Genomic DNA, 55,847 nt, shown 5'->3' on the forward strand with positions numbered 1-55,847 from the left:
GCCGGCCATGGACAGCAGCACCCGGGCCTGGCCGAGCAGGTCGAGGGCGATGTTGGCGAGGGCGACCTCCTCCTCCAGGACGGGGGCGTGCCCGGCCCACTCCCCCAGGCGGTGGGAGAGCACCAGGGCGTCGTCGCCGAGGGCGAGTGCGGCGGTCGCGGGGGCGGTCGCGGTCACAGGTGCTTCACCCCTTCCGGGATCTCGTAGAAGGTCGGGTGCCGGTAGGGCTTGTCGGCGGCCGGCTCGAAGAACGGGTCCTTCTCGTCGGGCGAGGACGCGGTGATCGCGGAGGCCGGGACGACCCAGATCGAGACGCCTTCGCCGCGCCGGGTGTAGAGGTCGCGGGCGTTGCGCAGGGCCAGCTCCGCGTCCGGTGCGTGCAGGCTGCCGGCGTGCGTGTGGGAGAGGCCGCGCCTGGAGCGCACGAAGACCTCCCACAGGGGCCAGTCGGTGTTCGTCATGCTCGCGCCTCTCCTGTTCCACCGGCGGTCCCGGTGTGCTTGGCCGCATAGGCCGCGGCCGCCTCCCGCACCCACGCGCCCTCGTCGTGTGCGCGCCTGCGTTGGGTGATCCGCTGCTCGTTGCACGGGCCGTTGCCCTTGAGGACGTCCCAGAACTCCGTCCAGTCGATCGCGCCGAAGTCGTGCTGTCCCCGCTCCTCGTTCCACCGCAGGTCCGGGTCGGGGAGGGTCAGGTCCAGGGACTCGGCCTGCGGGACGCAGATGTCGACGAAGCGCTGGCGCAGCTCGTCGTTCGAGTGGCGCTTGATCTTCCACTCCATCGACTGCGCGGAGTGCTGTGACTCGTCGTCGGGCGGGCCGAACATCATCAGCGAGGGCCACCACCAGCGGTTCACCGCGTCCTGCGCCATCGCGTGCTGCTCCGGGGTGCCCTTGCTCAGGGCCAGCAGCAGCTCGTATCCCTGGCGCTGGTGGAAGGACTCCTCCTTGCAGATCCGCACCATGGCGCGTGCGTAGGGCCCGTAGGAGCAGCGGCACAGGGGAACCTGGTTGGTGATCGCGGCGCCGTCCACGAGCCAGCCGATCGCGCCGACGTCGGCCCAGGTCAGCGTGGGGTAGTTGAAGATCGAGGAGTACTTCTGGCGGCCGCTGTGCAGCTTGTCGAGCAGCTCGTCGCGGCCGGTACCGAGGGTTTCGGCCGCGCTGTACAGGTACAGGCCGTGGCCGGCCTCGTCCTGGACCTTGGCCATCAGGATCGCCTTGCGGCGCAGGCTGGGCGCGCGGGTGATCCAGTTGGCCTCCGGCTGCATGCCGATGATCTCGGAGTGCGCGTGCTGGGCGATCTGCCGGACCAGGGTCGCGCGGTAGGCGTCGGGCATCCAGTCGCGCGGTTCGATGCGTTCTTCGGCGGCCACGGCCGCGTCGAAGGCGCGCTGGTACTCCGCCGTGTCCTCGGTGGCGGTCCGTGCGGCGTCCGCCTCCGTACGGGCCGTGCGGTGCGCGGCTGCTGTGGCCATGCGGTCCCCCTGACCTCGGGCTCTCCTTGAATACGTCCCGACCGATCGTTCGGTCCGTGCGTCATCAATGGTGTGCCCGGGCCGCCGCGGGTGTCAACCGCTGTGGAAAACCCCGCGGCCCGCCTGTGGAAAACCGCGGGCGGGCCGGCACGGAGTGGTGAGGGCCACTGATCCGGGCCGTACCCGGGGCTGCGCCGGGCGGCCGGTGCTGAGTACCGTTCCGTGCGAGTGCCAAGGAGTGGCGCTCGGGAAGAATGCGGCGCCTGTGACGGTGCCGCGATGACCGAGTGGAAGCGGGGGACGGGCCGGAATGGACGCGTACGACGAGGACTCGCGGGCTCCGCACGGGCCTGACGGGTCGACCGGGGCGCGTCGCCCGGAGGATCCCGAGCGCCGGGAGGATCCCGACGGCCGGGAGGATCCCGACGGCCGAGAGGACCCCGAGCACCAGGAGGTGCCCACCCGGGACGCCTCGGGCGATCCCGACGGCTCACCGCCCCCCGGGCCCCCGCCCCCGCCCACGGCACCCCGCACCGGCGTCGCCGCCCTCTCCCCCCGCTACCAGATCGGCGCGGCGGTGGCGCTCGCGGTCGTGGCCGTCGCGGCCTGTGTGCATCTGGCGATGGTGTTCCTGAGCCTCGCGCCGGCGAACACGGTGACCAAGCAGCACGGCAAGGCGATACAGGAGTGGGTGTATCCGGAGTTCGAGCAGAACTGGAAGCTGTTCGCCCCGAACCCCCTCCAGCAGAACATCGCCGTCCAGGTGCGCGCCGAGGTCCGGATGAAAGACGGCAGCCTGCGTACCACCGGCTGGAACGACCTGTCCGCCCGGGACGGCGCCGCCATCGACGGCAGCCTGCTGCCCAGCCACACCGAGCAGAACGAACTGCGCCGCGCCTGGGACTTCTTCGCAGCCACGCACGCCGCCGACAACCGGTCCGTCGGTCTGCGCGGCTCGCTCTCCGAGCAGTACGTGCGCCGGATCGTCGTGATGCGCCTGTACCGGGAGGACGCGACCAGCCGGGAGGGCGTCATCCAGCGCGTGCAGGTCCGCTCCTGCACCACGAACGTGCAGCCGCCGAAGTGGAGCCGCGAGAAGGTCTCCGACAAGCCCGTCTACCGTCTGCTGCCCTGGTGGACGGTGGCCGCCGACGAGGCCGAGGGAGGTGTGCGGTGAACCGTCTCTCCCTGACGCTCTCGCGCGGCATCGCCCGCGTCACCGAGTCGGCGCTCGGCCCGTACCAGAGCGCCGTGATCCGCATCGGCTTCGCCGCGACCTGGCTGCTCTTCCTGCTGCGCGAGTTCCCCCACCGCCGAGAGCTGTACGGCCCCGACGGCCCCTGGAGCTGGGACCTCGGCCGGCAGCTGACCTCCGACAACCACGCGTTCACGGCCCTGATGTGGTCCGACGGGCAGGCCTGGTTCGAGATCTTCTACCTGCTGGCGATCCTCTCCAGCGCGGCGCTGCTGCTCGGCTGGCGCACCCGTACCGCCTCCGTGCTGTTCATGGTCGGCGTGCTGTCGCTGCAGAACCGCAGCGTCTTCGTGGGCGACGGCGGCGACAACGTCCTCCACCTGATGGCCTTCTACCTGGTGTTCACGCGCTGCGGGCGGGTCTGGTCGCTCGACGCCCGGCGGGCGGCCCGCGACGAGGCGGCACGCGCGCGGGGGGAGCGGGTCCGCCCCGACCGGGTGGGACCTGTGCTGTGGGCGGTGCTCGGCCTCGCGCTTGCCGGTGTGACGCTGGCGGGCCGGTTCGACAACGGCTGGCTGATCCCCGCGCTGCTGTGGACGGCGTGGGCGGCGCTCGGCCTGTGGGCCGCGGTGCAGCGCCGGGCGAGGTCGCAGGAGCCGCGGATCCTGCTGGACGTGATCGCCAACGTCGTGCACAACGGCGCCCTGTTCGTGATCATGGCGGAGGCCTGTCTGATCTACGCCACGGCCGGTTGGTACAAGATCCAGGGTTCGCGCTGGCAGGACGGCACCGCCGTCTACTACCCGCTCCACCTCGACTACTTCTCGCCCTGGCCCGCCCTGGCCGACCTGATGTCCTCCAGCGGAACGATCATGATGATCGTGACCTACGGGACGGTCATGGTGCAGGTCGCCTTCCCGTTCACGCTGTTCAACCGGCGGGTCAAGAACGTTCTGCTGGTGCTGATGATGACCGAGCACGCCGTGATCGCGGTCGTCCTCGGCCTGCCGTTCTTCTCGCTGGCGATGATCACGGCGGACGCGGTCTTCCTGCCCACGTCCTTCCTGCTGCTGCTCGGCGGCTGGGCGGCACGCGCGCGGGGACGCCTGGTCCGGCGCGGCGAGGGCGACCGTACGCTGCCGCCGCAGCGCTCCCCGGAGGAGAGCACGAAGGGCCGCGTAGGGTTCACTGCATGACCGACCCCGTGACCCGCTGGCGCGAGCGCGCCGGTGACGCCGTGCTGCTCGACGGCTTCCACGCCCTCAAGCACGCGCTGCGCTTCGGCGCTCAGGTCCCGGTGGCGGTCACCACCGACCGGCGGGCGGTGCTCGCCCTCGCCGAGGAGCTGGCCGGGGACGTCAGGGACGCGCTGGACGCGCTCCTGACGGAGGTGGCGCAGGAGACCTACGCCTCGCTCGTGCCGCGCCCCCATCCGACGGGCGTGGCCGCCCTGGCCGTACGGTCCTCCCGTGAGGCCAATCTGCGGGCGCTCGCCCGCAGGCCCCGCACCGCGCCTGTAGTGGTCCTCGACAACCCGCGAAACCTCGGCAACGCCGGCGCCGTGATCCGGCTGGCCGCCGGCTTCGGGGCGACCGGAGTGGTCACCACGGGCACCCTCGACCCCTGGCACCCCACCGTGGTGCGCGGTGGAGCGGGGCTGCACTTCGCGACCGCCGTGGAACGGCTCGAGGTCGAGGAGCTGCCCGCCGGGCCGCTGTACGCCCTCGATCCGGAGGGCGACGACATCCGGGGCACCCAGCTGCCGGACGACGCCGTGCTGGCCTTCGGGTCGGAGCGCAGCGGCCTGTCGGCACAGCTGCGCGCGCGTGCCGACCATCTGCTGGCGCTGCCGATGCGCCCCCAGGTCTCCAGCTACAACCTGGCCACCAGTGTGGCCATGACGCTGTACCACTGGAGTGCGACCGGGGGCGCAGCCACGGCGTCCTAGGCCTCCCGGCGGGGCGTCACGCCTCCCGGCGGACCTCCACCACCCGGAAGCGGTTGGCCACGAACGCGCCGTCGGTGAGGGCCGCGTTCGCCGCCGGGTTGCCGCCCGAGCCGTGGAAGTCCGAGAAGGCGGCGGTCTGGTTCACGTACACCCCGCCGATCAGGTTGAGGGACAGCTGGGCGGCCTCCTCCAGGCAGACCTCCTCGATGGCCTCCTCGACCTCCGTGTCGGTGGTGTACGCGCCGACCGTCATGGCGCCCTTCTCCCGGACCGTGCGGCGCAGCAGGTCCACCGCGGCGGTCACCGAGTCGACCGCGACGGCGAAGGAGACGGGGCCGAAGCACTCGCTCATGTAGGCGGCCTCGTCGTCCGGCTTGGCGCCGTCCAGCTTGACGATCACGGGGGTGCGGACGACCGCGCCCGGGAACTCGGGGTTGCTGATCTCGCGCGAGGCCAGGGCGACTTCACCGAGGCCGGCCGCCGCCTCCAGCCGGGCCTTGACGTCCGGGTTGACGATCGCGCCCAGCAGGGCGTTCGCGCGGGCGTCGTCGCCGAGCAGGCCGTCGACCGCGCGGGCGAGGTCGGCGGTCACCTCGTCGAAGGTCTTGGGGCCCTCGTCGGTGCGGATGCCGTCACGCGGGACGAGCAGGTTCTGGGGGGTGGTGCACATCTGGCCGCTGTACAGGGACAGCGAGAAGGCCAGGTTGGACAGCATGCCCTTGTAGTTGTCGGTCGACTCCACGATGACCGTGTTGACGCCGGCCTTCTCCGTGTAGACCTGCGCCTGGCGGGCGTTGGCCTCCAGCCAGTCACCGAAGGACGTCGAGCCGGTGTAGTCGATGACGCGGATCTCGGGGCGGGTGGCGAGCGTCTTGGCGATGCCCTCGCCCGGGCGCTCGGCGACCAGCGCGACCAGGTTCGGGTCGAAGCCCGTCTCGGCGAGCACCTGCCGGGCGACCTGCACGGTCAGCGCGAGCGGCAGTACCGCGCGCGGGTGGGGCTTGACCAGGACCGCGTTGCCGGTCGCCAGGGAGGCGAACAGGCCCGGGTAGCCGTTCCAGGTCGGGAAGGTGTTGCAGCCGATGACCAGGCCGATGCCGCGCGGGACCGGGGTGAACTGCTTGGTCAGCGCCAGCGGGTCGCGCTTGCCCTGCGGCTTGGTCCACTCGGCCGTCTCGGGGGTGCGGACCTGCTCCACGTACGCGTACGCCACCGCCTCCAGACCGCGGTCCTGGGCGTGCGGGCCGCCCGCCTGGAACGCCATCATGAAGGCCTGCCCGCTGGTGTGCATGACCGCGTGCGCGAACTCGTGCGTCCGGTCGCTGATCCGCTTCAGGATCTCCAGGCAGACCACCGCGCGGGTCTCCGCGCCCGCGTCCCGCCAGGCGCGCTGTCCGGACTTCATCGCGGGCAGCAGCACGTCGACGTCCGCGTGCGGGTAGGTCACGCCCAGCTCGATGCCGTACGGCGAGACCTCGCCGCCGACCCAGTCGTCGGTGCCGGGCTGGCCGAGGTCGAGGCGGGTGCCGAGGAGTGCGTCGAAGGCCGCCTTGCCCGCTGCCGCGTCCAGGCTGCTGTGCTCGCCGTAGGCCTTGGGGTGCTCGGGGTGCGGGGACCAGTACGCGCGCGTGCGGATCGCTTCGAGCGCCTGGTCGAGAGTGGGCCGGTGCTTCGTGATCAGCTCGTGCGTGGTCAGTTCGGCGGCCATGCGGGACCAACTCCTCGTCTCGGGAACTCTCCGTCGAGTTCACGACGTGGCAGAAACAGAAGACGTGGCAGAAACAGAAGCGGGATCGTGCGGTCAGAGCTAGAGTAACCGAACGATCGGTCGGTACAAGGGGGTCCGCCGCATCTGTGGAAAACCCCGTGCGGGAGGATCGCGCACATGACAGCACTCGACCTCAGCAGCCCCGTGGGCGTCGTCGGCACCGGCACCATGGGCCAGGGCATCGCCCAGGTCGCGCTGGTCGCCGGCCACCTCGTGCGGCTCTACGACGCCGTTCCCGGGCGCGCCCAGGAGGCGGCCGAAGCGATCGGCGCCCGCCTCGACCGGCTCGTGGCGAAGGACCGGCTGACCGCCGCCGAACGGGACGCGGCCCGCGCCCGGCTCGTGCCCGCGGGCAGCCTCACCGAGCTGGCGGACTGCGCGCTGGTCGTCGAGGCCGTCCTGGAGCGGCTGGACGCCAAGCAGCAGCTCTTCCGGGAGCTGGAGGAGACCGTCGGCGACGACTGTCTGCTCGCCACCAACACCTCGTCCCTCTCGGTGACGGCCATCGGCGGCGCGCTCGCCAACCCCGGCCGCTTCCTGGGCCTGCACTTCTTCAACCCGGCCCCGCTGCTGCCGCTGGTCGAGGTCGTCTCCGGGTTCGCCACCGACGTCACGTCGGCCACGCGCGCGTACGAGACTGCGCGCGCCTGGGGCAAGACCCCCGTGGCCTGCGCGGACACCCCCGGCTTCATCGTCAACCGGATCGCCCGGCCCTTCTACGCCGAGGCCTTCGCCGTCTACGAGGCCCAGGCCGCCGACCCGGCCACCATCGATGCGGTCCTGCGCGAGTCGGGTGGTTTCCGGATGGGCGCGTTCGAGCTGACCGACCTGATCGGGCAGGACGTCAACGAGTCCGTCACCCACTCGGTGTGGCAGTCCTTCTTCCAGGACGTGCGCTTCACGCCCTCGCTGGCCCAGCGCCGGCTGGTCGAGTCCGGGCGGCTCGGCCGCAAGAGCGGGCACGGCTGGTACGACTACGCCGAGGACGCCGAGCGCTCCGAGCCGCACACCGCCGAGCAGGAGCGGCCGCCCGCCCACGTCACCGCAGAGGGCGGGCTCGGCCCCGCGGCCGAGCTGCTCACGCTGATCCGCGAGGCGGGCATCCTGGTCCGCGAGGAGGAAGAGGACCACGGCACCCGCCTGCTGCTGCCCAGCGGCGGCCAGCTGGTCCTCGCCGACGGCCAGACCTCCGTGGAGTTCCGCGACGTCGTCTACTTCGACCTCGCCCTCGACTACCGCAAGGCCACCCGTATCGCCCTGTCCGCCTCCCAGGACACCTCGCCGCAGACCCTCGCCGAGGCCATCGGCCTCTTCCAGGCGCTCGGCAAGGACGTCAGCGTCATCGGCGACGTCCCGGGCATGATCGTCGCCCGTACGGTCGCCCGGGTCGTGGACCTCGCGCACGACGCCGTCGCCAAGGGCGTGGCCACCGAGGAGGACATCGACACCGCGATGCGCCTCGGCGTCAACTACCCGCTCGGCCCCTTCGAATGGAGCCGCAGGCTCGGCCGCGGCTGGGCCTACGACCTGCTGGACGACCTGCACCTGCGCGACCCCTCCGGCCGGTACGCGCCGTCCCTCGCGCTCTACCGCCACGCGTACGCCACCGACAAGCGGGAGGGCACCCCATGACCACCGCCAAGCGCGACACGTACACGCCCGAGACGCTGCTCTCCGTCGCCGTCCAGGTCTTCAACGAGCGCGGCTACGACGGCACCTCCATGGAGCACCTCTCCAAGGCGGCCGGCATCTCCAAGTCGTCCATCTACCACCACGTCAGCGGCAAGGAGGAGCTGCTGCGCCGGGCAGTCAGCCGGGCGCTCGACGGCCTGTTCGGGATCCTCGAGGAGGAGCACGCGCGCGTGGGGCGCGCCGCGGACCGTCTGGAGCACGTCGTGCGGCGCATGGTCGAGGTGCTCATATCCGAGCTGCCGTACGTGACGCTGCTGCTGCGTGTGCGCGGCAACACCGAGACCGAGCGCTGGGCGCTGGAGCGGCGCCGCGACTTCGACCACCGGGTCGCCGAGCTGCTGAAGGCCGCGGCCGCCGACGGGGACATACGCGGCGACGTGGAGGTCCGCCTGGCCACCCGGCTGGTCTTCGGGATGATCAACTCCATCGTGGAGTGGTACCGGCCCGAGGCGCGGGGCGCCAGCGGCCGCGAGGTGGCCGACGCGGTGGCCCGGCTGGCCTTCTCGGGCCTGCGCCAGGACTGAGTCCGGGCGGGCCTTCGGGCAGGACTGGATCCAGGCCTGCGGGTGGGACCGAATCCAGGCCTGCGGCCAGAGCCGGGTTCACGCCTCGGGCTCCAGGTCCTCCTCCTCGAAGACCAGCAGCGTGCGCGAGCTGAGCACCTCGGGGATCGCCTGGAGCCGGGTGAGCACCAGCTCGCGCAGCGCCCTGTTGTCGGGCGTGTGCACCAGGAGCAGGACGTCGAAGTCCCCGCCCACCAGGGCGATGTGGGAGGCGCCGGGCAGTTGTCTGAGCTGCTCGCGGACCGTGCGCCAGGTGTTCTGGACGATCTTCAGCGTGATGTACGCCGACGTGCCGTGCCCCGCCCGCTCGTGGTCGACACGAGCACTGAAGCCCCTGATCACCCCGTCCTCGATCAGACGGTTGATGCGCGCGTAGGCGTTGGCACGGGAGACGTGGACGCGTTCGGCGACCGACCGTATCGAGGCACGGCCGTCCGCCTGCAGGATTTTCAGGATGTCCTGGTCGACTGCGTCCAGTGGACGCGGCGGCGGCAGGGCGGCGCCGTCCTGCGGTCCCTCGGCCATTTGTTCAGCTGCCATGTCCCCCCGCTTCATCGCCGTGGACGTCCTGCATTCATTCCAGGTTGTGGAGAACCGTTTGTCCACAGCCTGACGGGGGCTGTAGCCAAAATGTGCCGACGACCGAACAATCGGTAGGTGAGGCGGGTCACAGCCGACACGCCTCCCGTAGCCACTCCCACGAGGAGGTGCCGTCATGACGGTCATGGAGCAGCGAGGCGCGTACCGGCCATCGCCGCCGCCCGCCTGGCAGCCCCGTATGGACCCCGCGCCGCTGCTGCCCGACGCCGAGCCCTACCGCGTCCTCGGCACCGAGACGGCCGCCAAGGCCGATCCGGAACTGCTGCGCCGGCTCCACGCCCAGCTGGTGCGAGGCCGCCGGTACAACGTGCAGGCCACCGCGCTGACCAAGCAGGGCCGTCTCGCCGTCTACCCCTCCAGCACCGGCCAGGAGGCATGCGAGGTCGCCGCCGCCCTGGCCCTCCAGGAACGCGACTGGCTGTTCCCCAGCTACCGCGACACCCTCGCCGTCGTCGCCCGGGGCGTGGACCCCGTCGAGGCGCTCACCCTGCTGCGCGGCGACTGGCACACCGGCTACGACCCCTACGCCCACCGGGTGGCCCCCCTGAGCACGCCGCTGGCCACCCAGCTCCCGCACGCCGTCGGCCTCGCGCACGCCGCCCGCCTCAAGGGCGACGACGTGGTCGCCCTCGCCATGGTCGGCGACGGCGGCACCAGTGAGGGCGACTTCCACGAGGCGCTGAACTTCGCCGCCGTCTGGCAGGCACCGGTCGTCTTCCTGGTGCAGAACAACGGCTTCGCGATCTCCGTCCCGCTCGCCAAGCAGACCGCCGCGCCCTCCCTGGCCCACAAGGCCGTCGGGTACGGCATGCCGGGCCGGCTGGTCGACGGCAATGACGCGGCCGCAGTGCACGAGGTCCTCAGCGATGCCGTACGGCACGCGCGCGCGGGCGGCGGCCCGACCCTCGTGGAGGCGGTGACGTACCGCATCGACGCCCACACCAACGCCGACGACGCCACCCGCTACCGCGGCGACGCCGAGGTCGAGGCCTGGCGCGCACACGACCCGATCCAGTTGCTGGAACGCGAGCTGACCGCGCGCGGGCTGCTCGACGAGGCCGGCATCGAGGCCGCCCGGCAGGACGCCGAGGAGATGGCCGCCGACTTGCGCGAGCGCATGAACCAGGACCCCGAACTCAACCCCATGGACCTCTTCGACCACGTCTACGCCGAGTCCACCGCGCAACTGCGCGAACAGCGCGCCCTGTTGCGCGCCGAGCTGGAGGCGGAGCAGGACCAGGAAGGCGACCTCCGATGACCACCGTCGCCGTCAAACCCGCCACCATGGCGCAGGCCCTCACGCGCGCGATGCGCGACGCGATGGCCGCCGACCCCGCCGTGCACGTCATGGGCGAGGACGTCGGCACTCTCGGCGGCGTCTTCCGGGTCACCGACGGGCTCGCCAAGGAGTTCGGCGAGAACCGCTGCACCGACACCCCGCTCGCGGAGGCGGGCATCCTCGGCACCGCCGTCGGCATGGCCATGTACGGCCTGCGCCCGGTCGTGGAGATGCAGTTCGACGCCTTCGCCTACCCGGCCTTCGAACAGCTGATCAGCCATGTCTCCCGGATGCGCAACCGCACCCGCGGCCGGATGCCCCTGCCGATCACCGTGCGCGTCCCCTACGGCGGCGGCATCGGCGGCGTCGAGCACCACAGCGACTCCTCCGAGGCCTACTACATGGCCACCCCGGGCCTCCACGTCGTCACGCCCGCGACCGTCGCCGACGCCTACGGGCTGCTGCGCCAGGCCATCGCCTCCGACGACCCGGTCGTCTTCCTGGAACCCAAGCGGCTCTACTGGTCCAAGGACACCTGGAACCCCGAGCACCCCACGGACGTCGAGCCCATAGGCCGTGCGGTCGTGCGCCGCCAGGGCAGCAGCGCCACGCTCATCACCTACGGGCCGTCCCTGCCGGTCTGCCTGGAGGCCGCCGAGGCCGCCCGGGCCGAGGGCTGGGACCTGGAAGTCCTCGACCTGCGCTCCCTGGTGCCGTTCGACGACGAGACGGTCTGCGCGGCCGTCCGGCGCACCGGGCGGGCGGTCGTCGTCCACGAGTCGACCGGTTTCGGCGGCCCGGGCGGCGAGATAGCGGCCCGTGTCACCGAGCGCTGCTTCCACCATCTGGAGGCACCGGTGCTGCGCGTGGCCGGCTTCGACATCCCCTACCCGCCGCCGATGCTGGAGCGGCACCACCTGCCCGGCGTCGACCGCATCCTGGACGCCGTGGCGCGCCTGCAGTGGGAGGCCGAGGGCTGATGGCACAGGTGCTGGAGTTCAAGCTTCCCGACCTCGGCGAGGGACTCACCGAGGCGGAGATCGTCCGCTGGCTGGTGCAGGTCGGTGACGTCGTCGCCATCGACCAGCCGGTCGTGGAGGTCGAGACGGCCAAGGCGATGGTCGAGGTCCCCTGCCCCTACGGAGGTGTGGTCACCGCCCGCTTCGGCGAGGAGGGCACGGAACTGCCCGTCGGCGCCCCGCTGCTGACGGTGGCGGTGGGCCCCCAGGTTGCCCAGGTCCCGCAGCCGCTCCGGGCCGCGGGCGGGGACACCGAGGGATCGGGCAACGTCCTCGTCGGGTACGGCACCTCCGACGCGCCGGCGCGGCGCCGCAGGGTGCGGTCGGCGGCCACCGCCAACGGAACGGCGAAGACGCCCGCTCCGGTGCCGTCCGTCCCCGAGCCCGCCCCCGTGCTCACCGAGGGACCCGTCCCCGTGATCTCCCCGCTGGTGCGCCGGCTCGCCCGGGACAATGACCTCGACCTGCGGCAGCTGTCCGGTTCGGGACCGGACGGGCTGATCCTGCGGTCCGACGTCGAGGGCGCCCTGCGGGCCAAGGCCGCCCCCGCCACCGCCCCTGCTCCCGTCGCGGAGGCACCGGTCGCCCGCGTCTCCCCTGTCCGCAACGGTATCCGTACCCCCCTCAAGGGCGTCCGAGGCGCCGTCGCCGACAAGCTCTCCCGCAGCCGGCGGGAGATCCCCGACGCGACCTGCTGGGTCGACGCGGACGCGACGGAACTCATGCGCGCGCGGGCGGCGATGAACGCGGCCGGAGACACGAAGATCTCCCTCCTCGCGCTGCTCGCCCGCATCTGCACCGCCGCCCTCGCCCGTTTCCCCGAACTGAACTCCTACGTCGACACCGACGCCCGTGAGGTCGTCCAACTCGACCACGTGCACCTCGGGTTCGCCGCGCAGACCGGGCGCGGGCTGGTCGTGCCGGTCGTCCGGGACGCCCACGCGCGCGACGCCGAGGCGCTGACCGCGGAGTTCGCCCGGCTCACCGAGGCGGCCCGGGCCGTGACCCTGACCCCCGGGGAACTCACCGGCGGGACCTTTACGTTGAACAACTACGGGGTCTTCGGCGTCGACGGCTCCACCCCGATCATCAACCACCCCGAGGCGGCCATGCTCGGCGTCGGCCGCATCGTCCCCAAGCCCTGGGTGCACGAGGGCGAGCTGGCCGTGCGCCAGGTCGTCCAGCTCTCGCTCACCTTCGACCACCGGGTGTGCGACGGCGGCACGGCAGGCGGCTTCCTGCGGTACGTGGCGGACTGCGTGGAACAGCCGGCGGTGCTGCTGCGCACCCTGTGACCCGGCAGAGGGACGCGGGGAGCGCCGGACACAGGCGTTCCCCGCGGATCACGTCCCCGCCCGTCGGTTCCCTGTGATCAGTGCGGCACGCATACTCAGAGGGTGACCGACAACGCTCCCGCCGCCCCCGGGACCACTGCGCCGTACGACGCCGTCGTGCTGGCCGGCGGCGCCGCCCGGCGGCTCGGCGGGGCCGACAAGCCCGGGCTGCGCGTCGGCGGGCGCCCACTGCTCGACCGGGTGCTCGCGGCCTGCGTCGGCGCGGCCACCACGGTCGTCGTCGCCGGCCCCCGGCCCACCGCCCGCCCGGTGCGCTGGGCACGCGAGGACCCGCCCGGCGGCGGACCGGTCGCAGCCCTGGACGCGGGCCTCAGACTCACCACCGCCGAGCACGCGGTCGTCCTCTCCGCCGACCTGCCCTTCCTCGAAACGGCCACGCTGGAGCGGCTGTTGACCGTCCTCGGGGACACCGGCGCCGACGGGGCGCTGCTCACCGACGCCGACGGCCGCGACCAGCCGCTCGTGGCGGCCTACCGCACCGCCGCGCTGCGCCGCGCACTGGCGGCCCTCGCGACCGGGCACGACGGCCTGACCGGCCTGCCCCTGCGCCGGCTGACCGGCGCTCTCGATCTCACCCGCGTCCCGGACCCGCTCGCGTCCTTCGACTGCGACACCTGGGACGACATCGCCGCCGCCAGGGCACGCATCAGGGAGCATGGGCACGTGTTGGATGAATGGATCTCCGCAGTCAAGGACGAGCTGGGCATCGACCTCGACGTCGACACCGGCGTCCTGCTCGATCTGGCTCGCGACGCCGCGCACGGCGTGGCCCGGCCCGCCGCGCCCCTGACCACCTTCCTCGTCGGCTACGCCGCCGCCCAGGCCAAGGGGGGTCCCGAAGCCGTCGCCGAGGCCGCCCGCAAGGCCACGGCGCTGGCGCTGCGCTGGGAGGAAGAGAGCAGCGAGGGCGACGCCGCCCCGGACGCCGGATGACCGCCCCGGGCATCCGGGCCGGAGCGCCCGCCGAGGACAGCGACGACCTCGACGTCGAGGAGGCCCTGGCCCTCGTGAGAGATCCCAAGGACGACGGCACCGTACCCGTGCCCGCCTCCGGCGCCCCGGACGAGCCTCACGAGCGGCACAAGGCCACCCCCTGGCCCCGGGCCCGCGAGATCGCCGCCCGCGCCCCCCGCTCGGGAATCCGCCGCAGCCCCGTCTCCGTCGCCCTCTCCGACTCTCTCGGCCTGGTCCTCGCCACCCCGGTCGACGCGCTCACCGACCTGCCCTCCTTCGACACCTCCGCGATGGACGGCTGGGCGGTCGCCGGACCCGGCCCCTGGGAGGTGCGGGACGAGGGCGTGCTGGCCGGACAGGGGCAGCCCGAGCCGCTGACCGACGGCGAGGCGGTCCGCATCGCGACGGGCGCCCGCATCCCGGCCGACACCACCGCCGTCCTGCGCACCGAACACGGCCGTACGGACGCCCAGGGCCGGCTCCACTGCACCCAGGAGGTCGGCCACGGCCAGGACATCCGCCCGCGCGGCCAGGAGTGCCGCAGCGGCGACCAGCTGCTCCCCGTCGGCACCCTCGTCACACCGGCCGTCCTGGGCCTCGCCGCGGCCGCCGGATACGACACCGTCACCGCCGTCCCCCGGCCCCGCGTCGAAGTCCTCGTTCTCGGAGACGAGTTGCTCACCGAGGGGCTCCCGCGCGAGGGACTGATCCGGGACGCGCTCGGCCCGATGCTGCCGCCCTGGCTGCGCGCGATGGGCGCGGAGGTCATCGCCGTACGTCGACTGGGTGACGATGCCAGGGCCCTGCGCAAGGCGCTCACCGGCTCCGATGCCGACCTGATCGTCACCACCGGCGGCACCGCCGCCGGACCTGTCGACCATGTCCACCCCACCCTGGAGCGGATCGGCGCGGAACTCCTCGTCGACGGCGTCAAGGTGCGCCCCGGCCACCCCATGCTGCTGGCCCGCACCAAGGAGAACCAACACCTCGTCGGTCTGCCGGGCAACCCGCTCGCGGCCGTCTCCGGCCTGCTCACGCTGGCGGAGCCCCTGCTGCGTACCCTCGCCGCCCGTCCCGCCCCCGAGCCGTACTCGCTGCCGCTCAAGGAGGCGGTGCACGGGCACCCGTACGACACTCGGCTCGTCCCCGTGGCGCTGCGCGGCGACCGTGCCGCACCGCTGCACTACCAGGGCCCGGCCATGCTGCGCGGGATCGCCGCCGCCGACGCGCTGGCCGTCGTACCGCCGGGCGGGGCCGGACAGGGTGAGGAGGCGGAACTGCTGGACCTGCCGTGGGCTGCGGCCGGAATCGGGGTGTGTTTCACGTGAAACTTCCGGGCCACGACGCCATCGCCCGCCATGCGGACGACGACCCGGTGCCCCATCGGGTGAAACTCCCGAGGAAAGTGGTGGAGCGCCCGATCCGCCAGGTCTTCAGACGGCTGCTCATGGCCCTTGCGGTGCTGGTCGCCACCGCGCTGATCGTCTACGCCGACCACGAGGGCTACAACGACAACTCCGACGGCTCCGTCGACCTCCTCGACGCGTTCTACTACGCGACCGTCACCCTCTCCACCACCGGGTACGGCGACATCACCCCGGTCAGCGACGGTGCCCGGCTCACCAACATCTTCGTCATCACGCCCCTGCGGGTGCTGTTCCTGATCATCCTGGTCGGCACCACGCTGGAAGTCCTCACCGAACGCACCCGGGAGGAATGGCGGCTGAACCGCTGGAGGTCCACCTTGCGCGACCACACCGTCGTCATCGGCTTCGGTACGAAGGGGCGGTCGGCCGTCCAGACCGTGTGCGCGACGGGACTGAAGAAGGAGCAGGTGGTCGTGGTCGACCCCAGCTCCAAGGTGATCGACGCGGCGACCGCCGAGGGCTTCGCGGGCGTCATAGGCGACGCCACCCGCAGCGAGGTGCTCCTGCGTGCCGAAGTGCCCAGGGCACGCCAGATCATCGTCGCCCCGCAGCGCGACGACACCGCCGTCCTGGTCACCCTGACGGCCCGGCAACTCAACCGGAGCGCGAAGATCGTGGCCGCCGTGCGCGAGGAGGAGAACGCTCCGCTGCTCAAGCAGTCCGGCGCCGATGCCGTCATCACCAGCTCCGGCGCGGCCGGCCGGCTGCTCGGCCTGTCCGTGCTCAGCCCCGCCGCCGGCATGGTCATGGAGGACCTGATCCAGCAGGGCAGCGGCCTGGACATGGTCGAACGTCCCGTGGTCCGGGCCGAGGCGGGCAAGTCCCCGCGCGAGACGGACGACCTCGTGGTGAGCGTCGTCCGCGGACACCGGGTGCTCGGCTACGACGACCCGTCCATCGGCACCCTTCAGCTGACGGACCGCCTGATCACCATCGTCCGGGCAAGCCCCGGTGCCCAGGTCACCCCGCACCCCCGCCAGCTGCCCCACGAGTGAGCGGGCCGCCCGTGCGGCGGTGACGCCGAGGAGTAGCGTCGCCGGCATGCATGCGATCACGATTCCCGAACCTGGTGGGCCCGAGGCGCTCGTGTGGGACGAGGTTCCCGATCCGACGCCCGGCGAGGGCGAGGTGCTGGTCGAGGTGGTGGCCAGCGCCGTCAACCGTGCCGACGTCCTGCAGCGGCAGGGCTTCTACAACCCGCCGCCCGGCGCGTCCCCGTACCCCGGCCTGGAGTGCTCCGGCAGGATCGCCGCGCTCGGCCCCGGGGTCTCCGGCTGGGCCGTCGGCGACGAGGTGTGCGCGCTGCTCGCGGGCGGCGGCTACGCCGAGAAGGTCGTCGTTCCGGCCGGGCAGCTGTTGCCGGTGCCCGACGGCGTCGACCTGAAGCAGGCGGCCGCGCTGCCCGAGGTGGTCTGCACCGTCTGGTCCAACGTCTTCATGGTCGCCCACCTGCGCCCGGGCGAGACCCTGCTGGTGCACGGCGGCTCCAGCGGCATCGGCACGATGGCGATCCAGCTGGGCAAGGCCGTCGGCGCGAGGGTCGCGGTGACCGCCGGGACGAAGGAGAAGCTGGACCACTGTGCCGACCTGGGCGCGGACGTGCTGATCAACTACCGCGAACAGGACTTCGTCGCCGAGATCAAGCAGGCCACGGACGGCGCGGGCGCCGATGTCATCCTCGACAACATGGGCGCGAAGTACCTGGACCGCAACGTCCAGGCCCTCGCCGTCAACGGACGCCTCGCGATCATCGGCATGCAGGGCGGCATCAAGGGCGAGCTGAACATCGGCACCCTGCTGAACAAGCGGGCCGCGATCAGCGCGACCTCGCTGCGGGCCCGGCCGCTGAGCGAGAAGGCGGCCATCGTGGCCGCCGTACGCGAGCATGTGTGGCCCCTGCTCGCGGCGGGGCAGGTCCGCCCGGTCGTCGACAGCGAGCTGCCGATGCCGGAGGCGGCCGAGGCGCACCGGGTGCTCGAGGCGAGCGGACACGTCGGGAAGGTGCTGCTGGTCGCGCCGTAGCGGGCCGGTCAGCTGCGCCGTACCCGCAGGCCCACGAACGCCAGGCCGAGGCCCAGCCCGATCAGGACCAGCCCGGAGCCCAGGGGCAGGATCTGCAGGGCGGGCTCGGCCGGGCCCCCGCCCTGGTGGACCGGCTCCTGGATCGCCGGTTGCAGCGCGGGCCGGGCGGGGTTCAGTCCGGCTTCCTCGGGCGAGTCGGAGGCGGCCGGGGGCCGGCCCGGGAGGTCCGCGGTCTCCGGCTCGTCCGGGTAGCCGTCCTCAGGACCGACGGTGTCGGGGGGCCCGGTGGCCGTGCCGTCGTCGTCGCCCTCCTCCTCGGCGGCCGGTCCGTCCGGCCGGCCCGGCCGCATCCGGCCCTCACCGGCGCGGCTCCCGGCCCGCGACGGCTCGGCCGTGGCGGAGGCGGAAGCGGAAGGAGAAGCGGAGGACCGGGCGGCGGGGAAAGCGGAGGCCTGGGCGGCCGGTGAGGCGAACGCCATGGGCCGGTCCGAGGGCGCGGGGGAGCCCGGCGGGGCGGCTCGGACCCCGTACGCGGTGGCCGTGCCGTATGCCGGCACAGCCGCAGCGGGGACGAGTACCAGTCCTATGAGGCGGAGCGTGAGACGCAGCCTTGGAGTCACGTCGGTGACCTCCCGGAGCCCAGACGTCGAACACCGATGTCAGTCAGCCTCACATTTCATGGCAGAGAGGGCATTCCGGGTTGGGCCGACAGGTCTAAACGGTGGATCACCCCCATGAGGGGGCACCACGGTGATGAGGTGTACGGGTGCGAGAGAATGGCGGCATGGAGATGCCGAGGAACGAACGGTCACCGGAGAATCCCCAGATCCTGGTCGTGGGCCAGGACGGCATGGCGATTGGCGGCGGTGGTGGAGACGAGGACTCCCGTGAGGTTCCGGTGACGGAGCAGGTCGAGCAGCCGGCCAAGGTGATGCGGATCGGCAGCATGATCAAGCAGCTCCTCGAGGAGGTGCGCGTGGCTCCCCTGGACGAGGCGAGCCGGGTCCGGCTCAAGGAGATCCACCGCAGCTCCGTGAAGGAGCTGGAGGACGGTCTGGCGCCGGAGCTGGTCGACGAGCTGGAGCGGCTCTCCCTGCCGTTCACGGACGACGGAACCCCGAGCGACGCGGAACTGCGCATCGCGCAGGCCCAGTTGGTGGGCTGGCTGGAGGGCCTGTTCCACGGGATCCAGACGACGCTGTTCGCCCAGCAGATGGCCGCGCGGGCCCAGCTGGAGCAGATGCGCCGCGCGCTGCCGCCGGGCGTGGGCCACGACGGCGGCGACGACCCGCACACGGGCGGCCGCTCGGGCGGACCGTACCTGTAGCCCTGGCAGTCCTCCCGGCTGTCTCCGCTGTCCCGGCGGTTCGAGCAGCAAAGGGCCCGGCGGTCGCCCGCCGGGCCCTTCCCTGTGTCTGCCGTGGTGCGGCCGGTCCCTGCTAGGGGTTGCCCGTCGACACGTTGAGCTGGATCTCCACGTCCTTCGGGTCGACGTCCGTGCCCTGCTGGGGGAACTGGTCGATCACCGCGCCCTGGCCGTAGGTGTTCTCGTCGACGTCCTTGGTCGTGATGCGCCAGCCCGCGGCCGCCGCGCACTCCTTGACGGACTTGATGTACTTGTACCGGAAGTCCGGGAGCTGGATCTTGTTCGGGTCGTTGTACGACTCCCGCGCTTCCGTGCAGTCGGTCTTGTCGACCACCTTGGACGTGTCCGGACCCCGGTAGCCCGCCGCGTGGGTCGATGCCGAGGGGCTGGCGTCACCGCCGCCTCCCTTGTCGTCCTCGCCGCCGTTGTTCAGCGCCAGCGCGACGATCAGGCCGACGACCGCGACGAGGGACACGACGATCGAGCCGATGATCACCGGCTTGTTGCTCTTGCCGCCGCCCGCGCCGCTCCCGCCGGACGGCTGGGCCGCGGTCTGGGGCGTGAGGTTGTACGGCGGCGGGGTCGCGGGAGCCTGCTGGCCGTACCCCGCCGGTGGGGTCTGGTAGCCGCCCTGCTGCGGGTAGCCGTACGCCGGGGCCGGGGCCGGAGTGGGCGCCGGGGTGCCGTACGGGTTCGGCGGCGGAGTCGGCTGGTACGGCGTCTGGACCGGACCGGTGGGCGCCGGGGTCGCCTGGTCGACCGGCGGGAACACCGCGGAGCCCACGCCCGCGCCGCTCTGCGTCGGGCCGGTGCCCGGCACGATGCTCGGGGCCGCCGCCTGGAAGGAGGCGGCGACGCGCAGGCACTCGTCGCGCATGGACTCGGCGGTCGGGAAGCGCTCGTTCGGGTTCTTCTTCAGCGCGCGGGCGATCAGAGCGTCCACGGCGGGCGGAAGGGAACGGTTGACCGAGGAGGCGGCGACCGGCTCCTCCTGTACATGCGCGTACGCGATCGCCAGCGGGGAGTCCGCGTCGAACGGCAGCCGCCCGGTGACCAGCTGGAACAGCATGATGCCGACCGAGTACAGGTCGGAGCGGGCGTCCACGCCGCGGCCGAGGGCCTGCTCGGGCGAGAGGTACTGCGGGGTGCCGACGACCATGCCGGTCTGTGTCATCGAGGTGACGCCGGACTGCATGGCGCGGGCGATGCCGAAGTCCATCACCTTGACGACGCCGCGCTTGGTCATCATCACGTTGCCGGGCTTGATGTCGCGGTGGACCAGGCCCATCTCGTGGCTGATCTCCAGCGCCGCCAGCACGTCGGCGGTGATCTTCAGGGCCTTGTCGGCGGGCATCGCGCCGTACTGCCGTACGTCCTCGTCGAGCACCGAGCCGAGCGGGCGGCCCTCGATGTACTCCATGACGATGTAGGGCATCGTCGCGCCGTCCAGATCGTCCTCGCCGGTGTCGAAGACGGAGACGATGTTGGTGTGCGTGAGCTTGGCCACGGCCTGTGCCTCGCGGCGGAACCGCTCGCGGAAGGCTTGCTCCCGGCCCAGCTCGGTGTGCAGGGTCTTGACCGCGACCTGGCGGTCCAGCACGGCGTCGTACGCCAGGTGGACCGAGGCCATGCCGCCTTCACCGAGCAGATCGCGCAACTGGTAGCGACCGCCGGCCAGTGCCCGTCCCGCGTACCTGCCCTGTGCGCCGTCGTGGCTCATCTCTCCGCGTCCCCCACCGGCCGTCCGGCGCCGTCATTGAGCGAACATGCCTTGATCGAATGTCTCATTCCCGGCCAAGTCTGCCCCAGGGCACTGACACGTCAAGCTCGGTGCCCGTTCCGTGACCGTACGCGAAAGAAGCGTCGCGGAAGCGTTACAGGGGGCGTACGACCAGCGCACAGAATTTGCACGAGAGCGCGTGCTAGGGGTTTCATGACCGATCCGGTCGGGCCGGTCCCGGTACCCATCTCGGACCGGAGGCTTGCGCGAAGGCTGTAGCGTGGCCGACGGAGACCGTAACAACACCGCGCGCACCGCGGGCAGAAACGACGGCGAGGACCGATGGCACAGACGCACAGCGCCCAGGGCCCGTCCGACCCCGAGGCGACTGGCGGCGGCATGTCAGAGACGCCGGAGATGTGGGGCAACGGAGGGCTCGTCGGCGACGGCCGGTACCGGCTGACCCACCGGCTGGGCCGGGGCGGCATGGCCGAGGTGTTCGCTGCCGAGGACGTCCGTCTGGGCCGCACGGTCGCGGTCAAGCTGCTCCGCGCCGACCTGGCCGAGGACCCGACGTCCAAGGCCCGCTTCACGCGCGAGGCCCAGTCGGTGGCCGGGCTCAACCACCACGCGATCGTCGCCGTGTACGACTCCGGCGAGGACTACGTGGGCGGCCAGTCCGTGCCGTACATCGTGATGGAGCTGGTCGAGGGCCGCACCATCCGTGACCTGCTGTTGAACGCAGAGGCGCCGGGCCCCGAGCAGGCCCTGATCATCGTCTCCGGGGTGCTGGAGGCGCTCGCCTACTCGCACCAGCACGGCATCGTGCACCGCGACATCAAGCCGGCCAACGTCATCATCACGCACAACGGCGCCGTCAAGGTGATGGACTTCGGCATCGCCCGCGCCCTGCACGGTGCGTCCACGACGATGACGCAGACCGGCATGGTCATGGGCACCCCGCAGTACCTCTCCCCGGAGCAGGCGCTCGGCAAGGCCGTGGACCACCGCTCCGACCTGTACGCGACCGGCTGCCTGCTGTACGAACTCCTCGCGCTCCGGCCCCCGTTCACCGGCGAGACCCCGCTGTCGGTGGTCTACCAGCACGTCCAGGACATCCCGACCCCGCCCTCCCAGTTCGCCGACGCCTGCCCGCCGGAGCTGGACGGCCTGGTGATGCGCTCGCTCGCCAAGGAACCGGACGACCGGTTCCAGACGGCCGAAGAGATGCGCGGCATGGTCCAGTACGGCCTGCAGATGCTGTACGACCAGGGCAGCCACACCGGCACCTGGAACACCGGCCCGGTGACGACGCACGACGGCCGCAGCACCCCGGCGGGCGGCTTCGCGGGGACGACCGCGATGCAGCACCCGGGCGACTTCGGCGCCGGTACCGCGCAGATCCCGCAGCCGATCCTGCCCTCCGGGTACGGGAACGGCGACGACGGTGGCTTCGAGGGGCACGGCAACAAGGGCAGCGGCCGGGGCAAGCTGTGGATCCTCGCCGTCCTCGCGGTGATCGCGATCGCGGTCGGTGTCGCGCTGGCGCTGAAGGGCACGGGCAACGAAGGCGGCACGGGCACCGATCCGACGCCGTCCCACTCGAAGACCACGAAGGACGAGACGCCCAGCGAGTCGCCGTCCGACGACTCCACCAGCCAGCCCACGGACACGCCCACGGACGACAGCACGGACACGGGCACCGGTTCGGAGTGGCCGCCGTCGTACACCCCGTCGGTGACTCCGTCCGACACGGCCACCTCCGACCCGACCGACGAGCCGACGGACCCGCAGACCACGCCGGAGACGACGGACCCGGAGACCACCCCGTCGCAGACGACGGACCCGGCGGCCGGTGGCACGGACGCGGGCACCACGGTCGGCGGGACGGACGCGGGCACCACGGACGGCACCACGGCCGCAGACGGAACTTGAAGGCCACCGGCGCCGTCGGCCCCGGCAACGCCCTGAGGCGTCACCGCTAGGGTCTGTCCGGCGGATCAGGCCCCAGGCCATCCCACGCGCGCGTGCGAGCAACGGCTCCACGCGCGCGTGCCGTTGTGCGCGACTGCTGTGCGCGACTGCGCGCGATGTCTGCAGCGCCGCCGTTCCCCTGGGCGGGACCTCATGGGGCGGTCATTCCACGAAGGCGTCGCACACCGCGTCGTACTCCCGCGTCCACCACACCGCGAGCGCCGAGGCGGCCGGGAACTGGCAGTCCGCGCGGGTGTCGCCGCGCTCGTAGTGCCAGCGCAGCATCCAGAAGTCGTTCAGGCGCTCCCACCACACCCGGTGCACGGCCGCCGCCAGCTCCGAGGGCGTGGCCCCGGCCGCGCGCCGGTACGTGCGCGCGTACGCCCGCACCTTCGGCAGGTCGAGCGCTCCCGCAGGCCGTACGAAGAAGATCGCTGCGGCACGTACGGCCTCCTCGGCGCGGGGCTGCACGCCGAGCCGGTCCCAGTCGACGATGGCGGCCGGGGCGTCGCCCTTGTAGAGCAGGTTGAACGGGTGGAAGTCGCCGTGCACCCAGCCCACCGAGCCGCCGCGCGGCGGGCGCCGGTCGGCGTGCTGCTCCAGGAGCGCGCGGCGCTCCAGCAGCCGGTGGCGGGCCAGTTCGTCGAAGGCGTCGGCGGGCCGGTGGCGGCGGACGTGGGCGAGCAGGTCGTCGATCAGGGCGAAGGTGGCGGCCGGGTCGGCGCTCTCCACGGGGTGCGGGCTCGTGGCGGGGCGCGTGCGCCCCTTGGGTGGCATCACGCGCTCCAGACAGGCGTGTACGGCGCCCAGGAGCGCCCCCAGGCGTGCGCTCTCCCCGCGGGTGAGCTGGCCGCCGTGGCGGTGCCGGCCGTCGATCCAGGGGTGCAGCGCGTAGGCGTGGCCGCCGACGACGGCGACCGTGCGGCCCTCGCGGTGCGCGAGCGGCGGGGCGACCGGGACGCCGAGGTCGGCCAGGCGCTGGGTGGCGCGGTGCCGGTGTTCGATGGCGGCCGGGTCGGCGGTGTCCGGATCGAAGTGGTGCTTGAGGAAGTAGCGGCCGCGAGTGGTGGAGAGCCGGTAGCCGCGGTTGAGCAGCCCCTGGTCGACGGGTTCGCAGGTGAGGGCGGTGCCGGCGGCGTACAGGCGCAGCAGGGCTCTCAGCGGGGGCGCGTGGGGCACAGGGGGTGGTACACATGAGCGCGGCACGCGCCAGATGGTAGGGCACGAAAAGCGGCCGTGAGCTGGGGCTTGTCACAGGCAGTCGCCGTCGGTCGCTTTCGGTCACGCGGTGCACGGTGTCAAAAGGCTCGATTAAAGGGCGGATAAAATCTCTGGCCGATCCCTCAACGGCTTCCGTATTTTTCCGCCTGTATACGGGCCACATGGGCGGCCGCCTGGGAGCGCCGCCGCATTCCGAGTTCGGCGAGCGGACCGGAAACATAGTTCTTGATCGTTTTCTCGGCGAGATGCAGCCGTTCGTCGATCTGGCGGTTGGTGAGTCCTTCGCCGATCACTTCGAGGATCTTGTGTTCCTGACCGGTGAGCCGGGCCGGTCTGTCGTCGGTGCGCGCGCCGCCGCCGTAGCGCAGCCGCTCCAGGGCACGGGCTGTCGCGACCGGGTCCAGCAGTGACCTTCCGGCGGCCACGTCCCGTACGGCCTGCAGCAGTTCGTTGCCCCGGATCGCCTTCAGGACGTAACCGGAGGCGCCCGCCAGGATCGCGTCGAAGAGGGCCTCGTCGTCCGCGAACGAGGTCAGCATCAGGCACTCGACGGTCTCGTCCCGGGAGCGGATCTCCCGGCACACCTCGACGCCGCTGCCGTCCGGAAGCCGTACGTCGAGCACCGCGACGGCGGGCCGGGTGGCCGGAATCCGCACCAGTGCGTCGGCCGCCGTACCGGCCTCGCCGACCACCTCGATGTCCGGTTCGACGGAGAGCATTTCGTGGACGCCACGACGCACGACCTCGTGGTCGTCGAGCAGGAATACCCGGATATTTACGTCTTCGCGTACGAGGGCAGTGTCACACATTGGCTCTTCCCGTGCCCGGGGTGGCCGGGATAACGTGCCGTAGCTCCGGCCTCCTGCAAGGCTGTGACCAGCGGCCTTCCAGTCCCTGCTGATTTACTTGGAAATCCAAGCAAAAACGCAGGTCAGGAGGGGTTTCACAGAAATGTGGAGCACTGGGTAACGTGAAAGTTGCAGGGCGCTCGCCGGGGCACCTGTCACGCCTGTTCCCGGTCGAGTGGCACCCACCCCGTGCCCGGTGGTCGAGAACAGGTGAGCCGCACTGGCCTACCGGCAACCCCGGGGGCCGGAACGACGGAGGAGCACACGTGACCGTGGACAGCAGTGCCGCGCGCAAGCCGCGACGCAGCGCCGCAGGCAAGGCCGGCACCACCGGCAGCAGTACCGGTACCACCGGCACCAAGCGCACCACCCGCACCACCAAGAAGAGCACCGACCCGGAACTCGTGCAGCTCCTGACGCCCGAGGGCAAGCGGGTCAAGAACGCCGAGTACGACGCGTACGTCGCCGGGATCACCGCCGAGGAACTGCGCGGTCTGTATCGCGACATGGTGCTCACCCGCCGCTTCGACGCCGAGGCCACCGCCCTGCAGCGCCAGGGCGAGCTGGGCCTGTGGGCCTCACTGCTCGGCCAGGAGGCCGCCCAGATCGGTTCCGGCCGGGCCCTGAACGACGAGGACTACGTCTTCCCGACCTACCGTGAGCACGGCGTCGCCTGGTGTCGCGGGGTCGACCCGGCGAACCTGCTCGGCATGTTCCGCGGTGTGAACAACGGCGGCTGGGACCCGAACAGCAACAACTTCCACCTGTACACGATCGTGATCGGCTCCCAGACGCTGCACGCCACCGGCTACGCGATGGGCGTGGCCAAGGACGGCGCCGACTCTGCCGTGATCGCGTACTTCGGCGACGGCGCCTCCAGCCAGGGCGATGTCGCCGAGTCGTTCACCTTCTCCGCGGTCTACAACGCCCCGGTGGTGTTCTTCTGCCAGAACAACCAGTGGGCGATCTCCGAGCCGACCGAGAAGCAGACCCGCGTCCCGCTCTACCAGCGCGCGCAGGGCTACGGCTTCCCCGGCGTACGCGTCGACGGCAATGACGTCCTCGCCTGCCTCGCGGTCACCAAGTGGGCGCTGGAGCGCGCCCGCAACGGCGAGGGCCCGACCCTGGTCGAGGCGTACACCTACCGCATGGGCGCCCACACCACCTCCGACGACCCGACCCGGTACCGGGGGGACGAGGAGCGCCAGTCCTGGGAGGCGAAGGACCCGATCCTGCGCCTTCGCCGGTTCCTCGAGTCCGCAAACCACGCGGACGAGGGATTCTTCGCGGAACTCGAGGCCGAGTCCGAGGCGTTGGGCAGGCGAGTGCGCGAAGCGGTCCGCTCCATGCCGGACCCGGACCACTTCGCCATCTTCGAGAACGTGTACGCGGACGGGCACGCGCTCGTCGACGAGGAGCGAGCCCAGTTCGCCGCCTACCAGGCGTCGTTCGCGGACGCAGAGGCAGAGGGGGTCTGATCATGGCAGCCGAGACCAAGACCATGGCGCTGGCCAAGGCGATCAACGAGTCGCTGCGCCGCGCCCTGGAGACGGACCCCAAGGTCCTCGTCATGGGCGAGGACGTCGGCAAGCTGGGCGGTGTCTTCCGGGTCACCGACGGCCTGCAGAAGGACTTCGGCGAGAGCCGCGTCATCGACACCCCCCTCGCGGAGTCGGGCATCGTCGGCACGGCGATCGGCCTCGCGCTGCGCGGCTACCGGCCGGTGGTGGAGATCCAGTTCGACGGCTTCGTCTTCCCGGCCTACGACCAGATCGTCACGCAGCTCGCCAAGATGCACGCCCGCGCCCTGGGCAAGGTCAAGATGCCCGTCGTCATCCGTATCCCCTACGGCGGCGGCATCGGCGCGGTCGAGCACCACTCCGAGTCCCCCGAGTCGCTGTTCGCGCACGTGGCGGGCCTGAAGGTGGTCAGCCCCTCCAACGCCTCGGACGCGTACTGGATGATGCAGCAGGCCATCCAGAGCGACGACCCGGTGATCTACTTCGAGCCCAAGCGCCGCTACTGGGACAAGGGCGAGGTCAGCACCGAGGCGATCCCCGGCCCCCTGCACAAGGCGCGGGTGGTCCGTGAGGGCACGGATCTGACCCTGGCCGCCTACGGGCCGATGGTGAAGCTGTGCCAGGAGGTGGCAGCCGCGGCCGCCGAGGAGGGCAAGTCCCTCGAGGTGCTCGACCTGCGTTCGGTCAGCCCCCTCGACTTCGACTCCGTCCAGGCCTCGGTGGAGAAGACCCGCCGGCTGGTCGTGGTCCACGAGGCGCCGGTGTTCTTCGGCTCCGGCGCGGAGATCGCCGCCCGGATCACGGAGCGCTGCTTCTACCACCTGGAGGCCCCGGTGCTCCGGGTCGGCGGCTACCACGCCCCGTACCCGCCGGCGCGCCTGGAGGAGGAGTACCTGCCGGGTCTGGACCGGGTGCTCGACGCCGTCGACCGTGCCCTGGCGTACTGAGGAGAGGGTTCGTGACGACGATGACGGAAGCTTCCGTACGCGAGTTCAAGATGCCCGACGTGGGCGAGGGACTCACCGAGGCCGAGATCCTCAAGTGGTACGTCCAGCCGGGTGACACGGTCACCGACGGCCAGGTGGTGTGCGAGGTCGAGACCGCCAAGGCGGCCGTCGAACTCCCCATCCCCTACGACGGCGTGGTCCGCGAGCTGCGCTTCCCCGAGGGCACCACGGTGGACGTGGGCACGGCCATCATCGCGGTGGACGTGTCCGGCGGCGGGGCGGTGGAGACGCCTGCCGAGCAGCCGAAGGCGGAACCCGAGGCCGAGGAGCCCAAGCCGCAGGCCCGCCAGCCGGTCCTGGTCGGCTACGGCGTGGCGACCACCTCCACCAAGCGCCGCCCGCGCAAGGCCCCGGAGGACACCGCCGTGGCGGCCGCCCAGGCCGTCCAGGCCGTCCAGGCCGAGCTGAACGGCCATGGCGCCCCCGCGGTCCCGGCCCAGCCCCGCCCGCTGGCCAAGCCGCCGGTGCGCAAGCTGGCGAAAGACCTCGGCGTCGACCTCACGGCGATCACCCCGTCCGGCCCGGACGGCGTCATCACCCGCGAGGACGTCCACGCGGCGGCGACCCCCCAAGCTGCCGAGGCCGCCGCGCCGGTCGTCGTGCAAGCCCCCGCCGCCCCGGCTCCCGCACCCGTCGTGGTCTACGACGGCGCCCGCGAGACCCGGATCCCGGTCAAGGGTGTCCGCAAGGCGACCGCGCAGGCCATGATCGGCTCGGCGTTCACCGCACCTCACGTCACCGAGTTCGTGACGGTGGACGTGACGCGCACGATGAAGCTGGTGGAGGAACTCAAGCAGGACAAGGAGTTCCAGGGCCTGCGGGTGAACCCGCTGCTCCTGGTCGCCAAGGCCCTGCTGGTCGCCATCAGGCGAAACCCGGACATCAACGCGTCCTGGGACGAGGCCAACCAGGAGATCGTGCTCAAGCACTACGTCAACCTGGGTATCGCGGCGGCCACCCCCCGTGGCCTGATCGTCCCGAACATCAAGGACGCCGACGCCAAGACGCTCCCGCGTCTGGCCGAGTCCCTGGGCGAGCTGGTGGCGACGGCCCGCGAGGGCAAGACGTCCCCCGCCGCGATGCAGGGCGGCACGGTGACCATCACCAACGTCGGCGTTTTCGGCGTCGACACCGGCACGCCGATCCTCAACCCCGGCGAGTCCGCGATCCTCGCGGTCGGCGCGATCAAGCTCCAGCCGTGGGTCCACAAGGGCAAGGTCAAGCCGCGTCAGGTGACGACTCTCGCGCTCTCCTTCGACCACCGATTGGTGGACGGGGAACTGGGGTCCAAGGTGCTCGCCGATGTGGCGGCGATTCTGGAGCAGCCGAAGCGGTTGATCACGTGGGCCTGAGGGTCCGCACCAGGTAGCCTCTGAGGTCTGAAGGGGGCGGCCGCAACTTTGTCTTGCGGCCGCCCCCTCTCTTTGTCAGGACCGTCTCTCTCAGATCTGGTTGAGCACGTACACCGGCGCCCCGTCCTCTGCCCCGCCCCGCGAGCGGATGCAGGCGTGCTTGCGCAGCAGGCGGAGGCATTCGTTGACGCGGCGCACCGAAAGCCCCGTACGGGCCGCGATCGATTCGAGCGGCTCGCGCAGCTCGCCCCTCTCGACGAGAACAGGGGCGATCACCACGGCCACCGTCCACACGTCCTCCGTCACGGAGAGACGCTGCCGCCAGTCGGCCAGCAGGGACTCCGTGGTGGGGCGGGCGGTGAGAAGGCCGGCGGGCGCGGCGCGATCGAGGCTCAGGGCTTCGAACCGGTCCGCGATGCGTTCCATCGCCCGGACCATGGCCTGCTGTACCGCGAGCCCGGCCTTCTGCGTGGAGAGCATCTCCCCTTGCATGGCCAGCGTCTCCTTCTGCGTGGCCAGCATCTCCCGCTGCAGCGCGATCGATTCGCGCTGCCCGTTCGCCAGCTCCTCGTCCAGCCGAAGGTTGTGCGCCTCAAGCCGGACGATGGCCTCGGCAACCTGCTCCGGCATGGCGTACGCGATGGGCGCACCCGGGCCGGACGGCTGCACCTCGGCCTCTTCGAGAGTGTAGGAACCCTCCCGCTGCACGGTCTCGATGACCTCGGCGGCCCACTGTTTGAAGGGGGCGCAGGCAGGCTTCGTGCAGGCGTTGACAAGGAGGATCAGGCCTTGGAGAGAGATGACATTCAGGTCTCGGCGCCACTCTCTACCTGCGGGAATGCTGAGACCGTAAGCTCCGGTTACGGTCTCGAGCATCTCTCGATGCGCTTCGGGGACATGGTCGGCGAGCGCCTGCCTCGAGTTGCTGTGCCCGAGTTCCTTGCAGACATCCACCGCCGGAAACCAATGAGTCCCGTCCGGCATGGTCAGCCGTCGTACCCGGGATCCGGTCGCCGCGTACACGAAGTCGCTGACGTCGATCGCCTCGTGCTGCTCGTCCGCGTCGGGTCGCTTACTGGGTTCGTTCATGTGAACCACCTCCGCCGCGGAACGTAGAGCGGAGAAAATCGAATATGCCAGCTGCAACCGGGATGTTCACGACTGCGAGGGAAGATCAACGTTTCTCCCGCGCGGAGGAGCGTTGATCCTGCTAGGCATCCGATGCGAAGGGCCCGCCGCGATGCGCGACGGGCCCGTGCATGTCGAGGGCTGTCAGCCGAGCCTGGCGAAGCCGTAGTTCATGAGCTTCTTCGCGTCCGCCTCGCGGTTCGGGATGGAGGTGGAGGCGAGGACGGTGCCGATGACCGTCTTGCCGCCCCGGGTCGCGGCGAAGACCAGGCAGTACTTGGCCTCGGGGCCGGAGCCGGTCTTCACACCGATGGTGCCGCTGTAGCTGTTGAGGAGCCCGTTGGTGTTGGTCCACGGACTCATTGTGCGGGTGCTGCCCGTCTTGGTGGTCGTCTTCGCCGTGTACGACTTCGTCTTGACGATCGTGCGGAACGAGGAGCTCTTCATCGCGCTGCTGGCGATCTTCGTAAGATCGCGCGGCGTGGAGTAGTTGGCGCCGTGGCCGATGCCGTCGAACGAGTCGAAGTGCGTGTTCTTCAGGCCGAGGTTCTTCGCGGCGGTGTTCATCTTGCCGATGAAGTTCTTCACGCGGTCGGCCCTGGTGGTGCCGGTGCCGAACTTGTCGGCGAGCGCGTAGGCGGCGTCGCAGCCGGACGGCAGCATCAGGCCGTACAGCAGCTGGCGGACGGTGACCTTGTCGCCGACGATGAAGTGGGCCGAGGAGGCGTAGTTGTTGGCGACGATGTAGTCGCTGTACGCCTTCTGGAACGTCACCTTGGCGTCGAGGTTGAGGTTCGACTGGGCGAGCACGACCTTGGCGGTCATGATCTTGGTGGTGGAGCCTGTGGACAGCCGCGTGTCCGCCTGCTTGGTGTACAACGTCGAGCTGTTCGCGTTGTTCATCAAGTAGCCGCCCTTGGCAATGATCGAGGGCGTTGTGACGGCCTGCGCGGGCGTCGCGGTGAGGGCCCCGGCGGCGACCAGTGCGCCGGAGGTGAGGGCGACAGCGCCTGCTCTGCGGATGCGGCGGATGCCCTTAATGCCGGTAATCAAGTGAGATACCCCGATTGTGTTGAATGCCCCTGCGGTACGGCCGAGTTGAGGTAGCGGGAGAGCAAGGCCGCACGTGTGTGACACGTAAGTAGCACAGAAGGTTGTGCGGCGGCTGCGAGAGATCTGCATCACGTTCGCATGCTGGACGAGGCTCCCTCATGCGTACGTGTTGTATCTATCCTGTGGGCATGGCCACGCCCACCAAGCAACCCCCCGCCGCCGACCGCGTCTACACCCATGTCAAAGAAGGCGTCCTCGACCGCCGCTACGAGGGCGGGACCCTGCTCACCGAGGGCGAGCTGGCCGAGGCCGTCGGGGTCTCGCGCACACCCGTCCGGGAAGCGCTGCTCAGGCTGGAGGCCGAGGGCCTGATCAGGCTCTACCCCAAGAAGGGCGCCCTGGTCCTGCCGGTCTCCGCCCAGGAGATCGCCGACGTGGTGGAGACCCGGCTGCTGGTGGAGGAGCACGCGGCCCGCAAGGCCGTACCCGCCCCGCCGGGGCTGCTGGAGCGGCTGGCGGAGCTGCTGGAGCAGCAGAAGGCGCAGGCCGCGGCGGGTGACCTGGCCGCAGCGGCCAGGACCGACCGCTGCTTCCACGCCGAGATCGTGCGCAGCGGCGGCAACGAGATCCTCTCCCGCCTCTACGACCAGCTGCGCGACCGCCAGCTGCGGATGGGCGTCGCCGTCATGCACTCGCACCCCGACCGGATCGCCAAGACGCTCGCCGAGCACGAGGCGATCCTGTCCGCGCTGCGCTCCGGGGACGCGGAGGCGGCCGTGGAGATCGTGCACCGGCACGTGGGCTGGTTCTCGCACCTCGCCCGGGGTCAGGTCCGATGAGCAACGCCACCCTGCCGGGTGACCCGCCGGGCGGCCGCCGCGCCATGGCGGTGTGGTCCATCGGTGTCTCGGTCTACTTCGTCGCGGTCATCTTCCGTACGTCCCTGGGTGTGGCCGGCCTGGACGCGGCCGACCGCTTCCATGTCAACGCCTCCGCCCTCTCGGCCTTCTCGATCCTCCAGCTGCTGGTCTACGCCGGCATGCAGATACCCGTGGGCCTGCTGGTCGACCGGCTCGGCACGAAGAAGGTGCTGAGCATCGGCGCCGTCCTGTTCACGGCGGGCCAGGTGGGCTTCGCCTTCTCGCCCTCCTACGGCACGGCGCTCGCCGCGCGGGCGCTGCTCGGGTGCGGTGACGCGATGACCTTCATCAGCGTGCTGCGGCTCGGCTCCCGCTGGTTCCCGGCCCGGCGCGGTCCGCTGGTCGCACAGCTCGCGGGCCTGGTCGGCATGGCGGGCAACCTGGTCTCCACCCTGGTTCTCGCCCGGCTGCTGCACGGCGTCGGCTGGACCCCGGCGTTCGCGGGCAGCGCGCTGGCCGGTGCGGTCGTGCTCGTCCTGACGCTGCTGTTCCTGAAGGACCACCCCGAGGGGCACGAGCCCGAGCCGTTCCCGCACCAGGGCGCGGCCTACGTCCGCCGGCAGATCGCGGCGGCCTGGCGGGAGCCCGGCACCCGGCTGGGTCTGTGGGTGCACTTCACGACGCAGTTCCCGGCGATGGTGTTCCTGCTGCTGTGGGGCCTTCCCTTCCTCGTCACGGCGCAGGGCCTGTCCCGGGCCACGGCCGGCGAGCTGCTGACCCTCGTCGTCCTGTCCAACATGGTGGTCGGCCTGGTCTACGGCCAGATCGTCGCCCGGCACCACGCGGCACGGCTGCCGCTGGCCCTGGGCACGGTCGCGGCGACGGCGTCCCTGTGGGCGTTCACCCTCGCCTGGCCCGGCGATCACGCACCCATGTGGCTGCTGGTGACCCTCTGCGCGGTGCTCGGCGCTTGTGGTCCGGCCTCGATGCTGGGCTTCGACTTCGCCCGCCCGGCCAACCCGCCCGAGCGACAGGGCACCGCGTCCGGGATCACCAACATGGGTGGTTTCGTCGCCTCGATGACGACGCTGTTCGCGGTCGGGGTCCTGCTGGACGCGACGGGTGACGACTACCGGGTCGCCTTCTCGTCCGTGTTCGCTCTTCAGGCGCTGGGTGTGAGCCAGATCCTGCGGCTGCGGGGACGGGCTGCCCGGCGGGAGCGGGAGCGTTTGGTGGCGAGCCGGGTGGAGACGGTGCACGTGCCGGCGTGAGCCGTGCCTCTCCACCCGCGCACCGCCCGCTTCCGGTTGGCCGAGAGGCGGGCCGGCCCGTGTGCGGTCTCGTCAGCCGGCGACCGGTACGAGGGTGAGGTAGGCGAGGCCGAGGATGCCGCGGTAGCCCATCCACTGGGACCGGTGTCGGTCGAGGCGCTCGCGGGTGTCCGCGGCTCGTGGGTCTCCGGGGTGCCGGGCGAGCCACACCTCCGTGTCCGCCTGGTACGCCGACTCGAACTCCTCCCACTCGCCCGGGCTCGCGGTCTCCGTCCACTCGGGCCGGAACCCTGCCTCGACAGCGAGATCGAGGAGAGTGGCGAGGTCGTAGTGGTCGTCGGCGGACGCGCCCGGCCACATCCGCGCCAGTTCGGCCTGCGTCGGCGTCCGCTCCCAGAAGCACTCGCCGAGCAGCACGCGCCCGCCGTCGGCCACCAGCCGTCGCAGCTCGCGCAGCGCCCCCGCGGTGGTGGGTTCGGCTGTGGTCAGCGCCTGGCTCGCGCCCAGGCACAGCACCAGGTCGGCGGGCCCGCGCCGCGTGCCCGCGGCCGACTCCTCGACGAATTCCACGCGGTCCGCGTGCCCGCGCGCCTCGGCGTTCTGCCGGCCCCGGGCCAGGTCCGCACCGCTGACGTCGACGCCGACTCCGTGCGCCTCCGGTACGGCGTCCAGCACACGGAGCATCAACTCGCCCCAACCGCAGCCGATGTCCAGCACGCTGCCGGGGCGCGTGGCCGCCAGACGCCGGACCATCGCGGCCGCACGGGCCTCGGAGAGGGGGCCGTGGAAGACGAGCCGGGTGAGCTGCGGCGGAAGGTCGTCCGTGCGCTCGGTCGCCGAAGTGTCGATCATGGCGCGCACGCTAGCTCCTGGAAGAGGCCGGCAACACCGATTATCCGACCACCTGCGGGCTTACGACGTCACCACGAAGTTGCGCAGGATCGCCGCCGTCAGGTCCGGGTCGCCCTCCGTCTTGATGCGGTCCGCCGCCGCCTCCGGGGTCACCCGGCCGCAGGCCAGGCGGACGAAGGTCTCCCAGTCCAGGGTGAGGGTGGCGGCGGGGCCGAGGGCGGGGGCCGTTTCCAGGGTGCCGCGGCCCTGGATGTCGACGCGGATCGTGCGCAGGAACTCGACGGGGCCGTGCACGTCGAGGACGATCGCCGAACTGCGCGGTGCGTCCGCGTCCTCGGCGACGACCTTGGGGAGCGCGGACAGCAGGACGTCACGGACGATGGACGCGCCCGGCGAGTCGAGGTTGCCGGGGTGGCCGAGGGCGGCGCGCAGGTCCTGCTCGTGCACCCACACGTCGAACGCGTGGGTGCGCATCGCCTGTTCCAGGGTGATCTCGGTGCTCATCGGGCCGCGCACCTTGGTGCCGGGCTCGCGGGACTCGTTGCGCAGCTGGCGGTTGCGGCGGATGACCGTGTACTCCAGCTCGGCCGTCATCTCCGGCGCCGTGTGGTGGCGGCGGACGTCGACCTGCATCTCCATGTAGCGCTGGTGCTCGTTGGTGACGTGGAAGAGGTCGCGGGGCAGGGTGTGGATGGGGCGCGGGTCGCCGAGCATCTCGCAGTCCAGGCCGATGACGTGCGAGACCACGTCACGGACCGACCAGCCCGGGCACGGCGTCCGACGGTTCCACTCGCCCTCCGCGAGCGGCTGCACCAGCTCGGATATCGCTTCGACGGAGTGGGTCCAGGCGTCGGCGTAGGGCTGGAGGGTGGGATGCAGACTCACGGAACGGGACCCCTCGGCGGTCGGTACACGGGCAGGTGGTGGCGGCGTTGCCAGTGGGAGGTGGCTGCACTCGGCGGGTGTCTTGGAACTCCCCCAGTTCTCGGCTTCGCTCGAACAGGGGGGACCCCCAAGTTACGCTGCTCTGAGGCACCCCGGCAGTGCTTTCGTGTGACGATCGTAGGCCCGTGTGGACGACTCGAATGCCAGGACGGTGGTAGTGTGCGCGCCTCGCTGATCCAGATCGCCGTGGAAGAGGGCGAATCGGTGGCTTCCCGACGGCGGCGGGTGGCCGCGCTGGTCCGGGAGCAGGCCGGGTCCGACCTGGTGGTTCTGCCCGAGTTGTGGACCACCGGTGCCTTCGCCTACGAGGAGTTCGGCCCGCAGGCCGAGCCGCTCGACGGCCCGACGTACGAGGCGATGGCCAAGGCGGCGAGCGACGCGGGCGTGTGGCTGCACGCCGGCTCCGTCCCGGAACGTGACCCAGAGGGCCCCCTCTACAACACCTCTCTCGTCTTCTCCCCCTCCGGTGATCTGGCCGCGGCCTACCGCAAGATCCATCGCTTCGGCTTCGACAAGGGCGAGGCCGTGCTGATGGGCGCCGGGCGGGACCTGGTGACGGTCCGCCTGCCCGGGACCACCCTCGGCATGGCCACCTGCTACGACCTCCGTTTCCCCGAACTCTTCCGCTCCCTCGTCGACGCCGGCGCCGAGACGCTGGTGATCCCGGCGGGCTGGCCCGAGCGGCGACGCGCGCACTGGACGCTGCTGGCTCAGGCGCGGGCGGTGGAGAACCAGGCGTTCGTGCTCGCGTGTGGAACGGCCGGGACACACGCCGGAGTTCCGCAGGCCGGTCACTCGATCGTGGTGGATCCGTGGGGAGAGGTGCTCGCCGAGGCGGGGGCCGGCGAGGAGGTCCTCACGGTCGACTTCGACCCGGCTAAGGTGGCGGCCACCCGCGAGCAGTTCCCGGCCCTCAAGGACCGGATGCTGGGCCTGGACCCGCCGCGCCGCTGAACGAGGACCCGGACGCCCCGGATGCCCCGGACACCCAGATATCCCGCATACCGGGATATCTCGGACCCTCGGACACCCCCTAGTCGTCCTCCCGCTCCTTCTGCGCCAGGTGGATCACGCACACGGCCACCGCGATCAGCAGCGCCGGGTCCGCGTCCTCGCGCACGATGTCGACGCCGTAGGTGTCCCTCAGGTGCAGCCGGCGGCGGGAGATCACCGCGAGGAGTTCGCCGTCGTACTCGACGGCGAACTCGTGGTCGAGGATCCTGCCGCTGACGTCCAGTTCGGTGCCGTCGACCAGGGCCACCCGGTAGTGGTTGCGCAGCAGGGACAGACGTTTGCGCTTGATGGTGGCCAGGCCTTCGCCGTCCCGTTCGATCACCATCGTGCCGCGCAGGGCGAACATTCTCTGGTGGATGTCGACCAGGACGCGCCCGTGGGCGTCCTTCAGCTCGAAGGTGTCCCGCAGCCGCATCGCCTTGCCGTCGACGAGGAACACCTTCCGGCCGTGCTCGTCCTCGATCCAGTAGTCGTCACCGATACCGAGGAGCCGGTCGCGTACGAGGAGTCTCATGCGCTAACCGTTCCCCGGCGCGGCGGCATCATCACGGAGCCGGAAGGAGGGCGGAAGAACGGTGGAAGGAGGGCGGAAGAAGGAGTGGACGCGACGACGGGCCACGCCCTCACCCGAACGGGCACCGGAATCCACCGGACCGAGGGGTGTCCGATGGGTGAACTTCCCGTGTGGATAAGGGAGTTGCCCAACCAAAGAGGTGAGCCCCGAGTCGGACGTTGCGTCAGCGCACGGCTCTGCAGGCTCGTCTCGGAGGTTTCCCCATGCCCGCTCGTCCCGTCCGCCGCCGGATGACCCGCGCCGTCTCGGCGGCGACGCTGGTCCTCGGTACGGCCCTGGCCGTTCCGCTCACCCTGGCCGGGACCGCCGGCGCCGCGGCGTCGTCGGCCACCGCCGCGGTCAACCAGTACGACTGGCAGCTCACCTACAAGGCCGCCGCCGGCCAGACCAACAAGGCCACCGTCACCGCGTCGCTCACCGCGGACCGCACGGGCATCACCTACGTGATCGACGACGTCGTCCCGATCGGCGTGGGCCACGACTGCGCCCACCCCGACAGCGCGGACCGTACGAAGGTCGCGTGCACCGTCACCAGCGTGGACAGCCAGGACCCGTACGCCGCCCTGGTCATGGACCTCGGCGACCGCAACGACACGGTCGCGTACGAGAACGCCACCGACCAGGTCTACTCCTACGCCGAGATCTCGCTGGGCGCCGGCAACGACAAGGCGACCGACTCCGGCCGCCTCGACGGCGCCTACGTCTCGGGCGACGCGGGCAACGACAGCCTCACGGTGGGCAAGCTGGGCCTCGCCTGGGGCGGTGACGGCAACGACACGATCAACGCGAGCGGCGGCGACAACATCGTGCAGGGCGGCAGGGGCGACGACGTGCTGCGCGGCGGCGCCGGAGCCCAGTACCTGTCCGGCGACGACGGCAGGGACACGGTATCCGGCGGATCCGGCGCCGACACGCTGTACGGCGGCAAGGGCAACGACGCCCTGTACGGCAACAGCGGCAACGACAGGCTGTACGGCAACAGCGGGAACGACAAGCTGTACGGCGGCGCGGGCAGGGACACGCTCTCCGGCGGCCCCGGCACGGACGTGGTCCGCCAGGACTGAGGGCGCGCGCCGAGAGCGCTGTCGACACCGGGTGACACCCTCCGGCTGGACGTGATCTACCCGCCGAGCCCCATGAGACCCCGCCTCCCCTTCCGGTTCCGGAATCTCCGGTGCCGGTCGGGTACCCGGCCGTGCCCCGACTACCCCTCCAGGAACGCTGTCAGTGCGTTCGCCAGGTGGAACGGATCGTCGGCGCCGCACAGTTCGCGGACGCTGTGCATCGACAGGATCGCCACGCCGATGTCGACGGTCCGGATGCCGTGCCGGGCCGCGGTGATCGGGCCGATGGTGGTGCCGCAGGGCATCGAGTTGTTGGAGACGAAGCTCTGCACCGGCACGCCCGCCTTCTCGCATGCGGCGGCGAACACCGCCCGGCCCGAACCGTCCGTGGCGTAGCGGTTGTTGACGTTGACCTTGAGGATCGGGCCGCCGTTGACGCGCGGGTGGTGCGTCGGGTCGTGCCGCTCCGCGTAGTTGGGGTGGACGGCGTGGCCCGTGTCGGAGGACAGGCAGACCGTGCCGGCGAAGGAGCGGGCCCGGTCCTCGTACGACCCGCCGCGCGCGAACACCGAGCGCTCCAGCACCGTGCCGAGCAGCGGGCCGTCCGCGCCGGTGTCCGACTGCGAGCCGTTCTCCTCGTGGTCGAAGGCGGCCAGCACGGGGATGTGGGTGAGCGCGGCGCCGGAGGTCGCGGCGGACGCCAGGGCGGCCGCGCCCGCGTGCACCGACAGCAGGTTGTCCATCCGGGGCCCGGCGACCAGCTCACGGTCCCGGCCGAGGTAGGCGGGCGCCTCCACCGGGTACGTCATCAGGTCCCAGCCGGCCACCGAGCCCGCCGTGAGACCCGCCTCCGCCTCCAGGAAGGCGATCAGGTCGCCGTCGCGCAGATCGTCGCCGAGACCCCATACCGGCTGCAGATGGCGCTGCTTGTCGAGCTTGAGGCCCTCCGAGGCCACCGAGCGGTCCAGGTGGATGGCGAGCTGGGGCACCCGCAGCAGCGGCCGGTCCACGTCGACCAGGACCTCGGTGCCGTCGCGCAGGGTCAGCCGGCCGGCCAGGCCCAGGTCCCGGTCGAGCCAGGAGTTCAGCAGCGGGCCGCCGTAGATCTCCACCGCGACCTGCCGCCAGCCGTGCGCCCCGCTGTCCGGCCGCGGCTTGACCCGCAGGTTGGGCGAGTCGGTGTGCGCGCCGATGATCCGGTACGGCGTGTGCGGCTGGGCGCCTTCGGGGACGTACCAGGCGACGATCGCACCGCCACGCAGCACGTACCGGCCGCCGCTCGACTCGTCCCAGGCGTCCGTCTCGGCGACCTGCCGGAAGCCTGCCTTCTCCAGCCGCTCGGCGGTGTTCGCCACGGCGTGGTACGGCGACGGGCTCGCCGCCAGGAAGGACATCAGGTCGTCGGTGTGGCCGCGATCGAAGCGGGCTGATGCGCTCATGGGGCTTACCTTAACGACGTGCGTGGGCCCGCCCCCCTTGAAGGGAGCGGGCCCACGGCTGCGATCAGTGGATGCGGAACCGGCCCTCGACGCTCGAGCGGAACCGGTTCCGGTGCCTGTGGAGCCGGTTTCTCAGAACGCGGCCTCGTCCAGCTCCATCAGGTCCAGCTCGACGGTCTCCGAGATCTTGCGGGCCAGGGTGACGCCCGGCAGGACGTTGGCCGCGAAGAACTTCGCCGCCGCGATCTTGCCCGTGTAGAACGCCACGTCCTTGGCGGAGGCGGTCTCCAGCTTCTCGGCGGCGACCGCCGCGCCCTTGAGCAGCAGGTAGCCGACGACCACGTCACCGGAGGCCATCAGCAGGCGGGTGGTGTTCAGGCCCACCTTGTAGATGTTCTTGACGTCCTGCTCGGTGGCGGCGAGGTCGGTCAGCATCAGGCCGACGATGGCCTCCAGCTCGACGGCGGCCTTCGCGAGGTGCTCGCGGGCGCCGGCCAGCTCCTCGCCGCCCGTGCCGAGCGCCAGGAACTTCTTGATGTCCTCGGCGAGGGAGTTGAGGGCCGCGCCCTGGTTGCGGACGATCTTCCGGAAGAAGAAGTCCTGGCCCTGGATCGCGGTCGTGCCCTCGTACAGGGTGTCGATCTTGGCGTCGCGGATGTACTGCTCGATCGGGTACTCCTGCAGGAAGCCGGAGCCGCCGAAGGTCTGCAGCGACTGGGCGAGCTGCTCGTAGCCCTTCTCGGAGCCGTAGCCCTTGACGATCGGCAGGAGCAGGTCGTTCAGGGCCTCCAGCGCGGTGATGTCCTCGCCCGCGGCCTCCTTGACCTGGATCTCGTCCTGGATGGAGGCCGTGTAGAGCACCAGCGCGCGCATGCCCTCCGCGTACGCCTTCTGCGTCATCAGCGAGCGGCGCACGTCCGGGTGGTGCGTGATGGTGACCTTGGGCGCGGTCTTGTCCATGAACTTGGCGAGGTCCGGACCCTGGACGCGCTCCTTGGCGTACTCGAGCGCGTTGAGGTAACCGGTCGACAGCGTGGAGATCGCCTTCGTGCCGACCATCATGCGGGCGAACTCGATGATGCGGAACATCTGGCGGATGCCGTCGTGCTTGTCGCCGATCAGCCAGCCCTTGGCGGGGTGCTGGTCGCCGAAGGTCATCTCGCAGGTGTTGGAGGCCTTCAGGCCCATCTTGTGCTCGACGTTCGTCGCGTACACGCCGTTGCGCTCGCCCAGCTCGCCGGTCTCGAAGTCGAAGAGGTACTTCGGGACGAGGAAGAGGGACAGGCCCTTGGTGCCGGGGCCGTGGCCCTCCGGGCGGGCGAGGACGTAGTGGAGGATGTTCTCCTCCATGTCGTGCTCACCGGACGTGATGAAGCGCTTCACGCCCTCGATGTGCCAGGAGCCGTCCTCCTGCTGGACGGCCTTGGTGCGGCCGGCGCCCACGTCCGAGCCGGCGTCCGGCTCGGTGAGGACCATGGTGGAGCCCCAGGTCTTCTCGACGGCGATCTGGGCGATCTTCTTCTGTACGTCGTTGCCCTCGTCGAAGAGGATGCCGGCGAAGGCCGGGCCGGAGGCGTACATCCACACCGCCGGGTTGGAGCCGAGCAGCAGCTCCGCGTACGCCCAGATCAGGGAGCGCGGGGAGGTGGTGCCGCCGATCTCCTCGGGCAGGCCGAGCCGCCAGTACTCCGAGTCCATGAAGGCCTTGTAGCTCTTCTTGAAGGACGCCGGGACCGGTGCGGTGTTCGTCGCGGGGTCGAAGACCGGCGGGTTGCGGTCGGCGTCGGCGAAGGACTCGGCCAGCTCGTTCTCGGCGAGGCGGGTCAGCTCCTCGAGGACGCTCTTGGCGGTCTCGGTGTCCATCTCCTCGAACGGACCGGTGCCGTAGAGCTTGTCGCGGCCGAGCACCTCGAAGAGGTTGAACTCGATGTCGCGGAGATTGGACTTGTAGTGCCCCATGGTGACGGCTCCGTATAGGACTCGGCGAGGCACTGGCTCCTCGCATCTGGTTCACGTACCAACAAGTAGCTACGATGATGCTACCCGTCGGTAATAAGAAGCAACCCCGAACCGGTCATCTGTGACTCAGTACGCTTTGGTCCATGTACGGCTACGACCAGAACCTGGGTGCCCAGCAGGGGTACGCCCAGCCGCAGCAGCAGATGCCGGGCGGTGTCGGCGGCTACGGCCAGCAGCCGCCGCTGTACCCCGAACCGTCCCCGCCCTCGCTGGCGGACGCGGTGCGCGCCTTCACCACCGGGCAGATGTCCGCCGAGGACTTCCAGCAGATCTTCGCCACGTCGAAGGTGTACTGCCCGCGCGGTGACACTCCGGGCTTCCTCGCCCTGCACAACACCCAGCAGCCGGTGATCCCGATGTTCACCTCGCTCAAGGAGCTGCGCCGGTACGCGGGCAAGGAGTCCAAGTACTTCGTGATCACGGGCGCGGAGGTCATCGACCTCCTCCCGACCGGCTACGGCTTCGTGCTGGACATGGAGGGCGAGCACCGCATGGTGTTCGACGCCAAGGCGGTCGAGCAGATGGTCGACTTCGCGATGCGGCGGATGTACGGCTAGACGCCGTTGCTGCGCCTCCTCCGAGGAGGAAGCGTCCCCCCCTGTTTGTCGCGGGCATGCCATAGGGTGTCCCGGGCAGCCGCCCCCCGTGCGTCGCCGCTCTCCCGGCGGTCGCGTCCGGGCGTCGTGCGGCGCTCTCGATCTCCCGGCGCCTCCGGGACTCTTGTGGGGGGTTCATCACTGTGCGTAGGCGCAGCACCTCGGCCGCGACGGCGCTCGCGGTCCTCTTCGGCTCCGTCGCCCAGCACTGCAGGACGGCGAGGATCGGCTCGACGACGTACGGCGCGTGGAAGTACCTGCACGTCAGCAACTGACCCCCTGCTGGGGGCGGACGGCCCGGAGGGAATGCCCTCCGGGCTCTCTGTGTTCTGGGTGGCAGAAAGTTCAACGCTCAACTAAAGTGGGCGTACCAAGGAGGTACCGACCATGCCTGCAGTGACCGTCGAGAACCCGCTGACGCTGCCCCGCGTGACCGCACCCGCCGACGCGGTGGCACGTCCCGTGCTGGCCGTCACGACCGCACCGAGCGGTTTCGAGGGCGAGGGCTTCCCGGTGCGCCGGGCGTTCGCGGGGATCAACTACCGTCATCTCGACCCGTTCATCATGATGGACCAGATGGGCGAGGTGGAGTACGCACCGGGCGAGCCCAAGGGCACGCCGTGGCACCCTCACCGGGGCTTCGAGACGGTGACGTACATCATCGACGGGATCTTCGACCACCAGGACTCCAACGGCGGTGGCGGCACCATCACCAACGGCGACACCCAGTGGATGACGGCGGGCTCGGGCCTGCTCCACATCGAGGCTCCGCCGGAGTCCCTGGTCATGTCCGGCGGCCTCTTCCACGGCCTGCAGCTGTGGGTGAACCTCCCCGCCGCGGACAAGATGATGGCCCCGCGCTACCAGGACATCCGCGGCGGCAACGTTCAGCTGCTGACGTCCCCGGACGGCGGCGCGCTGCTCAGGGTCATCGCGGGTGAGCTGGACGGCCACCAGGGCCCCGGCGTCACGCACACACCCATCACGATGATCCACGCGACCCTCGCCCCGGGCGCCGAGATCACCCTGCCCTGGCGCGAGGACTTCAACGGCCTCGCCTACGTCCTGGCGGGCCGCGGCGCGGTTGGCGCCGAACGGCGCCCGATCCACCTGGGCCAGACCGCGGTCTTCGGCGACGGCTCCGCGCTGACCGTCCGCGCGGACGAGAAGCAGGACGCGCACACCCCGGACCTGGAGGTCGTCCTCCTCGGCGGCCGGCCCATCCGTGAACCCATGGCCCACTACGGCCCGTTCGTCATGAACACCAAGGACGAGCTGATGCAGGCCTTCGAGGACTTCCAGAAGGGCCGCCTGGGCACGATCCCGGCGGTGCACGGCATGACCGAGGGCGGGCTGTAAGCCCCGTCGTCCGGCTGCGAGAAAGCCCCGTCCGGGTGCTGGACGGGGCTTTTCGTGTGCGAGGCGCAAGGCGGCGCGCCGACACGGATGGACTAGGTCCGGAAGGCATCACGCCAAGCGGGCCCCTAGCGTCGCAATTGCGCGACTGTTCCACGGCGCGCATGAGTGGTCGCTCTCGGTAGCGAACTCGCACACAGACCAGTTCAGGAGTCACATATGAGCAGCATCCGCAGGTTCATGGCGTGCACCGCGGCAACCGCCCTCCTCACCGTCGGCGGCGTCACCCTGGCCGCCCCCGCCCAGGCACAGACAGCCGTCGCCCAGCAGAGCGCGGCCACGGTCGTCGCCGGCGGCGACGGCAACGAGACCGTCGATTGCGGTCTCCTCGGCCTCGGTTGCCTCCTCCACGGCCTCCTCGGTGGTCTCCTCGGCGGCCTCCTCGGCTGAGGAAGCTCCGGCAGCGCCTGGCCGGCCGCCGCACACACCACGGCCGGCCACCGCGCGCACCATGAGCGGCCGCCCCGTGAAGGGGCGGCCGCTCATGGCGTCGCGGGCGACGTGCCGTCACCCGGGCGGCCCGCCCGACAGGACGGCCCGCAGGGCGTGTGGTCGCCTGGGAACGTGCCGTTGCTGCCCGACCCCGTCCGCCGCCTCGCCGCCTGGTGCGTCGTGCTGCTCCTCGTCGCCGCGGTCGCCTGGGTCGGGGTGAGGCTCTGCGCGGAGTTCCGTACCGCCGTCATCCCGGTGCTCCTCGCCCTGCTCGGAACCGCGCTGCTGGGCCCGCTGTACCGCCGCATGGTGACAGCGGGCCTGCACCGGTCGCTCGCGGCCGGCCTGACCTGCGTCGCCGTGGTCGCCGTCGTCGGCGGCGCCGTCTACATCGTCGTCGCCGCCCTCATCGACACCGGCGACCAGATCATCGCCTCGCTCCGGGCCGCCGCCAAGTCCGTCGCACAGCACTTCGGCGCCGCCGGCACCGGCCTCGACGACCTCGCCGCCAACTCCCGCAAGCTGCTCAGCAGGTTCGGCGGCACCGCGGCCTCCAACGTCATCAGCGGGGTCAGCGTGGTCGGCGAGAGCATCGCCATGGCCGTCCTCGCCCTGCTGCTCGTCTTCTTCTTCCTGCGCGACTCCCACCGTGCGGTCGGAGCGCTGCGGACCCTCGCCCCCGGGAACACCGCCGACATCCTGGAGGCCATGGCCCGGCGCGCCTTCGAGGCCGTGGAGGGGTTCATGCGCGGTACGACCCTCATCGCCCTCATCGACGCGATCTGCATCGGCATCGGCCTGCTGATCCTCCAGGTGCCCGGCGCGGTCGGCCTTGCCGCACTCGTCTTCGTCACCGCCTACATCCCCTACCTGGGCGCCTTCCTGTCCGGCTCGGTGGCCGTGCTCGTCGCCCTCGCCGACCGCGGTTTCGTCATCGCGCTGTGGGCGCTCGGCGTCGTGGTCGGGGTGCAGGTGCTGGAGGGGCACGTGCTCCAGCCGGCCATCCAGAGTCGGACCGTGCAGATGCATCCGGCGGTGGTGATGCTGGCGATCACCGCCGGGGCGTCCGTCGCGGGCATCCTCGGCATGCTGCTCTCGGTACCGCTGATCGCGGCCGCCTTCGGGGTCGCGGCGGAACTCCGTGAGCGCTACGGCGTTCCCGAGCCGTCGGACTCGTAGAACTCGAACCAGATGGTCTTGCCCTCGCCCCGCGGGTCCACCCCCCACGCGTGCGCGAGCAGCTCGGTCAGGACCAGGCCGCGGCCGGAGGAGGCCAGTTCCCCGGGCCGGCGCTTGTGCGGGAGGTCGTCGCCGGTGTCCGTGACCTCCACCCGCAGCCGGCGCCCGCCCTGCTCCCCGGTGGCCTCGGCGAGCAGCAGCGCGTCGGCGTCGGTGTGGACGAGGACGTTGGTGACCATCTCGGAGACCAGCAGCACCGCGGAGTCCACCTGCTCCTGCGACACCCAGTCGTGCAGCAGCTCGCGCAGGTGCTGGCGGGCCTCGGCGATCCGCTCGGGCTCGTCCTGCGCCACCGACAGCAGCGTGCGCCGCACCGTCGGGCGCACGATCACGGTGTCGCCGCAGCCGGCTCCCGGCCGGCACAGCAGCAGCACCGCGATGTCGTCCTCGCGGCGGTCGGCCAGCGGTCCGGTGGTGTGGTGCGAGGACGGCCCGTGCACGCCCTGCACCAGCGCTTCGGCCAGCGACTCCAGGTTCCCGTGATGGTCCTCCAGGATCCCGCGGATGCGCCGCCAGCCGCTCTCCATGTCGTGCCCGCCGGTCTCGATCAGACCGTCGGTGCAGATCATCATCGTCTCGCCGGGCTGGAGCGTGAACCGGGTCGTCGGGTAGTCGCCGTCCGGGTCGATGCCCAGCGGCAGCCCGCCCGCGGTCGGCCGCATCATCACCGTCCCGTCGGCCATCCGGATCGCCGGGTCCGGGTGCCCGGCACGGGCGATCTCCAGCGTCCCGGTCGCCGGGTCGGCCTCCACGTACAGGCAGGTCGCGAACCGCGCGTCGGTCATGTGCTCGTCCTGGGTGATGCCGTGCAGGAAGCGGGAGGCGCGGGTGAGTACGGCGTCCGGGCGGTGCCCCTCGGAGGCGTAGGCGCGCAGCGCGATCCGGAGCTGGCCCATGAGGCCCGCCGCGCGGACGTCATGCCCCTGGACGTCCCCCATGACCAGCGCGAACCGCCCGGCGCCGGACCTCGTCCGGGAGGTGCCCCCGGGCAGCGGGATCATGTCGTACCAGTCCCCGCCGACCTGGAGCCCGCCGCCGGTCGGGATGTAGCGGGCGGCCAGGCGCATCCCGGGGATCTCCGGGCCCAGCGAGGGCAGCATGGAGCGCTGCAGGCCCTCCGCCAGCTCCCGCCGGGAGTCGGCGGCGCCGGCCCGGGACAGGGCCTGGGCGAGCATCCGGGCGACCGTGGTCAGGACGGCACGCTCGTCGGGCGTGAAGGCCACCGGGTACGTGAAGGCCGCCATCCAGGCGCCCATCGTGCGGCCGGCCGCCGTCAGCGGCAGGAACGCCCACGAGCTGCGGCCGAACTTCTCGGCCAGCGGCCAGGTGACCGGGTAGCGCCCCTTGTACTCGCCGGGAGAGGAGAGATAGACGGCCCGGCCGGTGCGGACGACCTCGGCGGCCGGGTAGTCGGTGGCCAGGGACATATGGGAGAAAGGGCCGTCGTCGCCGGGCTGGTGCCCGTGGTGGCCGATGATCGTCAGCCGGTCGCCCTGCACGCCGAACACCGCGAGCCCGTCGGGGGAGAACCCGGGCATGGACAGCCCGGCCGCGACCCGCAGCACCTCCTGCGTCGACCGCGCCTCGGCCAGCGCCCGGCCCGCGTCCAGCAGGAACGCCTCACGGGAGCGCCGCCAGTCCCCGGTGACCGCGCTGCGGGCCGCCGGTGTGCCCGGGGTCGGCTCGGTGACCTCCTGGAGCGTGCCGGTCAGCTCGTAGACCCGTCGGACAGCGTCAAAGGACGGCTTCGACCGGCTGCGTACGACCCGTAGGACACGCCCCTGCTCGTCCATGATCCGGATGCGCACCTCGGCGAGCGTGCCCTCGGCGGCCGCCAGCTGCACCACCCCGGTGATCTCGTTCCAGTCGACCGGATGAAGGCGGGCCCGGGTCTGGGCCTCGGTGAGGGTGGTCGGCTCCGCGGGCAGCCCAAGCAGCCGCGCCGCCTCCGCGTCGACTGTCACCAGTCCGGCTGCCGTGTCCCAGTGCCACAGCCCCGTTGCGAGAGCGGCGAGGACGTCACCTACGGACGGTAGGGGCTCGCCTGTGCGCATTGCCCCAATTTATGAAGATCTTATCCGTGGGCGCCACTGTAAGAAGACCCGATTGGCGGTATTTATTCTTGGAGGTGCCGCCGAGAGCGTGGAGCCGGTGCTTTGGAGGTGCCGCCGAAGACGGGCGGGGGAATCCGGGCCGGTGGGCCGGAGAAATGGTGGGGAGCCGATCTTTGCGTGCCCGGTACCCTTGATGGGTCCGGGCCCCGTGCCCGTTCCGGCCGAGGCGGCAGCCCCGGCACTCATCACCCCACCACGAAGGACGATGAACGACGATGCATCGGTACAGGTCCCACACCTGCGGCCAGCTCCGCGCCTCTGACGTCGGCACCGACGTCCGGCTGAGTGGCTGGCTGCACAATCGGCGCGACCTGGGCGGCATCCTCTTCATCGATCTGCGCGACCATCACGGCATCACGCAGCTGGTGGCCCGTCCCGGCACGCCCGCGTACGAGACCCTGGACAAGATCTCCAAGGAGTCCACGGTCCGCGTCGACGGCCAGGTTGTTTCACGTGGAACCGAGAACGTGAACCCCGACCTGCCCACCGGCGAGATCGAGGTCGAGGTCACCGAGGTCGAGCTGCTCGGCGCGGCCGCCCCGCTGCCCTTCACGATCAACGCCGAGGACGGGGTCAACGAGGAGCGGCGCCTGGAGTACCGCTTCCTGGACCTGCGCCGCGAGCGCATGCATCGCAACATCATGCTGCGTACGGCCGTGATCTCCGCGATGCGGCACAAGATGGCGGCGATGGGCTTCAACGAGATGGCGACGCCGATCCTGTCCGCCACCTCCCCCGAGGGCGCCCGTGACTACGTGGTCCCCTCCCGTGTGCACCCGGGCAAGTTCTACGCGCTGCCGCAGGCGCCGCAGCAGTTCAAGCAGCTGCTGATGATCTCCGGCTTCGACCGCTACTTCCAGATCGCGCCCTGCTTCCGCGACGAGGACGCCCGCGCGGACCGTTCGCCGGGCGAGTTCTACCAGCTCGACATCGAGATGTCCTTCGTCGAGCAGGAGGACATCTTCCAGCCGGTCGAGAAGCTGATGACCGAACTCTTCGAGGAGTTCGGCAACGGCCGCCACGTCACCTCCCCCTTCCCGCGTATCCCGTTCCGCGAGGCGATGCTGAAGTACGGCTCCGACAAGCCGGACCTGCGCGCCAAGCTGGAGCTGGTGGACATCACCGATGTCTTCGAGGGCTCGGAGTTCAAGGCGTTCGCGGGCAAGCACGTGCGCGCACTGCCGGTGCCGGACGTCTCCGCGCAGCCCCGCAAGTTCTTCGACCAGCTCGGTGAGTACGCCGTCGAGCAGGGCGCCAAGGGCCTGGCCTGGGTGCGCGTGGCCGAGGACGGCTCGCTCTCCGGCCCGATCGCGAAGTTCCTCACCGAGGACAACGTCGCGGAGCTGACCAAGCGTCTGTCGCTGGCCCCCGGCCACGCGGTCTTCTTCGGCGCGGGCGAGTTCGACGAGGTCTCCAAGATCATGGGCGCGGTCCGCGTCGAGGCGGCCCGTCGCGCGGGCCACTTCGAGGAGGGCGTCTTCCGCTTCTGCTGGATCGTCGACTTCCCGATGTACGAGAAGGACGAGGAGACCGGCGGGATCGACTTCTCCCACAACCCCTTCTCGATGCCGCAGGGCGGTCTGGAGGCCCTGGAGACCCAGGACCCGCTGGACATCCTGGGCTGGCAGTACGACATCGTCTGCAACGGCGTCGAGCTGTCCTCGGGCGCGATCCGGAACCACGAGCCGGAGATCATGCTCAAGGCCTTCGAGATCGCGGGCTACGACCGGGACACCGTCGAGGAGAAGTTCGCGGGCATGCTCCGCGCCTTCCGCTTCGGCGCCCCGCCGCACGGCGGCATCGCCCCCGGCGTGGACCGCATCGTCATGCTCCTGGCGGACGAGCCCAACATCCGCGAGACGATCGCCTTCCCGCTCAACGGCAACGCCCAGGACCTGATGATGGGCGCCCCGACCGAGCTGGACGAGACCCGCCTTCGGGAGCTGCACCTGAACATCCGGAAGCCGCAGCCGAAGTAAGGCACGGTTCGGCAAGATCGGCAGGAAGGGCTCGAAACCGGCGTCGGTTTCGAGCCCTTCCGCTTGTGCACCTCGATTCACAGCTCTTTCCGATGTTCCCGCGGGGATTCCGGCTTCTACCGTTCCTGGCCATGACGGACACTCAGGAAGTGCTGCGAGACAAAGGCCGGTTGACGCGTCGTACGGTGCTGGCGGCCGGCGGCGTGGCCGTGACGGCGGCGGGGGTCGGCGGCGCCCTGGCCGTGAACGCCTCGGCGCAGGAAGAGACCTCCGGAGACGCCTGCTACACGCTCACCTCGGAGCTGGTCGAAGGCCCCTACTACATCGATGCCGACAAGATCCGGCAGGACGTCACGGAGGACGAGGAGGGCATCCCCCTCGCGCTCACGCTCAAGGTGATCGACGCGGAGACCTGCAAGCCGCTGAAGGACGCGGCGGTCGACATCTGGCACTGCAACGCCGTGGGCGTCTACTCCGGGTACGAGGCGATGGGCAGCGGCGGTGGCGGGGGCGGCGGCCCGGCGCCGACCGGCACGCCCACGGGTACGCCGACCGGCACACCCACCGGGGCGCCGCCGTCCGGCATCCCGGGCGGCGGACACCAGGAGCCCACCGACGACAAGCGCTACCTGCGTGGTACCTGGCGCACGGACAGGCACGGTCACGTCACCTTCCGGACGGTCTTCCCCGGCTGGTACCAGGGCCGCTGTGTGCACATCCACGTCAAGGTGCATGTGGACGGGACGTGGACCGACGCCGGCTACGAGGGCGGCCACACCTGCCACACCGGCCAGCTGTTCTTCGCCGAGAAGGCGGTGCTGCTGACGGAGGACGTGGCGCCGTACTCCACCAACACCACGAGCCGCACCACGCTCGACGAGGACACGATCTACCCGGGCGACGGCCACGCGGGCGGCCTGCTGTACCTGAAGTACGACAAGAAGCACATCGCCCGAGGTGTGCGCGCCCATCTCACCCTCGGCGTGGCCCCGGACAGGACGAGCGACGGCAGCTGAGTCAGCCGTCCTCCGGGTCGGGGGACGCGCCGTCCTCCAGCAGCCGCTCGGCGATGTCGTCGGACCAGTGCTGGGCCCAGGCACGCAGGGCGGTGATGGCGGCCTCGTCCAGGCCGTACCGCATGAAGTCCGCGTCGGAGTAGAAGTCCGTGCCGGTGAGGCGGGACTGGAGGGCGGGCAGGTCGAAGGGATCGTGGGCGTGGCGGCGGCCGAGTTCCTCCAGGTCGGGGAGGGAGAAACGGGTCGCCGCCGCCTGGGCGTCGATCAGGTCGACGGCCGCGCCCCGGTCGTAGAGGGCGCGGATCTTCGTACCGACGGCGTCCTCCAGGGAGAGGGCGGGGCCGTGGTCGGTGAGCTGCGGTGGCTGCCAGAAGGCCTCCTTGTGCAGCGCGAGGACGCACGGCTCACCGCTCGACGGGTCGGTGACCGTCAGCTGCGCGGTGAGCACGGTCCCGGCCCCGGCCCGCACCTGCCTGCCCCGCGCCTCCAGCGCCGCACCGACGGCGCCCGCGATCCGGTCCATGGCCTCGGGACTCTCGGTGGCGAAGTCGAGATTGGCATGCGGGCGCTGCAGCAGACCATGCGCCTGGAGGGCGTATCCGCCGGCGAGGACGAGGACGTACGGGCTGCCGACCGAGACGACATCCGCGAGGAGCCGGCGGTGGGATTCGGGGATGTTCACGGGAAGATTTTTCTGGCTTCCTGTCACACTCGCGCGACGACGCGAGACAGAGGGGTGTCCGTCACTCAGTGATCGCTCGTTGGGAGCCTCTCATGCATATCGCCTACGTCGTCGTCACCCTGCTCGCCGCGCTGATGGCCGGGTTCTCCGGGGCCGTGCTGCTCATGCGGGCGCAGTGGATCGTGCAGGCGCTCACCGACTACCGGGTGCCGCGGGGGTGGTGGACCATGCTGGGGGTGGCCAAGGCCGCCGGGGCCGTGGGGCTCGTGGTGGGGTTGTTCGTGCCGGTCATCGGGGTGCTGGCGGGGATCGGGCTGGTGGTGTACTTCCTCGGCGCCGCCGTCACCGTGGCTCGGGCCCGTTGGTACTCGCACGTTCCGTTTCCGCTCGTCTACGCCGCGCCCGTGGCCGGTGCGCTGGCGCTCGGTCACCTGGCCTAGCCGGAAGGAAATGTGTGCGGCGCGGCAACTTCCATGGGAGCGGCGGCCACTGAGGGGTCGTAAGGCATCTTCAGCAGACCCTAAGGACTCCTCCGTGGCAGCTCCCTCCCACCGCCGGTCCCTCCGTAAGCGGCGCACCCTCGCCGTGTCCGCCGCAGTCGTGGCCGCGGGTGTCGGCGCCGGTGTGTTCGTGATGAACGCGAACGCCACCGCCGCCGACCTGTACCACCGGACGCTGCCCGGCAAGGACGGCTGGGCCGCCTCCGGCACGGGGACGACCGGCGGCGCGAAGGCCGACTCCGCGCACACCCTCACCGTCTCCACCAGGGCGCAGCTGGTGAAGGCGCTGGGGTCGGCCTCCGACACCACGCCCCGGATCATCAAGGTCAAGGGCGCCATCGACGCCAACACCGACGACAGCGGGAAGAAGGTGAGCTGCGCCGACTACGCGGCGGGCACCGGCTACTCGCTGTCCGCCTACCTCAAGGCCTACGACCCGGCCACCTACGGCCGCTCCAAGCTGCCCTCCGGTACCCAGGAGAAGGCCCGCGCCGCCGCCCAGGCCAAGCAGGCGAAGAACATCGTCTTCAAGGTGCCCGCCAACACCAGCATCGTGGGCGTGCCGGGCACGAATGCCGGGATCACGGGCGGCATGCTGCAGATCCAGAACGTGGACAACGTCATCGTCCGCAACCTCGCCTTCTCCGCGACCGAGGACTGCTTCCCGCAGTGGGACCCGACGGACGGCGACGACGGCAACTGGAACTCGCAGTACGACTCCGTGACCCTGCGCGGCGCGAGCCACGTCTGGGCCGACCACAACACGTTCACCGACGCGCCCCACCTCGACGGCGCCAACCCGAAGTACTACGGCCGCGAGTACCAGATCCACGACGGCGCCCTCGACATCACCAAGGGCTCGGACCTGGTGACCGTCGAGCGCAACCAGTTCACCAACCACGACAAGACGATGCTGATCGGCAGCAGCGACAAGGACAGCACCGGCAAGCTGCGGGTGTCCATCCACCACAACGTGTGGAAGGGGATCGTCCAGCGGGCGCCGCTGGCCCGCATCGGTCAGATCCACCTCTACAACAACGTCTACGACACGCCCACGCTGAACGGCTACGTCGTGCAGTACAGCATCAACTCCCGGGCGAAGGCCCAGGTCGTGGCCGAGAACAACTACTGGAGGACCTCCGCCTCCCAGAAGATCTCCAAGCTGCTGAGCGGCGACGGCACCGGCTCGGTGGCCGGCGGCGGCAACCTCGTCAACGGCACCGCCACCGACCTCGTCGCCGCCTACAACGCCGCCTCGTCCAAGAAGATCAGGACGACGGTGAACTGGACGCCGGCGCTCACCGCGGGCCTGGAGACGTCGGCGAAGAACCTGCCGACCGAGCTGGCCACCACGACGGGCGCGGGCGTCCTGAAGTAGCCCGGCCACGTCGTACAACCGTTCGCATCCTCCGTCTGTCTCCTGTGGCGCAGCCCTGATCTGAACGGCAGATGTCCCCGGACTGACGCAGGAGGAAAGGACGGACGTATGCACAGAGTTCGGAGACTGGCCGTGCTGGCAACCGCCACCGTCGTGTCGGTGGGCACGGCCGTCCTGGGCGCGGGCGGTCCCGCCTGTGCCGTGCCGAACTCCAAGGCACCGGCGACCGGCAAGAAGGCCGACTTCAACGGGGACGGCTACGGCGACATCGCGATCGGAGTGATGCAGGAGAGCATCTCCGGGGTCAGGACGACGGGCGCGGTGACCGTGCTGCGCGGGTCGTCCAAGGGCCTGACCGGCACCGGCTCGGTGTCCTGGCACCAGAACACCGCCGGGGTGCCGGGCGTCAACGAGCCGTACGACATGTTCGGCACGCAGATCTCCCTGGTCGACATGAACGGGGACGGACGTAGTGAACTCGCCGTTGGTACGCGTTCCGAGAACATCACTGAGGGCAACGTCTGGTACTTCAAGTCCGGCAGCGCCGGCCTGACCACCAGCGGGGTCGTCTCCATCGGCCCGAAGACGGTCGGGCTGACGGCCAAGTACCGCGCCTTCGGCGGCTACTTGGTCAAGTGAGCCGATGCCCGGACGGGACGAGGTCCGGGCACGGGAAGGACCCCGGCGCATCCCGCGCCGGGGCCCTTCCCGTTGACCGTGACTCAGGCGGGGTCGCCGCCGAAGCGCTCCTTGTACGTCTCCAGGTCCTCGTCCGTCAGCTTGGCGAAGAGGACCGGCGGGACCGTGAAGGGGGTGCCGGCGGGGACGGAGGCGAGGGCCTTCGCCGTCTCCGGGGTGGCCCAGGCCGCGGTGTCGTTCTCCAGGGAGAACGCCTCACGCATGGTCTTCGCCGTCGCCGGGATGAAGGGCTCCGAGACCACCGAGTAGAGGTGGATCAGGTTCATCGCCGTACGCAGCGTCAGGGCGGCGGCGTCCTTGTCGGTCTTGATCTCCAGCCAGGGGGCCTTCTCCTCCAGGTAGGAGTTGCCGGCCGACCACAGGGCGCGCAGGGCGGCGGCCGCCTTGCGGAACTGGAGGGTCTCCATGTGCGACTCGTACTCCGCGAGGAGGGACGCGATCTCCTCGCCGAGGCGGGCCTCCGCCTCGCCCGGCTCGCCGCCGGCGGGCACGTCGTCGCCGAAGCGCTTGCGGGAGAAGGACAGGACGCGGTTGACGAAGTTGCCGAGGGTGTCGGCGAGGTCCTTGTTCACCGTGGCGGTGAAGTGCTCCCAGGTGAAGGACGAGTCGTCCGACTCCGGGGCGTTGGCGATCAGGAAGTAGCGCCAGTAGTCGGCGGGGAGGATCTCCAGGGCCTGGTCGGTGAAGACGCCCCGCTTCTGCGAGGTGGAGAACTTGCCGCCGTAGTACGTCAGCCAGTTGAAGGCCTTGACGTAGTCGACCTTCTTCCACGGTTCGCGCACGCCCAGCTCGGTGGCCGGGAACATCACCGTGTGGAAGGGGACGTTGTCCTTCGCCATGAACTCCGTGTAGCGGACGTCGGTGTCGACGTCGTACCACCAGGACTTCCAGTCGCGGTTCTCCGGGTCCTGGTCGGACCATTCCTTCGTCGCGCCGATGTACTCGATCGGGGCGTCGAACCAGACGTAGAAGACCTTGCCCTCGGCCGCCAGCTCGGGCCAGGTGTCCGCCGGGACCGGGACGCCCCAGTCCAGGTCACGGGTGATCGCGCGGTCGTGCAGGCCCTCGTTCAGCCACTTGCGGGCGATGGAGGAGGCGAGCTGAGGCCAGTCCTCCTCGTGCCGGGAGACCCACTCCTCGACCTCGTGCTGCAGCTTGGACTGGAGGAGGAAGAGGTGCTTGGTCTCGCGGACCTCCAGGTTCGTGGAGCCGGAGATCGCGGAGCGCGGGTTGATCAGGTCGGTCGGGTCCAGGACCCGGGTGCAGTTCTCGCACTGGTCGCCGCGGGCCTTGTCGTAGCCGCAGTGGGGGCAGGTGCCCTCGACGTAGCGGTCCGGCAGGAAACGGCCGTCGGTGGGCGAGTAGACCTGGCGGATCGCGCGCTCTTCGATGAAGCCGTTCTCGTTCAGCCGGCGGGCGAAGTGCTGGGTGATCTCGCGGTTCTCCGGGCTGGAGCTGCGGCCGAAATAGTCGAACGCCAGCGCGAAGCCGTCGTAGACCGCCTTCTGGGCGTCGTGCGCCTGGGCGCAGAACTCGGCCACCGGGAGGCCCTGCTCCTTGGCGGCCAGCTCGGCGGGGGTGCCGTGCTCGTCCGTCGCGCAGATGTACAGGACGTCGTGGCCGCGCTGGCGGAGGTACCGGGAATACACGTCCGCAGGGAGCATGGACCCCACCATGTTGCCCAGGTGCTTGATCCCGTTGATGTACGGAAGGGCGCTGGTCATGAGGTGTCGAGCCATCGCGGGCTGCTCCCAGGTCGCTACGTGTACGAACCTTGAAATCGTAGCCGACGTGTGTATGCCGCCCGCTTCCCGTTTTACGGGATGAGAAGCGGGCGGCACGGGGGTGGGGCGGGGTGTGCGGAGAGTTACGAGGGGTTACGGGCGCCAGTTCGCGAGGACGCCCTCGTACAGCTCCGTGTCCGTCAGCTCACGGGGGGTCGGGCCCGCGTGGAAGAAGGACGTGTTGTCGGTCTTCAGTTTGCGGAGGTAGTCGAAGGCCTTGTTGTCGTGCTCACCGAAGGCGACGAAGGAGAAGAACACGGTGGGGTGGTTCTTCGCGGCTTCGGTGAGGGACTGGGTGGCGGGGGTCTTCGCGTCGGGGGCGCCGTCCGTCTGGAAGATCACCAGGGCGGGGGTGGCGGGGGCCGCGTTCTTCTCGTGGTGGGTGAGTACGGCGTCCACGGCGGCGTGGTAGCTGGTACGGCCCATGCGGCCGAGGCCGGCGTGGACGTCGTCGATCTTGGTCTCGTGGTCCGGGGCGAGGGTGAGGTCGGTGGTGCCGTCGACCTCCGTGGAGAAGAAGACGACGTGGACCGTGGCCTCGGGGTCGAGGTGGGCGGCGAGGGCGAGGGTCTGGTCGGCGAGGGCCTGGGCGGAGCCGTCCTTGTAGTACGCGCGCATGCTCGCGGAGCGGTCGAGCACGAGGTAGAGCTTTGCTCGGGTGCCGGTGAGGTCGGTCTTCTTGAGGGTGGTGGCGGCGGCCTTGTAGGCGGTGGTGAGGGAGGGGGTGCGGGACTTCACGCGGGTGAGGGGGGTGGCGGGGGTGAGCTCGGCCTCCTCGGCGGGCTCGGGCTCGACCTCGGCCGCGGGCTCCGGCTTCACCTCGGCCACCGCCTCGGCTTCGCCTTCGGCGGCGATTTCGTTCCCACCCGCACCACCCGTGCTGCTTTCGTCGTCGACTGCGGGTGGCCCCTGTGGGGCGTCCCCGCCATCGGCGGCCGCCGGCTCCGGGGCGGTCTCAGCCACGGGCTCAGGCTCGCCGACAGCCTCCGCCTCGGAGACGGCCTCTACGACCGGCTCGGGCTCGGCCTCCACGACCGCCTCCGACACCGCCTCTACGACCGGCTCGGGGTCGACCTCAGCCAGGGGCTCCGGCTCCACCTCGATCACCGGCTCAGCCACGACCTCGGCGACCGGCTCAGCCACAACCTCTGCCACCGGCTCGGCCTCCGCCACCGGCTCGGGCTTCACCTCTGCCACCGGCTCGGCCACCGGCGCAGGCTCCGCCACGGGCTCGGTCACCGGCTCAGTCGCGACCTCGGCTACCGGCTCAGCCACGACTTCGGCCACCGGCTCGGGCTCAGCCTCCTGCACCGGCTCAGGCTCCGCCGCGACTTCGGCCACCGGCTCAGCCTCAGCCACGACCTCCGTCGCCGGCTCAGCCACGACCTCTGCCACCGGCTCAGCCTCAGCCACGACCTCCGTCGCCGGCTCAGCCACGACCTCTGCCACCGGCTCAGCCTCAGCCACGACCTCCGTCGCCGGCTCA

Annotated in this window: 51 protein-coding genes (1 of these 51 cut by a window edge); 31 read left to right on the top strand and 20 right to left on the bottom strand. The window is 71.0% G+C overall.

The genetic code is table 11. The annotated features are described in order from the left end of the window. The 3 genes in view from paaC to paaA are tightly spaced (each overlapping or abutting the next) and all read right to left on the bottom strand, a layout consistent with a single transcriptional unit that may run on beyond the window. Positions 1-177, bottom strand: partial view of a 1,2-phenylacetyl-CoA epoxidase subunit PaaC gene (gene paaC / locus ABZ471_RS04705; protein WP_359062395.1) — the 5' end (the start) only. It extends 543 nt beyond the left edge of the window; 177 of the gene's 720 nt are visible here — the first part of the coding sequence; the start codon lies at positions 175-177; its stop codon lies off the left edge, out of view. Then, complete coding sequence (gene paaB / locus ABZ471_RS04710) at positions 174-461, bottom strand: 1,2-phenylacetyl-CoA epoxidase subunit PaaB (RefSeq protein WP_359062396.1); 288 nt, start codon at positions 459-461, stop codon at positions 174-176. The genes paaC and paaB overlap by 4 nt, the downstream gene beginning before the upstream one ends. Continuing rightward, positions 458-1,477, bottom strand: coding sequence for a 1,2-phenylacetyl-CoA epoxidase subunit PaaA (gene paaA / locus ABZ471_RS04715; RefSeq protein ID WP_359062399.1), 1,020 nt, complete (start codon positions 1,475-1,477; stop codon positions 458-460). Before paaA ends, paaB begins: the two co-directional genes overlap by 4 nt. A 310-nt stretch (positions 1,478-1,787) precedes the next feature. Between paaA and ABZ471_RS04720 the strand changes: the two genes are divergently transcribed. The 3 genes from ABZ471_RS04720 to ABZ471_RS04730 are packed head-to-tail and all read left to right on the top strand — an operon-like array spanning position 1,788 to position 4,620. Continuing rightward, positions 1,788-2,654, top strand: a complete 867-nt coding sequence (locus tag ABZ471_RS04720; RefSeq protein WP_359062401.1) for a DUF5819 family protein — start codon at positions 1,788-1,790, stop codon at positions 2,652-2,654. Then, positions 2,651-3,868 (top strand): HTTM domain-containing protein, encoded by a 1,218-nt coding sequence (locus ABZ471_RS04725; RefSeq protein WP_359062403.1) that lies wholly within the window; start codon positions 2,651-2,653, stop codon positions 3,866-3,868. Before ABZ471_RS04720 ends, ABZ471_RS04725 begins: the two co-directional genes overlap by 4 nt. Next, entirely contained in the window at positions 3,865-4,620 is a 756-nt protein-coding gene (locus ABZ471_RS04730) for a TrmH family RNA methyltransferase (RefSeq protein WP_359062405.1), read from the top strand. The genes ABZ471_RS04725 and ABZ471_RS04730 overlap by 4 nt, the downstream gene beginning before the upstream one ends. A gap of 16 nt (positions 4,621-4,636) precedes the next feature. On the opposite strand, the gene paaN is transcribed toward ABZ471_RS04730, so the two are convergent. Then, positions 4,637-6,328, bottom strand: coding sequence for a phenylacetic acid degradation protein PaaN (gene paaN / locus ABZ471_RS04735; protein ID WP_359062407.1), 1,692 nt, complete (start codon positions 6,326-6,328; stop codon positions 4,637-4,639). A 177-nt stretch (positions 6,329-6,505) separates the two neighbouring features. Between paaN and ABZ471_RS04740 the strand changes: the two genes are divergently transcribed. Together ABZ471_RS04740 and ABZ471_RS04745 are read left to right on the top strand one after the other, a co-directional pair. After that, complete coding sequence (locus ABZ471_RS04740; protein WP_359062409.1) at positions 6,506-8,020, top strand: 3-hydroxyacyl-CoA dehydrogenase; 1,515 nt, start codon at positions 6,506-6,508, stop codon at positions 8,018-8,020. Next, entirely contained in the window at positions 8,017-8,604 is a 588-nt protein-coding gene (locus ABZ471_RS04745; RefSeq protein WP_359062411.1) for a TetR/AcrR family transcriptional regulator, read from the top strand. Before ABZ471_RS04740 ends, ABZ471_RS04745 begins: the two co-directional genes overlap by 4 nt. Before the next feature lie 78 nt (positions 8,605-8,682). Here the strand turns inward: ABZ471_RS04745 and ABZ471_RS04750 are convergent, their stop codons facing one another. Continuing rightward, positions 8,683-9,168 carry an Lrp/AsnC family transcriptional regulator gene (locus ABZ471_RS04750; RefSeq protein WP_359062693.1) on the bottom strand — a complete coding sequence of 162 codons (486 nt, stop codon included), beginning with the start codon at positions 9,166-9,168 and terminating at the stop codon, positions 8,683-8,685. A gap of 190 nt (positions 9,169-9,358) precedes the next feature. Between ABZ471_RS04750 and pdhA (ABZ471_RS04755) the strand changes: the two genes are divergently transcribed. The 7 genes from pdhA (ABZ471_RS04755) (at position 9,359) to ABZ471_RS04785 (ending at position 17,299) form a co-directional block, all read left to right on the top strand. Then, a complete protein-coding gene (pdhA, locus tag ABZ471_RS04755) occupies positions 9,359-10,501 on the top strand; it encodes a pyruvate dehydrogenase (acetyl-transferring) E1 component subunit alpha (RefSeq protein WP_359062413.1) in 1,143 nt (380 codons plus the stop codon). Continuing rightward, positions 10,498-11,502: an alpha-ketoacid dehydrogenase subunit beta gene (locus tag ABZ471_RS04760; RefSeq protein ID WP_359062415.1), complete on the top strand. Its 1,005-nt coding sequence runs from the start codon at positions 10,498-10,500 to the stop codon at positions 11,500-11,502. The genes pdhA (ABZ471_RS04755) and ABZ471_RS04760 overlap by 4 nt, the downstream gene beginning before the upstream one ends. Next, a complete protein-coding gene (locus ABZ471_RS04765; protein WP_359062417.1) occupies positions 11,502-12,836 on the top strand; it encodes a dihydrolipoamide acetyltransferase family protein in 1,335 nt (444 codons plus the stop codon). The genes ABZ471_RS04760 and ABZ471_RS04765 overlap by 1 nt, the downstream gene beginning before the upstream one ends. A 102-nt stretch (positions 12,837-12,938) precedes the next feature. After that, positions 12,939-13,829 carry an NTP transferase domain-containing protein gene (locus ABZ471_RS04770; RefSeq protein WP_359062419.1) on the top strand — a complete coding sequence of 297 codons (891 nt, stop codon included), beginning with the start codon at positions 12,939-12,941 and terminating at the stop codon, positions 13,827-13,829. Further along, entirely contained in the window at positions 13,826-15,178 is a 1,353-nt protein-coding gene (locus ABZ471_RS04775; protein ID WP_359062421.1) for a molybdopterin molybdotransferase MoeA, read from the top strand. The genes ABZ471_RS04770 and ABZ471_RS04775 overlap by 4 nt, the downstream gene beginning before the upstream one ends. Continuing rightward, positions 15,175-16,272 (top strand): potassium channel family protein, encoded by a 1,098-nt coding sequence (locus ABZ471_RS04780; protein ID WP_359062423.1) that lies wholly within the window; start codon positions 15,175-15,177, stop codon positions 16,270-16,272. The genes ABZ471_RS04775 and ABZ471_RS04780 overlap by 4 nt, the downstream gene beginning before the upstream one ends. 46 nt (positions 16,273-16,318) lie before the next feature. Then, positions 16,319-17,299 (top strand): NAD(P)H-quinone oxidoreductase, encoded by a 981-nt coding sequence (locus tag ABZ471_RS04785; protein ID WP_359062425.1) that lies wholly within the window; start codon positions 16,319-16,321, stop codon positions 17,297-17,299. Positions 17,300-17,307: 8 nt separating this feature from the next. Here ABZ471_RS04785 and ABZ471_RS04790 read toward each other — a convergent pair whose 3' ends face one another. Beyond that, a complete protein-coding gene (locus tag ABZ471_RS04790) occupies positions 17,308-17,919 on the bottom strand; it encodes a hypothetical protein (RefSeq protein ID WP_359062427.1) in 612 nt (203 codons plus the stop codon). 164 nt (positions 17,920-18,083) lie between these two features. On the opposite strand from ABZ471_RS04790, the gene ABZ471_RS04795 reads away from it, so the two are divergent. After that, positions 18,084-18,626, top strand: a complete 543-nt coding sequence (locus ABZ471_RS04795; protein ID WP_359062429.1) for a bacterial proteasome activator family protein — start codon at positions 18,084-18,086, stop codon at positions 18,624-18,626. Between the two features lie 112 nt (positions 18,627-18,738). Here the strand turns inward: ABZ471_RS04795 and ABZ471_RS04800 are convergent, their stop codons facing one another. Further along, positions 18,739-20,385, bottom strand: a complete 1,647-nt coding sequence (locus tag ABZ471_RS04800) for a protein kinase (RefSeq protein WP_359062431.1) — start codon at positions 20,383-20,385, stop codon at positions 18,739-18,741. A gap of 342 nt (positions 20,386-20,727) precedes the next feature. On the opposite strand from ABZ471_RS04800, the gene ABZ471_RS04805 reads away from it, so the two are divergent. Beyond that, complete coding sequence (locus ABZ471_RS04805) at positions 20,728-22,320, top strand: protein kinase (protein ID WP_359062433.1); 1,593 nt, start codon at positions 20,728-20,730, stop codon at positions 22,318-22,320. 201 nt (positions 22,321-22,521) lie between these two features. On the opposite strand, the gene ABZ471_RS04810 is transcribed toward ABZ471_RS04805, so the two are convergent. Beyond that, positions 22,522-23,538, bottom strand: coding sequence for a phosphotransferase (locus ABZ471_RS04810; RefSeq protein WP_359062435.1), 1,017 nt, complete (start codon positions 23,536-23,538; stop codon positions 22,522-22,524). Between the two features lie 164 nt (positions 23,539-23,702). Further along, complete coding sequence (locus tag ABZ471_RS04815; RefSeq protein WP_359062437.1) at positions 23,703-24,389, bottom strand: response regulator transcription factor; 687 nt, start codon at positions 24,387-24,389, stop codon at positions 23,703-23,705. A gap of 305 nt (positions 24,390-24,694) precedes the next feature. Between ABZ471_RS04815 and pdhA (ABZ471_RS04820) the strand changes: the two genes are divergently transcribed. From pdhA (ABZ471_RS04820) to ABZ471_RS04830, 3 genes are read left to right on the top strand one after another with little or no spacing between them, the layout of a single operon-like run. Beyond that, positions 24,695-25,906 carry a pyruvate dehydrogenase (acetyl-transferring) E1 component subunit alpha gene (gene pdhA, locus ABZ471_RS04820; protein WP_359062439.1) on the top strand — a complete coding sequence of 404 codons (1,212 nt, stop codon included), beginning with the start codon at positions 24,695-24,697 and terminating at the stop codon, positions 25,904-25,906. Positions 25,907-25,908: 2 nt separating this feature from the next. Then, positions 25,909-26,895: an alpha-ketoacid dehydrogenase subunit beta gene (locus ABZ471_RS04825; protein ID WP_359062441.1), complete on the top strand. Its 987-nt coding sequence runs from the start codon at positions 25,909-25,911 to the stop codon at positions 26,893-26,895. Between the two features lie 11 nt (positions 26,896-26,906). After that, positions 26,907-28,307 carry a dihydrolipoamide acetyltransferase family protein gene (locus ABZ471_RS04830; protein WP_359062443.1) on the top strand — a complete coding sequence of 467 codons (1,401 nt, stop codon included), beginning with the start codon at positions 26,907-26,909 and terminating at the stop codon, positions 28,305-28,307. 90 nt (positions 28,308-28,397) lie between these two features. Here ABZ471_RS04830 and ABZ471_RS04835 read toward each other — a convergent pair whose 3' ends face one another. Together ABZ471_RS04835 and ABZ471_RS04840 are read right to left on the bottom strand one after the other, a co-directional pair. Further along, positions 28,398-29,396, bottom strand: a complete 999-nt coding sequence (locus ABZ471_RS04835; protein WP_359062695.1) for a Bro-N domain-containing protein — start codon at positions 29,394-29,396, stop codon at positions 28,398-28,400. A 183-nt stretch (positions 29,397-29,579) separates the two neighbouring features. Beyond that, positions 29,580-30,488, bottom strand: coding sequence for a D-alanyl-D-alanine carboxypeptidase (locus tag ABZ471_RS04840; protein WP_359062446.1), 909 nt, complete (start codon positions 30,486-30,488; stop codon positions 29,580-29,582). Positions 30,489-30,676: 188 nt separating this feature from the next. Here ABZ471_RS04840 and ABZ471_RS04845 point away from each other — a divergent pair, with 188 nt between their 5' ends. Both ABZ471_RS04845 and ABZ471_RS04850 read left to right on the top strand, forming a co-directional pair. Continuing rightward, complete coding sequence (locus ABZ471_RS04845; protein ID WP_359062448.1) at positions 30,677-31,327, top strand: GntR family transcriptional regulator; 651 nt, start codon at positions 30,677-30,679, stop codon at positions 31,325-31,327. Next, a complete protein-coding gene (locus tag ABZ471_RS04850; RefSeq protein WP_359062451.1) occupies positions 31,324-32,619 on the top strand; it encodes an MFS transporter in 1,296 nt (431 codons plus the stop codon). The genes ABZ471_RS04845 and ABZ471_RS04850 overlap by 4 nt, the downstream gene beginning before the upstream one ends. Positions 32,620-32,691: 72 nt before the next feature. On the opposite strand, the gene ABZ471_RS04855 is transcribed toward ABZ471_RS04850, so the two are convergent. Both ABZ471_RS04855 and ABZ471_RS04860 read right to left on the bottom strand, forming a co-directional pair. Beyond that, the gene (locus ABZ471_RS04855) at positions 32,692-33,471 is read right to left on the bottom strand and encodes a class I SAM-dependent methyltransferase (RefSeq protein WP_359062453.1); all 780 of its coding nucleotides are present in this window, start codon (positions 33,469-33,471) and stop codon (positions 32,692-32,694) included. A 60-nt stretch (positions 33,472-33,531) separates the two neighbouring features. Continuing rightward, positions 33,532-34,356, bottom strand: coding sequence for a maleylpyruvate isomerase family mycothiol-dependent enzyme (locus ABZ471_RS04860; protein WP_359062455.1), 825 nt, complete (start codon positions 34,354-34,356; stop codon positions 33,532-33,534). A gap of 219 nt (positions 34,357-34,575) precedes the next feature. Between ABZ471_RS04860 and ABZ471_RS04865 the strand changes: the two genes are divergently transcribed. Continuing rightward, positions 34,576-35,370 carry a carbon-nitrogen family hydrolase gene (locus ABZ471_RS04865; RefSeq protein WP_359062457.1) on the top strand — a complete coding sequence of 265 codons (795 nt, stop codon included), beginning with the start codon at positions 34,576-34,578 and terminating at the stop codon, positions 35,368-35,370. Positions 35,371-35,449: 79 nt separating this feature from the next. Here ABZ471_RS04865 and ABZ471_RS04870 read toward each other — a convergent pair whose 3' ends face one another. Beyond that, entirely contained in the window at positions 35,450-35,944 is a 495-nt protein-coding gene (locus tag ABZ471_RS04870) for an LURP-one-related family protein (protein ID WP_359062459.1), read from the bottom strand. Between the two features lie 263 nt (positions 35,945-36,207). Here ABZ471_RS04870 and ABZ471_RS04875 point away from each other — a divergent pair, with 263 nt between their 5' ends. Continuing rightward, positions 36,208-37,068, top strand: a complete 861-nt coding sequence (locus ABZ471_RS04875; protein WP_359062461.1) for a calcium-binding protein — start codon at positions 36,208-36,210, stop codon at positions 37,066-37,068. A 140-nt stretch (positions 37,069-37,208) separates the two neighbouring features. On the opposite strand, the gene ABZ471_RS04880 is transcribed toward ABZ471_RS04875, so the two are convergent. Continuing rightward, positions 37,209-38,507, bottom strand: a complete 1,299-nt coding sequence (locus ABZ471_RS04880) for a M18 family aminopeptidase (RefSeq protein ID WP_359062463.1) — start codon at positions 38,505-38,507, stop codon at positions 37,209-37,211. 132 nt (positions 38,508-38,639) lie between these two features. Next, positions 38,640-40,466: an acyl-CoA dehydrogenase gene (locus ABZ471_RS04885; protein WP_359062465.1), complete on the bottom strand. Its 1,827-nt coding sequence runs from the start codon at positions 40,464-40,466 to the stop codon at positions 38,640-38,642. A gap of 143 nt (positions 40,467-40,609) precedes the next feature. On the opposite strand from ABZ471_RS04885, the gene ABZ471_RS04890 reads away from it, so the two are divergent. From ABZ471_RS04890 to ABZ471_RS04910, 5 genes are all read left to right on the top strand, one after another. Further along, positions 40,610-41,083 (top strand): SseB family protein, encoded by a 474-nt coding sequence (locus ABZ471_RS04890; protein ID WP_359062467.1) that lies wholly within the window; start codon positions 40,610-40,612, stop codon positions 41,081-41,083. 182 nt (positions 41,084-41,265) lie between these two features. Continuing rightward, the gene (locus ABZ471_RS04895) at positions 41,266-41,397 is read left to right on the top strand and encodes a hypothetical protein (protein ID WP_359062469.1); all 132 of its coding nucleotides are present in this window, start codon (positions 41,266-41,268) and stop codon (positions 41,395-41,397) included. A 112-nt stretch (positions 41,398-41,509) separates the two neighbouring features. Continuing rightward, a complete protein-coding gene (locus tag ABZ471_RS04900; protein ID WP_359062471.1) occupies positions 41,510-42,481 on the top strand; it encodes a pirin family protein in 972 nt (323 codons plus the stop codon). Between the two features lie 216 nt (positions 42,482-42,697). After that, on the top strand, positions 42,698-42,928 hold the full coding sequence (locus ABZ471_RS04905) for a hypothetical protein (RefSeq protein WP_359062473.1): 231 nt from the start codon (positions 42,698-42,700) through the stop codon (positions 42,926-42,928). A 174-nt stretch (positions 42,929-43,102) separates the two neighbouring features. Beyond that, positions 43,103-44,149 (top strand): AI-2E family transporter, encoded by a 1,047-nt coding sequence (locus ABZ471_RS04910; protein WP_359062475.1) that lies wholly within the window; start codon positions 43,103-43,105, stop codon positions 44,147-44,149. Here the strand turns inward: ABZ471_RS04910 and ABZ471_RS04915 are convergent. Beyond that, the gene (locus ABZ471_RS04915; RefSeq protein WP_359062477.1) at positions 44,119-46,263 is read right to left on the bottom strand and encodes a SpoIIE family protein phosphatase; all 2,145 of its coding nucleotides are present in this window, start codon (positions 46,261-46,263) and stop codon (positions 44,119-44,121) included. The two genes, ABZ471_RS04910 and ABZ471_RS04915, sit on opposite strands and share 31 nt — an antisense overlap. Before the next feature lie 275 nt (positions 46,264-46,538). On the opposite strand from ABZ471_RS04915, the gene aspS reads away from it, so the two are divergent. Continuing rightward, on the top strand, positions 46,539-48,302 hold the full coding sequence (gene aspS / locus ABZ471_RS04920; RefSeq protein ID WP_359062479.1) for an aspartate--tRNA ligase: 1,764 nt from the start codon (positions 46,539-46,541) through the stop codon (positions 48,300-48,302). Between the two features lie 131 nt (positions 48,303-48,433). Then, positions 48,434-49,318 carry an intradiol ring-cleavage dioxygenase gene (locus ABZ471_RS04925; RefSeq protein WP_359062481.1) on the top strand — a complete coding sequence of 295 codons (885 nt, stop codon included), beginning with the start codon at positions 48,434-48,436 and terminating at the stop codon, positions 49,316-49,318. 1 nt (position 49,319) lies between these two features. Here ABZ471_RS04925 and ABZ471_RS04930 read toward each other — a convergent pair whose 3' ends face one another. Beyond that, the gene (locus tag ABZ471_RS04930) at positions 49,320-50,000 is read right to left on the bottom strand and encodes a nucleotidyl transferase AbiEii/AbiGii toxin family protein (protein WP_359062483.1); all 681 of its coding nucleotides are present in this window, start codon (positions 49,998-50,000) and stop codon (positions 49,320-49,322) included. Between the two features lie 92 nt (positions 50,001-50,092). Here ABZ471_RS04930 and ABZ471_RS04935 point away from each other — a divergent pair, with 92 nt between their 5' ends. The 3 genes from ABZ471_RS04935 to ABZ471_RS04945 all read left to right on the top strand — a co-directional run bounded on the left by ABZ471_RS04935 (position 50,093) and on the right by ABZ471_RS04945 (position 52,517). Then, the gene (locus ABZ471_RS04935) at positions 50,093-50,440 is read left to right on the top strand and encodes a DoxX family protein (RefSeq protein ID WP_359062485.1); all 348 of its coding nucleotides are present in this window, start codon (positions 50,093-50,095) and stop codon (positions 50,438-50,440) included. 94 nt (positions 50,441-50,534) lie between these two features. Then, the gene (locus ABZ471_RS04940) at positions 50,535-51,878 is read left to right on the top strand and encodes a polysaccharide lyase family 1 protein (RefSeq protein WP_359062487.1); all 1,344 of its coding nucleotides are present in this window, start codon (positions 50,535-50,537) and stop codon (positions 51,876-51,878) included. Positions 51,879-51,986: 108 nt separating this feature from the next. Further along, positions 51,987-52,517 carry an FG-GAP repeat protein gene (locus ABZ471_RS04945; protein ID WP_359062489.1) on the top strand — a complete coding sequence of 177 codons (531 nt, stop codon included), beginning with the start codon at positions 51,987-51,989 and terminating at the stop codon, positions 52,515-52,517. Positions 52,518-52,600: 83 nt separating this feature from the next. Here the strand turns inward: ABZ471_RS04945 and metG are convergent, their stop codons facing one another. After that, complete coding sequence (metG, locus tag ABZ471_RS04950) at positions 52,601-54,316, bottom strand: methionine--tRNA ligase (RefSeq protein ID WP_359062491.1); 1,716 nt, start codon at positions 54,314-54,316, stop codon at positions 52,601-52,603. Between the two features lie 138 nt (positions 54,317-54,454). Continuing rightward, positions 54,455-55,828, bottom strand: coding sequence for a VWA domain-containing protein (locus ABZ471_RS04955; protein ID WP_359062697.1), 1,374 nt, complete (start codon positions 55,826-55,828; stop codon positions 54,455-54,457). Positions 55,829-55,847 lie beyond the last annotated feature (19 nt).

The sequence above is a fragment of the Streptomyces sp. NPDC005728 genome (assembly GCF_040630895.1).
GTDB lineage: Bacteria > Actinomycetota > Actinomycetes > Streptomycetales > Streptomycetaceae > Streptomyces.

What these genes read in the sequence shown, in the direction of transcription:
- ABZ471_RS04815 (WP_359062437.1), bottom strand. Translation starts at nt 24,389, where the DNA reads ATGTGTGACACTGCCCTCGTACGCGAAGACGTAAATATCCGGGTATTC.
- ABZ471_RS04825 (WP_359062441.1), top strand. Translation starts at nt 25,909, where the DNA reads ATGGCAGCCGAGACCAAGACCATGGCGCTGGCCAAGGCGATCAACGAG.
- ABZ471_RS04800 (WP_359062431.1), bottom strand. Translation starts at nt 20,385, where the DNA reads ATGAGCCACGACGGCGCACAGGGCAGGTACGCGGGACGGGCACTGGCC.
- ABZ471_RS04880 (WP_359062463.1), bottom strand. Translation starts at nt 38,507, where the DNA reads ATGAGCGCATCAGCCCGCTTCGATCGCGGCCACACCGACGACCTGATG.
- ABZ471_RS04900 (WP_359062471.1), top strand. Translation starts at nt 41,510, where the DNA reads ATGCCTGCAGTGACCGTCGAGAACCCGCTGACGCTGCCCCGCGTGACC.
- ABZ471_RS04890 (WP_359062467.1), top strand. Translation starts at nt 40,610, where the DNA reads ATGTACGGCTACGACCAGAACCTGGGTGCCCAGCAGGGGTACGCCCAG.
- ABZ471_RS04805 (WP_359062433.1), top strand. Translation starts at nt 20,728, where the DNA reads ATGGCACAGACGCACAGCGCCCAGGGCCCGTCCGACCCCGAGGCGACT.
- paaB (WP_359062396.1), bottom strand. Translation starts at nt 461, where the DNA reads ATGACGAACACCGACTGGCCCCTGTGGGAGGTCTTCGTGCGCTCCAGG.
- ABZ471_RS04760 (WP_359062415.1), top strand. Translation starts at nt 10,498, where the DNA reads ATGACCACCGTCGCCGTCAAACCCGCCACCATGGCGCAGGCCCTCACG.
- ABZ471_RS04935 (WP_359062485.1), top strand. Translation starts at nt 50,093, where the DNA reads ATGCATATCGCCTACGTCGTCGTCACCCTGCTCGCCGCGCTGATGGCC.
- ABZ471_RS04740 (WP_359062409.1), top strand. Translation starts at nt 6,506, where the DNA reads ATGACAGCACTCGACCTCAGCAGCCCCGTGGGCGTCGTCGGCACCGGC.
- ABZ471_RS04905 (WP_359062473.1), top strand. Translation starts at nt 42,698, where the DNA reads ATGAGCAGCATCCGCAGGTTCATGGCGTGCACCGCGGCAACCGCCCTC.
- paaN (WP_359062407.1), bottom strand. Translation starts at nt 6,328, where the DNA reads ATGGCCGCCGAACTGACCACGCACGAGCTGATCACGAAGCACCGGCCC.
- ABZ471_RS04745 (WP_359062411.1), top strand. Translation starts at nt 8,017, where the DNA reads ATGACCACCGCCAAGCGCGACACGTACACGCCCGAGACGCTGCTCTCC.
- ABZ471_RS04925 (WP_359062481.1), top strand. Translation starts at nt 48,434, where the DNA reads ATGACGGACACTCAGGAAGTGCTGCGAGACAAAGGCCGGTTGACGCGT.
- aspS (WP_359062479.1), top strand. Translation starts at nt 46,539, where the DNA reads ATGCATCGGTACAGGTCCCACACCTGCGGCCAGCTCCGCGCCTCTGAC.
- ABZ471_RS04875 (WP_359062461.1), top strand. Translation starts at nt 36,208, where the DNA reads ATGCCCGCTCGTCCCGTCCGCCGCCGGATGACCCGCGCCGTCTCGGCG.
- ABZ471_RS04870 (WP_359062459.1), bottom strand. Translation starts at nt 35,944, where the DNA reads ATGAGACTCCTCGTACGCGACCGGCTCCTCGGTATCGGTGACGACTAC.
- ABZ471_RS04885 (WP_359062465.1), bottom strand. Translation starts at nt 40,466, where the DNA reads ATGGGGCACTACAAGTCCAATCTCCGCGACATCGAGTTCAACCTCTTC.
- ABZ471_RS04720 (WP_359062401.1), top strand. Translation starts at nt 1,788, where the DNA reads ATGGACGCGTACGACGAGGACTCGCGGGCTCCGCACGGGCCTGACGGG.
- metG (WP_359062491.1), bottom strand. Translation starts at nt 54,316, where the DNA reads ATGGCTCGACACCTCATGACCAGCGCCCTTCCGTACATCAACGGGATC.
- ABZ471_RS04835 (WP_359062695.1), bottom strand. Translation starts at nt 29,396, where the DNA reads ATGAACGAACCCAGTAAGCGACCCGACGCGGACGAGCAGCACGAGGCG.
- ABZ471_RS04750 (WP_359062693.1), bottom strand. Translation starts at nt 9,168, where the DNA reads ATGGCCGAGGGACCGCAGGACGGCGCCGCCCTGCCGCCGCCGCGTCCA.
- ABZ471_RS04785 (WP_359062425.1), top strand. Translation starts at nt 16,319, where the DNA reads ATGCATGCGATCACGATTCCCGAACCTGGTGGGCCCGAGGCGCTCGTG.
- ABZ471_RS04765 (WP_359062417.1), top strand. Translation starts at nt 11,502, where the DNA reads ATGGCACAGGTGCTGGAGTTCAAGCTTCCCGACCTCGGCGAGGGACTC.
- ABZ471_RS04945 (WP_359062489.1), top strand. Translation starts at nt 51,987, where the DNA reads ATGCACAGAGTTCGGAGACTGGCCGTGCTGGCAACCGCCACCGTCGTG.
- ABZ471_RS04855 (WP_359062453.1), bottom strand. Translation starts at nt 33,471, where the DNA reads ATGATCGACACTTCGGCGACCGAGCGCACGGACGACCTTCCGCCGCAG.
- ABZ471_RS04845 (WP_359062448.1), top strand. Translation starts at nt 30,677, where the DNA reads ATGGCCACGCCCACCAAGCAACCCCCCGCCGCCGACCGCGTCTACACC.
- ABZ471_RS04915 (WP_359062477.1), bottom strand. Translation starts at nt 46,263, where the DNA reads ATGCGCACAGGCGAGCCCCTACCGTCCGTAGGTGACGTCCTCGCCGCT.
- paaA (WP_359062399.1), bottom strand. Translation starts at nt 1,477, where the DNA reads ATGGCCACAGCAGCCGCGCACCGCACGGCCCGTACGGAGGCGGACGCC.
- ABZ471_RS04795 (WP_359062429.1), top strand. Translation starts at nt 18,084, where the DNA reads ATGGAGATGCCGAGGAACGAACGGTCACCGGAGAATCCCCAGATCCTG.
- ABZ471_RS04850 (WP_359062451.1), top strand. Translation starts at nt 31,324, where the DNA reads ATGAGCAACGCCACCCTGCCGGGTGACCCGCCGGGCGGCCGCCGCGCC.
- ABZ471_RS04775 (WP_359062421.1), top strand. Translation starts at nt 13,826, where the DNA reads ATGACCGCCCCGGGCATCCGGGCCGGAGCGCCCGCCGAGGACAGCGAC.
- ABZ471_RS04730 (WP_359062405.1), top strand. Translation starts at nt 3,865, where the DNA reads ATGACCGACCCCGTGACCCGCTGGCGCGAGCGCGCCGGTGACGCCGTG.
- pdhA (WP_359062413.1), top strand. Translation starts at nt 9,359, where the DNA reads ATGACGGTCATGGAGCAGCGAGGCGCGTACCGGCCATCGCCGCCGCCC.